Below are 57,161 nucleotides of genomic sequence, written 5' to 3' on the forward strand. Positions count from 1 at the left end.
CGCACCCGGTCACCGCCGGGGCGTCCGCGAGGAGGGGGTGTCAGGTCACACCGTCGGCCGCCCGCAGCAGTCGCAGGAATGCCTTGAGGCCGGCGATGATCTCCTGGTTGTCCGTCAGGCGGTCGACCGTGGACTCGAACTCGCTGGCGAGCGCGTCGATCTTCCGGTCCGCGTCGTCCGCCCGGCCCTGGACGGAGACGTTCAACGCGTCGAGCGTTCGCCGCACTTCGGCGAGTGCCTGGTACTGCTCCTCCGCCTTCTGCTCCAGGACCCTCGCGCCGTCGTGGAGGTGATCGACGCGACTGCGCAGCTCCAGCACGTCGTCGCGCGGGAACGTCACGTCCTTGAGGAGCGTGCCCAGACGCCGTCGCAGCTGTCCGAAGTAGGCGCCCGCCGGCCGGAAGACCGTACTGAGCAGGAAGAACCCGGCGAACCAGTAGCCCGTCACAGCACCGGTCGCCGCGGTGACCGCCACGGCCAGAGCCGCCGTCAGGGCGTGCCCGCCCACGGCCACGCGGAGCATCATCCGCGCGATCCTGGACGCTTCGGCGTCCCGCTCCTCGGACACCTCCAGGCCCTTCGCCCGGCTCACGCCGATCTCGGCCAGCACGGTGTGCGCCCGGAAGTACAGATTCCACGGAACCGTCAGCAGGAGGAGCAGCCACAGCAGGCTCGCCACTCCGGCCGCCGCGCCCAGCAGCAGCGACGCCGACATGCCCGACGTGTAGGCCAGGGCCAGTGCTCCCGCCAGTATCGCCGTGGCGATCGCCGCCCCCACGAACCGTCCCATGCCGTCCCCCTCCGCCGCGCCCCCCACGGCGCATCGCACCGTGTCCGGCTGTGCCCCGCGCCTGCTCGCCCCCATCGTCCCGGCGGGGCGGGACCTGGGCATGAGTACCGCTACTCAGCGGGCAGGCGCGGGGCGCCGGAATCCGGCGCTGCGGGGATCAGCGTCCGGACTGCAGCGCGCCCCAGGTGTCGGGGCCGACGCCGCCGTCGACCGACAGGTTCCGGGTGCTCTGGTAGTCACGGACGGCCTTGTCCGTGTTCGCCCCGAAAGCCCCGTCGGCGGTCACCGTTCTGCCCAGCGCCGCGGTCAGCGCCCGCTGCAGCCGCTTGACCGCCTCGCCGGAGGAGCCCGTGGCGAGGGCGGGGGTGGTGCCCGCGGAGAGCAGCGCGGTCCAGGTCTTCGGGCCGACCATGCCGTCGGCGTCGAGGCCGCGCGCGGTCTGGAACGTCCGTACGGCACTTTCGGTGGTGGAGCCGAAGATGCCGTCCGCGGCGCCCGCCTCGTAGCCCTGCTGGTTCAGCAGTGTCTGGACCGCCTTCACCTGGGGGCCGGTCGAGCCCTTCTTCTGGGTCGTGTACGACCCGAAGCTCAGCCCGTCGGCCCCGCTGTCGGAGCCGCCGACGAGCTGCATGTAATAGGTCCAGTTCCAGTTGACGCCCGGGTCGGTGTGGTCGTTGCCGGGGGCCTCGCTGTGCCCGATGACGTGCGCCCGGTCCTTGGGGATGCCGTACCGGTCGCACAGGTGTTTCGTGAGTGCCGCCGACGAGCGGTACATCGTGTCGGTGAACCACGACGGGTCGTCGACGAAGCCCTCGTGCTCGATGCCGAGCGACGAGGCGTTCGCGCTCTTGGCGTGGTACGCGGTGTCCTTGTCGCGCACCATCTGGGTGATCTGGCCGTCCGAGGAGCGGACCACGTAGTGGGAGCTGACCTTCGACGTCGCGTTCTGGAACCAGCTGATGGTCCCGGCGTAAGAGCCCTGCGTGACGTGGACGACCACCTTGTCCACCGTCGCCGTACGGCCCGTCGCGAAGTTGGCGGAGTTGGCGGCCACCCAGAGCGCCGAAGGGTAGTCCGGGCTCGGAGCCAGGACGTCGGCCTTCGCGAGGGGGCCCTTCTCGGGGGAGACCGGGCGGGAGGTGACCGTGACCCGTTCGCCACCGGCGACGGTGGCCCGCAGCCCCTGTGCGAGGAAGGTGTAGACGGTGTCGGCGTAGAGGGCGGCGACGGCGCCTTCGGCCCCGCTGTAGCGGGCGACGGCCGGGTACCAGGCGTCGATGTCCGCCCGTTCGGTCTTGTCGAGACCCAGCGCGTCGGCGTGGCTCCGCAGCACGGCCGCTCCGCCCAGGATGTTGGTCCCGGTGTCCTTGCGCAGGTCGGCGGTGGACTTGCCCGTCAGCGCGGCGGCCTTCTCCAGGGAGTGGTTCGACGGGTTGCTGACGAGGTGCATCACGCCGAAGCCGTTGTCCTGGCTGGGGCGCCCGGCGTGTCCGTTCAGGTGCGTCTCGCCGTAGCCGACCGCGGCGAGCAGGTCACGTGGTACGTCGTACTTCCCCGCGGCCCGTTCGAAGGCCTGGTTCATGGGGTCAGAGGCCGGGGCGGGCGCGGCGGTGGCCGGATGGCCGGTGGCGACGAGGGCGGTGACGGTGAGGGAGGCCAGAACGGCTGCGTGGCCTCGGGTGTGGCCGGCGGGGCGTCGGGGCATACCTGCTCCAGGTCTGTGGGGAGAGGAAGGCCGCCGGACCGGGTTGGGGTGGGCCGAGGGCCGCTGAGCCCGCACAGGCTATCTATCTGCTCAGGGCATGACAACGATGCCTTGGCGTGTCCAAATCCCTTTCACTCCAATGGAGTTGAGGTGCAAGCGGGTGCCCGACCGGTGGCCGTCACCCCCTCGGGGGGTGACGGCGCGTGGGTGTGGCTACCAGCGGTCCCGGTGGATGACGTCGGCCACCGGCCGGCGGCGGACCGGTCCGAAGTTGCCCTGCGGCCACCCCACCGGAATGGCGGCGAAGGTGTGCGTGTCCGAGGGGATCCCGAGGGCCTTCTTCCACTCCTGCTCCAGCATCAGGTGCCAGATCGTGAGGTTGGCCGCGAGCCCCAGCGCCCGCGCCGCGAGCAGGATGTTCTGGACGCCGGGATAGACGCAGGAGCCCTCCGCGAGGGCCTGGAAGCGGGTCTGCGTGCCCGCCATGTGCTCGAGGCCCGCCGGGCCGAGCGACTCGGCATAGACGCCCAGGCCCTCCTCGTCGAACTGCGGCTCCGGGAACTTGTAACAGGGGATGATCAGAGCCGGTGTGTCCGCGAAGTGGTCGCGCTGGTGCTCGATCGCCGCCACCATCCGCCCGTACGCCGCGCCGTCCATGCCCTTCGGCGCGTGCTTGCCGGTCGTCGCGAGGTAGGCGTCGACACACCGCTTCCAGAGCGGGGCCAGCTCGGCCATCATGGCGCGGTCGGTGACGACCACGTACTCGTAGCACTGCATGTTGCCGCCGCTCGGCCCCCAGACGGCGGCCTGGACGAGCTGGTCGATCGTCTCGTCCGGTACGGGGTCCGGCTTGAGGCGGCGCATGGCGCGCATCGTGGACATGGTCGGGAAGAGGGCGGGCCCGTCGGGGGCGGGCGCGTCGGCGTACACCGTTTCGAAGGTCATGATCGCGGAGTGTACGGCTCAATACCGGTCACGGGGAGCCCTGTTGGTGCCTCGTTCCGCCACGGTCCGGCGCAGGTCAGCGCCGTCGGAGCCGGACCACGGGGATGTCGCGGTCCGTCCCCGCCCGGTACTGGGCGTACCGGGGGAAGACCTCCACCAGATGGGGCCACACCCGCTCCTTCTCCTCGGCGGAGAGCGTCTCGGCCAGGGCCGGGAAGCGTTCCGTGCCCACCCGGACGTCCACGGCGGGGCCGGCCAGCAGATTCAGGTACCAGAGGGGGTGATGGTCCGAGCCGCCGTTCGACGCGACTATCAGATAGCCGTCACCGTCCCGTCCGTACATCAGCACCGTCCGCCGCACCGCGCCGCTGCGCCGGCCGACGTAGTCCAGCAGCAGACAGGGGACGCCGAGCTGGGTGGTGCCCTTCGTCCCGCCCGACGACTCGTACAACTCCGCCTGCGCGGCCACCCACTTGGCCGGGCTCGTCCGTACCGCTCCGTCGTGCTGCTTCCTCGCCACGGCCGCCTCGTCCTCCGGTGGGTCCTCATGTCCGTACGTCCGTGCCCATCGTGTCACCCCCCGCCGCGGTGCGGCGGAATCGCACACCTGGCCGTCCCCCCTCCTCACGGGGGAACGGGGTCGGGAACCGCCGGCCCGAAGGCGTATAAAGGGTCCCTCCCGAGCAGCCGGCGTCCCCGATGGCCATCTCACCCCCCACGCGGCCGGCGTCACCGCGTACCGAGAGCGGAGGAGCGTCCCCATGAGCACCTCGGAAGAGATCAGCGCCTTGCTCGTCACCAGGTTCGGAACGGATCCGGAGGCCATCCGGCCCGAGGTGCCGCTCCGGCAGCTGCGGCTGGACTCGCTCGCCCTGGAGGAGCTCCGGCTCCTCATCGAGGACCGGATGGACGTCGATCTCGAGGACGTCGTCCTGTCGTCGCGCGACACCCTCGGCCACCTGGTCGCGGCCGTGCGCAGCAAGGCCGGCGCGTGACGGGCCGGGGGCCGTTCGCACGCGGGTCCACAGAGCCGGCCGTCGTGCCGTTCAGCGCCGCGGTCACCGGCATCGGCCTGGTCACCGCAGCCGGCGTGGGGATCGAGGAGGCATGGCAGGGCGTGTGCGGCACCGGGGCCGCCCCCTCGGTGCCGCACCTGCCGGAACTCGACGGACTGCCCTGCGACTTCATGTACACCGTCGACTCCCTGGACACGAAGGCCGCCCTGGGCGTGGCCGCACAGCGGCTGATGGACCGCTTCTCGCAGCTCGCCGTGATCGCCGCGCGCGAGGCGGTCGCGGACGCCGGACTCGACACCTCGGTCTGGGACAGCGGACGGGTCGCCGTCGTCATCGGCTCCGCCCACGGCGGCCTGCCGTTCTACGACGAACAGCACACCACCCTCACCGAGCGCGGCGCGCGGCGTGTCTCCCCGAAGCTCGCCCCGCTGAGTGTCGTCAATGGCGCCGCCAGCAGCGTCGCCATGGACCTGGGGGTGCACGGCCCGAGCCAGGCCGTGTCCACGGCCTGTTCGTCGGGCACCGTGGCCATCGGCACGGCCCACCAGATGCTCCGCACCGGGGCCTGCGACATCGTCGTCGCGGGCGGCGCCGAATCGGTGCGCTCCCGGCTGCTGATCGCCAGTGCCTGCCAGATGCGGGCCGTCTCCACACGCCGCGACGACCCCCGGGCCGCCTGCCGTCCCTTCGACACGCACCGCGACGGATTCGTCGTCGGCGAGGGTGCCGGCCTCCTCGTCATGGAACGCCCCGAGCACGCCCGGGCGCGCGGTGCCGTCGTCCGCGCCCGTGTCGCCGGCTACGGGGCCTCCAGCGACGCGTACTCCGCCGTCGCCCCGGACCCGGACGGCCTCGGCATCGAGCGGGCGCTGCGCACCGCCCTGGCCGACGCCGGTGCCGGCGCCGCCGACATCGGCCACGTCAACTCCCACGGGACGTCGACGGTCGCCAACGACCTCATCGAGGCGACCATGCTGCGCCGCGTCCTCGGTGAGCATCCCCTCGTCACGTCGACGAAGGCCATGACCGGACACACCCTGGGGGCGGCGGGCGGCATCGAGACGGCCCTGACCGTCCTCGCCCTCCAGCACCAGCTCGTCCCGCCGACCGTCAACCTCGACGCCCCCGACCCCGCGATCCCGGTCGAGGTGGTGAGCAAGGAGGCCAGGCACGCCGCGTTCGACTGCGCCGTCAAGACCTCGCTCGGCTTCGGCGGACACAACGCGGCACTCGTCCTCACCAGGGCCTGACGGAAGAGGAGCACCGTGCCCGAGGAGATCATCCGGTCCCTGACCGTGGACGGACTGCGTTACGGCTATCGTCTTCTGCCCCGTGACCCGGCCGTCGGCGGAGCACCCGTCACCGAGCCGGTCCTCGTGATCGGCGGCGCGCTGCAGGGCATGTTCGGCTGGCCGCAGATGGACGACCATCTGGGCCCGGTGGCCGATGTGGTGACCGCCGACCTCCCCGGGATGGGCACGGCGGACCCCCTGCCACCCGGCCCCGGTGCCCCGGTCCTGCGTGCGGCGGTCACCGGGATCATCGACGATCTGGGCGCCTCCCGGATCAATCTCTTCGGCTTCTCCTACGGTGCGGCCATCGCCTTCGGCTGCGCACAGCACGACCCGGGGCGGATCGCCCGGCTCGTCCTCGGAGGTGTCCCCACCCATGTCGGTGAGGACCGGCGGACCTACTGGCGCCGGGCGACGCAGGCCCTGGACGGGGGGGACGCCGAGTCCTTCGCGACGCTGGCCGCCGACGGGCTGATGTGCCTGGACCCGGAGCGGCACGTGCACCGCAGGGAGCTCGCCCGGCGCTATGTGCGGCGCTCGTTCCTGCACGCGCTCGCCCACTCGCCCCACGCCGCCGACTCGCTGCGGCGGGCGCTGGGGGACCGGCCGGACTTCTCCGGCGGGCTGTCCGGCGTACCCGCCCTGGTCTTCGCCGGGGAGCACGACACGGTGACGTCGCCGGAGCTCCAGCGGGAGTTCGCCGGGACGATCGAGGGCAGCCGGTTCCTCACCCTCCCGGAATCCGACCACTGGGTCGTGCTGGAGCGGTCCGAAGAGGTCGCCGCCCTCGTGACCCGCTTCTTCACGGACCAGCCGCTCGATCCTGGCGAGGCCCGGCTGCCGCGCCAGGCGCGGGCCGGGCGGAGCGCCCCGGCAGAGCCCGCCCCCCCTCCGTTCCGGCCTCCCGGTCCGCCCGCACCGCGGTGAGCGACCCCGGCCGTGGTGGCGGCCCTTCCGGGGCCGCCACCCGGTCGTGTCAGTGCCGGTGGCCGTGCCCCTTCACGTCGATCCGCACGATCTGCGGGTCGTGGTCGCTCGCCTGGTCGGCGAATTCCGCGTTGATGTGCACCACGTCGTAGTCGAAACGGCGGATCGCGGGGCTGGTCAGGATGTGGTCCAGCGTCTGCGAGTTGCCGTCGTAGACGTAGCTGTACCGCTCGCCCGCGGGCAGCGTCGTGATCAGTGGCTTGAGCACCTTGCCACTGGTCAGCGCCTTCATCGTGGGGGAGAAGGCGAAGTCGTTCAGATCGCCGAGCGTCACGACCCGGGCCGACCTGTCCGCCTTCAGCAGCGAGGTGACGAAGGTGTTGACCTCCGACGCCTGCCGCACGCGCTGCGTCTCCGAGGTGCGCGCCGGCTCCTGGTACCGGCCGTGCAGGGACTGGTCGCCGCCCTTGGACGCGAAGTGGTTGCCGATGACGAAGACGGTCTCGCCACGGAAGCGGAACTCGCCCACCAGCGGCTTGCGGCTGCTGTCCCAGGCCGTGCTCGTGGGGTTGACACGGCCGGGGGAGACGGAGAGCGCGGCACCCTTCTTCGTCTTCACCGCCTGCACGGCGGTGGTCGCGTCGCCGCCCGCACGGTCCACGAAGTCGACCCGGTCGGGGTTGAAGAGGAACACGTTACGGATGTTGCCGCCGGGCTCCCCGCCGTCCCGCCCGTCCTGGGGGGCCACGTAGCGCCAGGCGTAGCGGGGGCCGCCCGCGGCGACGATCGCGTCCGTGAAGCGCTCGAGCGTCGCCTCGGAACCCACGGTGCCGTCGTTCACCGCACCGTTGTCGTCCTGGATCTCCTCCAGCGACACGACGTCCGGGGACGCGAGGCTGACCGCCACACCCTCGGCGAGCGTGTCGAACTTGGCCTGCGCGTCGGCCGCGTCGAGGTTCTCCACGTTGTAGGTGGCGACGGCGAGCTCCTTGCGCTTCTGCTTCCGCGTCACCTCGCGCTCCAGGCCGTTGTCCTCCAGCGCGCCCAGCTCGGTGGCCTGCACGTTGTAGCCGCCGTACGACGCGTAGTCGACGACGCCCGTGGTGGAGCCGGACAGCACGTCGCCCACATCCGCGACCGGCACGGGCTGCGCGGCGTCCAGCGACATCACCTTGAGGCGGCCGGTGTTCTGGTCGTCGTAGGAGGCGTACAGGGTGCCGCCACGCCGGGTCGGGTTCTCGCGCGGCTTCACCGTCACCCAGACCTCGTCGTACGCGGTCGTCGCACCCGTCACCCGGGTGTCGGACATCGTGACGCGGGCGCCTTCGAGCGACTCGTAGAGGTCCAGGGCGTACGCCGCCGGGTCGAGCGCGAGCGCCTCGACCGAACCACCGCCGGCCGTCGGCACATAGGCGTCCGGAACCGACGCGGCATCGAGGACGACCGCCTCCGGCAGGACGTTGCCCGAGGAGAGGACCGTGGTCAGCGGGGCGGTGATCTGGGTGAGCGACTGGGCGCCGGTGGCCGGGTAGTACTCGGCCACCTTGCCGCTGACCAGCACCGAGTCGCCTACCGCGACGGCGGGGGCCGTCGAGCCGGTGTAGACGAACAGGCCCTCGCTCGTGCGGGCGTCCTCGTCCGGCGCGGTGTCCTGGATCCAGAAGCCGCGGGAACCCGAGGTCCGTACGCCGGTGACGACGCCGGGGACCCCGGTGACCGGCTGCCCGGCGAGCGGGGACAGACGGGTCGTGCCCTGGATGTCGTGGACCCGCACCGTGCCGGGCTCGGTCGGCCCGCCGGGCTCGCCCGGCCCGGAGCCGCCGGAGGTCTCGCCCGCCGCGTTGACGGGCGTCGGAGTCCCGGCGGTCAGGTCCGCGGCGTTGTCGTCCGTGTCCGCGAGAGTCGCGCCACGCGCCACGGAGGCCCCGGCGGAGGCGCCCGTCACCGGGCCGCCGCCCTCGCGCACGACGGCGGAGCCGTAGCCGACGAGATCGACGATCCGGGTGTCGGCGGCGCAGTCCGCAGCGGTCCTGCAGGTCAGGGGGGTGGTTCCGGAAACCAGCGCGACGGTGCCGCTCGCCGCGGACATCGCCGTGGTGCCGGTGGCGTCCGGAGTCGGCAGGGCCACCGTGCCGCCGGCGCCCGTGGCCTGCGCGACGAGGTAGCGGCCGCCCGGCGCGACGGCGCCGGACAGCTCGGAGACCTGCCACACCGATCCGGCGGAGGGGGTGCCCGGCAGGTACTGGACGCTGAAGCCGGACAGGCCGAAGGAGCTCCCGCCGGCGTTGGCCAGCTCGATGTAGTCGCGGGTGAGCGTCGCACCGGAGTTGCCCCCGCCGCCGTACACCTCGGAGATGACGGCCGACGACGACGGTGCCGCGAAGGCGGCGGGCAGCGCGGTCACCGACAGGGTCACGGCGACGGCGGTGGCCAGCAGAGCGGAACCGGGTCTGGCTATGTGCACGGGAACTGCCCCCAAATGTGTAGTGAGGGGCCAAAAACTATGCGCGTAGACCGGTCGTGGCAAGAGACCTGAGGTTAATTCCGGGCGTCATCCCCCCACTTGCGTCCACCAGTTCGACGACGGGCGGGCCGCTCACTCCTCGCACCTTCGCACGCCCCTACGCCCCGAGCGCCCGCTGGGCGGTCGAGCGGCGCGATGACCTGTGGTGCCCGTGGAGTGCCGGAGGGCGGGGCATCGGCCGGCCGTCCGCACGGGAGTCCACCATGCGGTCAGGTGTTTGACCGGCTTACGGCGTTCCGGATACGTTGCGTGACATGCAGCGATCCGCACACCTGACGACGCGAGGTCATGTCGACCTGAAGCGCGTGTGCTCCGCGGCGTGTCACCGGGACTGAGCACCCGTAAGTCCGCGCGCCCCTCGGAGGTCCCGTCCTCCCCGTCTTCGCGCAGGACGCCCCGCCACGGACCGGCGAGACTCCGGACGGCATGCTGCCGCCGGGTTCGTCAGGAGGACCCCGCTCCCGGGTACTCACCTCCACACCCGCTGTCATCGAGGACCTGGAAGACCTGTGACACGTCTGCCTGCGCCCACCCGCCCCCGGCCCCCGCGCCGCTCCGAGATCCCCGCGCCCGGACGCGCACGCCGCCCTTCAGGCACGGGATCGGTGCTGGGTGCGATCCTCGACCACGGCCCGGTGGCCCGGTCCACCGTAGCCAGGCTCACCGGCCTCTCGCCCGCCGCGGTGACCGGACACGCGGCACAGCTCCTGTCCCGCGGCCTGGTCCGGCAGAGCGCCGAGACGACCGGACCGCGCGGGCTCGGACGCCCTCACGTGCCTCTGGAGATCGACACCTCCCGCTTCCTGGTGGCGGGGGCCCACATCGCGGTCGCGCACTCGACGGTGGCCCTGATGGACCTGCGCGGCCGGGTCGTGGCCGAGGAGCGCAGGCCGCACACCGACACCAACCCCCACCGGATCCTCGACGGCCTGGGCGCCCGGCTGCCCCTGCTGACGGCCGCTCACGCGGCCGGCCGGCAGGTGCTGGCGCTGGGTGTCGCCACCGGGCACCGGGTGGACCCCGCCGCCGGAGTCGTCGTGGAGCACCCGCACCTCGGCTGGCGCGCCGTTCCCGTACGCGAGATCCTCACCGCTGCGACCGGACTCCCGGTCCATGTGGACAGTCATTCGCGGGCGTTGGCGCGGGCGGAGCAGATGTTCGGCGAGGTGTCGACCCGGCGCAGCACGGTGCTGCTCTTCGTCGGCGCGGTCGTCGACGCGGCGTTCGCGACCTCCGGTGAACTGCACCGGGGGCCGCGCTCGGGCGCGGGCAGTGTGGCCCATCTCCCCCTGGGGGCGGGCGGTTCGGGCGATGCGGAACCCTGTAGGTGCGGGCGCACCGGGTGCCTGCAGTCCGAGGTCTCCGAGCGGGCCATGGTCCGCCGTGCCGCCGAACAGGGCCTGCACGCGGCGACGTTCCAGGAGCTGCTGGATCACGCCATGGCCGGGGAGGCGCGCGCCGTGGAGCTGTTCCGCCGCCGCGCCCGGCTGGTGGGCAGGGCCGCGGCGCTGCTCCTGGACATGTTCGACCCCGAATGCCTGGTGGTGGTCGAGCCCGGGGCGGGCCGGCTGCCGGAATGTCTCGCCGACCTCCGGGAAGAGGTGGCGATGCGCTCCTGGGTATGCGACGACCCGGAACGGGCCGTCGTGCCCAGCAGCTTCACCGGATCGGTGCTGGCCACGGCGGGCGGCGCGGTGGCGCTGGACGCCCTGTACGCAGACCCGCTGGGCCCGTGGCCCGCGCTGCCCGCGCTGCCCGCGGTGTCCTGACGTCCGCGGAACCCCGCTTTAATTCAGAACGTTGCATTGTTGACCGGCCGCAAACCGCACGGGAAGATGGTTTCATGACCAGCCGACAGCGGAATTCGGAGCCAGCGCCCACACCGGCGCGTTCCTGCCGCACGGCCGCGCCGACGAGCGGAATCGCCCGGCGTACCTGTTGTCGCCCCTGTCCGGGTAATCGATAACCCGCAGTTGAATTGCCGGGCGGTCCGCACTCGTGCGTGATTTCCTTCCGCCCGTGTCCCCGTGCACCCTCATGCACTTCCGTAAGCCGTCGCGCGATTCCGCACGCCCGCTTCTCGCCTTTCGACCGGGGAGAGACATTGACCGTCACCGTGTCCTCGTACGCCGCCGTCCAACCGTCCGAACCCGCCGCGACCGCAGCCGTCCCCGGCATCGCGCCGGAGCGTTTCAAACAGGCCTTCCGCAGGTATCCGGCGGGCGTGGTCGTGGTCACCGCCGACGCCGGCCTCGGGCCGGTGGGGTTCACCGCCACGTCGCTGAGTTCACTGTCCCTGGCCCCACCGCTCGTCTCCTTCGGCATAGGGACGTCCGCCTCGTCCTGGCCGCACGTCGAGCGCGCCTCCAGCGCCGTCGTGAACTTCCTCGGTGTCGAACAGCAGCAGGTGGCCACCACGTTCGCCACCAGTGGTGTCGACCGGTTCGCGGCCCCGACCCGCTGGCGTCGGCTCCCCGGCGGGGAGCCCGTGCTCGACGGGGTGACCGGCTGGCTGCGGCTCACCGTCCAGACCATCGTCCCGGCCGGCGACCACCGCATCGTCATCGCCAGGGTCGAGGAGTCCTGGCTGGACGAGGGGCGTAGCCCGCTGCTCTTCCACGACGGCTCCTACCATTCCATCCGCCCCGCGCCCGATCAGTGATCAGGAATTTCACGATGACACGCCATGACAACAGGCGGGCCCTGGCCCGGAGGTCTTTTCTCGCTCTTGCGGGAGGCACCGTACTGAGCCTTGCCGCATGCTCGCCCCAGGTGAAATCCGTAGCCGGTGCGGCACCCGCCGGTGCCCTTCCGTCCGGAAACCCGGCGGCCGGGACGAAGCTGAAGATCGCCGCCCGTTCGGCGCAACTCCAGCTGAAGCCCGCAGGACTCGCGAAGGAACTTCCGTTCACCGTCACCGAGTGGCCGAACCTTTCCGCGGGGCCCGATATCATCCAGGGTTTCCGTGCGAAATCCATTGATCTGGCAACGAACGCCGGGATTCCGCCGATCCAGGCGCACGCCATAGGTGTCCAGGCGAAGATCGTCGCCGTTCAGGTCCGCCGCCACCCGCTCTACACCTTCGCGACGGCCCCCGGCTCGTCCATCACGAAGGCCCAGGACTTCCGGGGGAAGAAGATCGGGTTCTCCCAGGGCCAGGCCCAGGGCGTCGTCGTCCTGCGCGCGCTCAAGGAAGCCGGACTGAAGAACTCCGACGTCGAGCTGGTCGCCCTGCCCAGCACCCAGTTCCTCACCGCCCTGCAGTCCGCACAGGTCGACGTCGCGCCGCTGGGCGAGCCCACCCTGACGAAGTACCTCGACCAGTACGGCAAGGACGGCGCCCGCGGGGTGAAGACGGAGGTCGTCGACCTGCTGACCGTGCTCTGGGCGCCGCACGAGGTCCTCGACGACCCGGAGAAGGCCAAGGCCGTACGCAGCTTCGTACCGCTGTGGGCGCGCGGCCAGGTGTGGGCCTGGGAGAACCAGGACGAGTGGATCGACACGTACTACGTGAAGGACCAGGGCGTGTCGAAGGAGGACGGCCGGCGCATCGTCGACTCCCAGCACAAGCCGCAGTTCCCGGTGAGCTGGGACGAGGCCCTCGCCTGGGAACAGGAGACCGCCGATCTGCTGGCCGAAGGAGGCTTCGTACCGAAGCAGAAGGCCTCCGAACTGTTCGACCGCCGATTCGAAGGGCTGGCGGCACAGGCCGTGGCCGCCGAGTACCGGGAGGGGTCATGACCGATCTGCTGGCGAAGGCACGGACGGCCGACACGGAGACGGTGACGCCGCAGCCGGGGGGACCACGGAACACCGAGGGGACGGCGCGTGTCTCGAAGGGCACCCGCCGGCGTCTCGGACCGGGGCGGGCGCTGCCCTTCGGACGGCTGATCGGCCCGGCGCTGCTCGTGCTCGCCTGGTGGGCCGCCTCCGCGTCCGGCCACCTCGATCCCCGGATCCTGTCCTCGCCCGGCACGGTGCTCGCCACCGCGGGCGACCTGGTCGCCACCGGGCGCCTCCAGGACAACGTACTGATCTCGCTCCAGCGCGCCGGTCTCGGCCTGTTCTTCGGAGTGACGGCCGGCGTGATCCTTGCCGTCGCGGCGGGGCTGAGCCGCGGTGGTGAATACCTGCTGGACGGGCCGCTCCAGATCAAGCGGGCCATCCCCTCCCTCGCCATGCTCCCGCTGCTGATCCTGTGGCTCGGCATCGGTGAGCAGATGAAGGTCACCGTGATCGCGCTCGGCGTCGCGGTGAACATGTACATCAACACATACGCCTCGCTGACCGGCATCGACAGCAGGTACGTCGAACTGGCCGAAGGACTCGACCTGAACCGTGCGACGTTCATCCGCAAGGTGGTCGTACCCGGCTCGCTGCCCGGCTTCTTCGTCGGCCTGCGGCTCGGCGTCACCTCGTCCTGGCTCGGCCTCATCGTGGTCGAACAGATCAACGCCACCAGCGGCATCGGCTACATGATGTTCCAGGCCCAGCAGTACGCCCAGTCCGACGTGATCATCGTGGGGCTGGTGGCCTACGTGATCTTCGGCTTCGCCTCGGACGCGGCGGTACGCGCAGTCGAAAGGAAGGCCCTCTCATGGCGACGCACACTGGCGGGCTGACGGAAGCCCGGCCCGCGATCCGCACCTCCGGGCTCGTACGGCGGTTCGGTGACCGGGACGTCCTCAAGAACCTCGATCTCACGGTGCCACAAGGGGAGTTCACCGCGCTCCTCGGCCGCAGCGGCTCCGGCAAGTCCACCCTGCTGCGCGCCGTCGCCCGTCTCGACCACACCGTCGAGGGGTCCGGCGAACTCTCCGTACCCGACCGGGTCTCGCTCTCCTTCCAGGACTCCCGGCTGCTGCCCTGGCTGAGGGTGCTCGACAACGTCGTCCTCGGACTGCGCGGCCCCGGCGCCCGTGAGCGGGGTCTCACGGCGCTCGCCGAGGTCGGCCTGGAGGGCCGCGACCGCTCCTGGCCCCATGAGCTGTCCGGCGGTGAACAGCAGCGCGCCGCGCTGGCCCGCGCCCTCGTTCGCGACCCCGAACTCCTGTTGGCGGACGAACCGTTCGGCGCCCTCGACGCACTGACCCGGATCAGGATGCACGACCTGCTGCGCGAGCTGTACGAACGCCACCGCCCCGCGGTGCTGCTGGTCACCCACGACGTCGACGAGGCCGTGGAGCTCGCCGACCGGGTCCTCGTCCTGGAGGACGGGCTCATCTCCGTCGACCTCAGGATCGACCTGCCGTCCCCGCGCTCCCGCCGCGAACCGCGCTTCCAGGAGTACCGCGACACCCTGCTGGCCGCCCTCGGCGTGGCTCAGCCGTAGGGCCTCTCGTCCGGATCGTGCCCCGGTCCGCGGGCCCTGGCGCAGCACCTCGCTGGGTTGTCGCCGATCTTTCCCGCGCTCCCGGCCCCGCCCGAGCGGGGGAGGCCCCAGCCGCTCCGCGTCGCCTCGATCCTCCGCCCCGCGCGCTGCGCGGCACCGGACCCCGCGCCCTGATCCGGCCCGCCCCGGACGAAGACCCCACCTCACGCACCGATCTTCCGAGATCCTCCGAGGAGAAGACACCCATGCCGCGCAAGCAGCTCCATCTGAACGCCTTCCTGATGTCCACCGGCCACCACGAGGCGTCATGGCGGCTCCCCGAGAGCCACGCCGAAGCCAACTCCGACCTGGAGCACTACAAGAACCTGGCCCGCATCGCCGAACGCGGCCTCCTGGACTCCCTGTTCTTCGCCGACGGACCCGTCCTCATGGGCGACCCCGGCCGGCGGCCCGCCGCCAAGCTCGAGCCCACCGTGCTGCTCACCGCGCTCGCCGGGGTCACCGAGCGCATCGGCCTGATCGCCACCGCCTCCACCAGCTACAACGAGCCGTACAACCTGGCCCGCCGGTTCGCCTCGCTGGACCACATCTCCGGCGGCCGGGCCGGCTGGAACATCGTCACCACCGCCGGTGCCGACGCGGCCCGCAACTTCGGTCTCGACGACACCCCCCTGCACCGTGACCGCTACCGCCGCGCCGCCGAGTTCGTGGAGGTGTCGACGAAGCTCTGGGACAGTTGGGCGGACGACGCGGTCGTGGCCGACAAGGAGGCCGGGATCCACGCCCTGGCCGACCGGGTGCGCGGCATCGGACACACCGGCGAGTTCTTCCGCGTCGACGGCCCGCTGAACGTCCAACGGCCGCCACAGGGATACCCGTTGCTCGTGCAGGCCGGATCGAGCGAAAGCGGCAAGGACTTCGCGGCCCGCTACGCGGAGGCGGTCTTCACCGCGCAGCAGACCCTCGAGGAGGGCGTCGCCTTCTACAAGGACGTCAAGCGGCGTGCCGAGGTGCTGGGCCGTGATCCCGACGGCGTCAAGATCCTGCCCGGCATCGTCCCGGTCATCGGCGACACCGAGGCCGAGGCGCTGGAACTGGACGCCGAACTCGACCGGCTCATCGTGCCGGAGTACGCCAAGCGCCAGCTGGCCAGGACGCTGAAGCTCGACCCGGACGAGCTGCACCTCGACCGGGAGCTGCCGGACGGCCTGCCCGAGGAGGACGAGATCGAGGGGGCCAAGAGCCGCTACACCCTGATCGTGGAGCTCGCCCGGCGCGAGAGACTGACGGTTCGACAGCTCATCGGCCGGCTCGGCGGCGGGCGCGGGCACCGGACCTTCGCCGGAACCGCCGTGCAGGTCGCCGACACCATCGAGCACTGGTACGACAGCGGGGCGGCCGACGGCTTCAACATCATGCCCGCCGTACTTCCGTCCGGGCTGGAGGTCTTCGTCGACCGGGTCGTCCCGATCCTCCAGGAGCGGGGGCTGTTCCGCACGGAGTACACCGGAGCGACCCTCCGCGAGCACTACGGCCTGCCGAGGCCGGCGAACCGGCTGTTCGACACCGTGGACACCGTGGACACCGGCGCGGGCCACACCGGCATCGCACTCGCCTCGGCGACGGCCCGGTGACCGGCCGGCCCGCCACGTAGCGGCCTCCGCGCCCGACCTGGCGGGCGCGGAGGCGGCCCGCGAGTGCGGGACGTGCCCCCGCTGCCGGCGGCCGCCCGGCAGCGGGGCGTCCCCTCACCGGCGGCCGTACCCCCGGCCGCCCGCCCCACCACCGATGAACTGATCGAGGAGAACGCGAGATGACGGAGTACCGCACCCTCGGGCGCACCGGCGTGAAGGTCAGCCCGCTGGCCCTCGGCACCATGATGTTCGGCCCCCGCGGCAACCCCGACCACGACGACAGCGTCCGGATCATCCACCACGCGCTGGACTCGGGCATCAACTTCGTCGACACCGCCGACGTCTACTCCGCCGGCGAGTCGGAGACCATCGTCGGCAAGGCCCTCGCCGGCGGCCGGCGTGACGACGTGGTGCTGGCCACCAAATTCCACGGCAGTCTCGGCGACGATCCCAACGAGCGGGGCAACAGCCGCCGCTGGATCATCCGCGAGGTCGAGAACAGCCTCCGCAGGCTCGGTACCGACTGGATCGACCTCTACCAGGTGCACCGTCCCGAGCCGGGCACCGACTTCGACGAGACCCTCGGCGCGCTCTCCGACCTGGTCCACCAGGGCAAGATCCGCTACATCGGGACATCGACCTTCGAGCCTTCCGCGATCGTCGAGGGCCAGTGGCTCGCCGAGCGCCGGGGCCGCGAACGCGTCGTCGCCGAGCAGCCCCCGTACTCCCTGCTGGCCCGTGGCATCGAGCGCGAGGTCCTGCCGGTGGCCCAGCGCTACGGCCTCGGGGTGCTGTCCTGGAGCCCCCTGGCCGGAGGCTGGCTCTCCGGGCGTTACCGCGCCGACGCGGAGCAGCCCACCTCCAGCCGGGCCGGCCGGCAGGCGGCCCGCTTCGACATCTCCGCGCCGGAGAACGCGGCCAAGCTCGCCGCCGCGGAGGCTCTGGCCCGGCTGGCCGAGGAGGCCGGACTGACCCTCGTGGAGCTCGCCCTGGCCTTCGTGCTCGAACACCCGGCCGTCACGTCGGCGATCATCGGCCCGCGCACCTTCGAACAGCTGGACAGTCAGCTGGGTGCGGACAAGGTGAAGCTGAGCCGGGACGTGCTGGACCGCATCGACGAGATCGTCCCGCCCGGCACCAGCCTGTCGGCGCGCGACACCGGATACACCCCGCCGTCGCTCACCGACCCGGCGCTGCGCCGCCGTTCCTCCTAGCGGTCCTCCGCCTGCCGAGCCGGATACACGGACAGGGAGAAGGAATGCCCGGCCGGATCGTTGTAGACGCGGACGTCACGTGGGCCGCTGTTGCTGTCCCCCGTGTCCACGGGCCGGGCGCCGAGGCCGATCGCCTCGCGCTCGGCCTCGTCCATGTCTCCCGGGTCCACCAGGATGCGCAGATGTGCCTGCAGCGAGTCCTCAGGGCGCGGCCAGCTCGGCGGCGCGTAGCCGTGGTCGCGGCGGACGGCCAGGTGCACGCCGGTGTTGCCGACGATCTCGACGAAGTCGGGATCGCTCCCGATCCGCGTCTCCGCGCCGAGGAGGTTCGCATAGAAGTCCGCGAGCTCGAGGGGCTCGGCACAGTCCAGAACCAGAACGCTCGTTTTGCCGACAGTCATGAAGATGCGGTACCCCCGATGGCGCAGAGCACGCCGGACGGATGCCGTCCGCCGCCGGCAGGGGCGCGCCGCGCCGCCGCCCGGCGCGCCCGGGAGGAGGAGCGGGCGGGCGCGAACTAGGGTGCGGACCATGGCAGAGAGTACGGAGCACGGGGCCACGGGCACGCCCGGCGCCGACCCTTCCGACCCCCGTCGCTGGCGTGCACTCGCCGTCTGCCTGGTGGCGGGCTTCATGACGCTGCTGGACGTCTCCATCGTCAACGTGGCGCTGCCGTCCATCAAGGAGGGCCTCGACACCCCGGAGTCCGACCTCCAGTGGGTGCTGTCCGGCTACGCGCTCGCCTTCGGCCTCGTCCTCATCCCGGGCGGACGCCTCGGCGACGCACGGGGGCGGCGCGCGGTGTTCATGGCGGGACTCACCCTCTTCACCCTGGCCTCCGCCGCCTGCGGGGCCGCCCAGTCCAGCCTCTGGCTGGTCATCGCCCGGCTCCTCCAGGGCGCGGCGGGCGGACTGCTCTCGCCCCAGATCTCCGCGCTGATCCAGCAGATGTTCTCCGGACGCGAACGGGGCCGCGCCTTCGGCATGTTCGGCACCGTGGTCGGCATCTCCACCGCGGTCGGCCCCCTCCTGGGCGGACTCCTGATCCAGGGCGCCGGGGCACAGGAGGGCTGGCGCTGGGTGTTCTACGTCAACCTGCCGATCGGGATCGTGTGTCTTCTGCTGGCCCACCGACTGCTCCCCGACACGCCCTCGGCGACCCGGGTGCGCCCGCGCGACCTGGACCCCGTCGGCGTGCTCCTGCTCGGGGCGGGGGTACTCGCCCTGCTGCTGCCGTTCGTCCAGGCCCTGCAGTGGCCGGGCAACGGTAAGTGGCTGCTCGTGGCGGTGGCCGCGGTCCTGCTCGCGGCGTTCGTCGCCTGGGAGTCCCGCTGCGCGCGACGGAACGTCCAGCCGGTGCTGAACATGTCACTCTTCCGGCTCCGGTCCTTCTGGCTGGGCTGTCTGATGATCCTCCTGTACTTCGCCGGCTTCACCTCGATCTTCTTCATCAGCACGCTCTACCTTCAGTCCGGTCTGCACTACAGCGCCCTGGAGGCAGGCCTCGCGATCACTCCGTTCGCCCTGGGCGCGGGCGCGTCGGCGAGCATCGGCGGCCGGCTGGTCGGCCGCTTCGGGCGGCCCCTCATCGTCGTGGGACTCACCATGGTGGCCGTCGGACTCGGGCTCACCGCGCTGGCCGCGCACCTGGTGCCGGGCCGGGGCGCAGGGCTCGCCATGGCGGCCCCGCTCCTGCTGGCCGGCCTGGGCAGCGGCCTCGTCATCGCACCCAACCAGACGCTCACCCTCGCCGAGGTTCCGGTACACAACGCGGGCAGCGCCGGCGGCACCCTCCAGACCAGCCAGCGGGTCGGCTCGGCCATCGGGATCGCCGCGGTGGGCTCGGTCTTCTTCGCCCAGCTGGGCCCGGACGACTGGGCGTCGGCCTACGACCACGGGCTTCTCGTCTCGGTCGCCTTCGTCCTGGCGGGCCTGATCGTGGCCCTGGCCGATGTCGCGGCGGGCAGGCGGGGAAGGAGACGTGCAGAGACGTCCGACGCCACCGACGCTCCTGATCCCACCGACCCCACCGAGGCCCCGAGGAGAACACCATGAGCGACGCCCAGGACCGGAAGCAGGACGGGAACACCTCGTACGGCCACAAGCCCTTCAAGCGCTCCCGCAGCCACTTCGCCGACCGCATCACCGCCGACGGCCGTGACGGCTGGCCCGTCGAGGCCGGGCGCTACCGCCTGGTTGTCAGCCGGGCCTGCCCCTGGGCGAGCAGGGCCCTGGTCTCACGCCGACTGCTCGGGCTGGAGAGCGCCCTCTCACTGGCCGTGGCCGACCCGGTCCAGGACGACCGCAGCTGGCGCTTCACCCTCGACGAGGGAGGCAAGGACCCGGTGCTCGGCATCGGCTACCTGAGCGAGGCCTACGACGCACGGGAGCGCGACTACCCGGGCGGGGTCAGCGTGCCCGCGATCGTCGACGTCCCGACCCGGGCCCTGGTCACCAACGACTACCAGCAGATCACGCTCGACCTGGCCACCGAATGGACCGGTCTGCACCGCCCCGGAGCTCCCGACCTCTACCCGGAGCGCCGGCGCGACGAGATCGACTCCGTGATGGAGGACATCTACAAGGACGTGAACAACGGCGTCTACCGCGCGGGATTCGCCGCAGAACAGGGCGAGTACGAGGCGGCGTACGTCGATGTGTTCCGCCGCCTGGACCTGGTCTCGGAACGCCTGGACGGGCAGCGCTACCTGGTGGGGGACACGATCACCGAGGCGGACATCCGGCTGTTCACCACCCTCGTGCGCTTCGACGCCGTCTACCACGGACACTTCAAGTGCAACCGCTCGAAGCTGGCCGAGGACCCCGTCCTGTGGGCGTACGTCCGTGACCTCTACCAGACCCCCGGCTTCGGTGACACCGTGGACTTCGACCACATCAAGCGGCACTACTACGGGGTGCACACCGGCATCAATCCGACCGGCATCGTGCCGCTGGGCCCCGACCTGTCGGGCTGGACGGCCCCGCACCACCGGGAGCAGCTGGGCGGCCGCCCCTTCGGTGACGGCACCCCGCCCGGACGGGTTCCGCCCGGCGAGGAGGTCCCGGCACGGGGGCGCCCCTGACCGGTTCACTCCACCCGCGGCGGCGCCGCGTTCACGGCGGCCAGCGGGGACCGGGCGAGGACGACACAGCCGACGGCGATCAGGGCCGCCCCGGCCACCTGGGGCAGCAGCCACCACCCGGACCGCAGCTCCTCGCCGAACAGCGTCACGCCGTAGGTGATGCTGATCAGGGCGTCCCCGAGCGTCAGCATCGGCTGCACCGCCACCAGCGAGCCGGCCTGCAGCGCGTTCTGGAGGAGGAACAGCGCACCCACGCCGGCCACCGCCGTGGCGTACAGCTGCCACGCCGTCAGCAGGCCGGCCACCCCGTCGGCGTCCAGCCGTGACATCGCGTCCTTCATCAGCGCGGCTGTCAGCGCGTACCCGCACGCCGCGGCCAGCCCCAGCAGCGCGGCCCTCAGATCACCGGAGGTGCCGAGGGCCGTGGCGATCAGCGCGGCCTCGAAGATCCCGGTCGCCACCAGAGCCGGGATCCAGGCCGCCCCCTGGACGTCCTCGCTGCCGCCGACCGGCGCGGCGGCGGCCATCCCCAGGGCCAGGCCCAGGGTCACGGCGGCCACCCCGTACCAGACCTGGCGCGGCACCCCGACCCGCATCACGAAGCCGGCGACGACCAGGGTCGCCGGCAGCTCGATCACGAAGATCGGCTGGACGACGGCGATGGGGCCCGTGGCCAGTGCCACCGCCTGGCAGAGCGCGGCGACGATCACGAGGCCGATGCCGGCGAGCCACACCTTCTGCCGCATCAGATGGCCGAACAGCGAGAGACGCATGGCCTCGCTGTCGGGCACGTTCAGGGCGGCGCGGCGCTGCAGCACCGACGCGGTGCCGTTGCTGAAAGCGGTCAGGACGGCGAACAGGACACTGATCACCGCCCCATCATGCGGGCCGAGCCCGTCCTGTCCGTGCTGCCGCGGACCGTTGGGGTGTCGCCCGTTCCGGGCCGGTGTCGCAGGGCCGCGTAACCTGCGGACCATGGACGCCAAGAACGCTCCCGTGCTCTCCTCCCGCGCACTCAACAGGGCAACGATGGAGCGCCAGTTGCTGCTCCGCCGCGCCGCCGTGCCGGTGGGGGAAGCCGTCAGCCGTCTGGTCGGCCTGCAGGCCCAGAACACCAGGCCGCCGTACTTTCAGCTCTTCGCCCGGCTGGAAGGCTTCGTCCCTGCCGCGCTCTCGGCGCTGATGGAGTCCCGCGAAGTAGTCAGGATCGTCACCCTGCGCTCCACCATCCACACCCACACCGCCGAGGACGCCCTCACGCTGCGCCCCCTGGTCCAGCCCGCGCGCGACCGGGAACTGAACATGTTCCGGAGCGGGCTCACGGGCGTGGATCTGGACCGGCTCACCTCACGCGCCAGGGAGCTCGTCGAGGAGCGGCCGCGCACCATGAAGGAACTGCGGGAGGAGCTGTTCCTCCACTGGCCGGACGCCGACCCCCGGGCACTCGCGGTCGCCGCCCGCTGCCGGCTGCCGCTGGTCCAGGTCACCCCGCGCGGGCTGTGGGGGCGCAGCGGGCAGGTCGCCCTGACGACCGCGGAGCACTGGCTGGACACCCCGCCGCGGCCGGCTGCCTCGCCCGACGCGACCGTGCTGCGCTACCTCGGCGCCTTCGGGCCGGCCTCGGTGAAGGACATGCAGATGTGGGCCGGGCTCACCCGGATGCGCGAGGTCTTCGAACGCCTGCGGCCCCGGCTCGTCACCTTCCGCGACGAGAACGGCGTCGAACTCTTCGACCTGCCCGACGCCCCGCGTCCCGACCCCGACACCCCTGCCCCGCCGCGCTTCCTCCCCGAGTTCGACAACATCCTGCTGGGCCACGCCGACCGGACCCGGGTGATCCCGCCCGCCTACAAGGGACGCAACGGCGTGGGCAACCAGTCCTACGGAACGGTCCTGGCCGACGGTTTCCTGGCGGCGATCTGGCGCCTCGACGAGACGCGGGACTCCGCGGTCGTCACCGTGCAGGCACTGGGCGGGCTGGACCGGGTCACGCGCGAGGAGATCACCCAGGAGGCTGTGGACATGCTGACGGTGATGTCCCCGGCGCCCGGCTACGACGTCCGGTTCGGCACGTTCGTCGACTTCGGGGACTGAGACGGCCCGGTCCGCACGGCGGTCGTGGTCCGCACGGCCCGGCGTACCCGGCCCGGCTCACGGCGCCCCGCCCGGTTCACGGCGCCCCGCCCGGTTCACGGCGCCCCGCCCGGCTCACGGCAGCAGGCCCGGTTCACGGCAGCAGACCCGCGTGGCGTGCCGTCACCACCGCCTCCAGCCGGGTGTGCGCCCCCAGCTTCCGCATCGCGGACCGCAGGTAGCTCTTCACCGTCTCCGGCCGCAGACCCAGCCGTTCGGCCGCCGCGGCGTTCGTGGCGCCCGACGCCACGCAGGCGATCACATCGATCTCGCGCGGCGCCAGCCGTACCCGTCCGGGCGCCGGTTGCCGCTGCTCGGTCCCCGTGGCCGACGCGAGCCGCCCGCACACCGCGAGCAGCTCGGCACGCAGCGCCGGGTCCATGATCTTCGGGGCCAGAGCGCGCAGCTCGCGATGCGCCTCGCGGACGTCCTCCCAGGTCCCCGGGCCCGTGCCCGGACCGGTGAGCTGTTCCCGGGTGGCCGCCAGGAGCTGCCGCACCTCGTCCCGGACCGCCAGGGCCTGCTCCACGTCCCGCGCCGCGGAGGCCGTCGCGTCGAACGTACGGTCCCCGAGCGTGAGCGGTTCGCGCAGCGCCCCGTACAGCACACCCCGCACCGCCCGGCGTACGACCACGGGCACGGCGACGACCGAGCGCAGGCCCTCCGCCGCGACAGCCGTGTCGTACTCGTGGCTGATGTGGCGCGAAGCGGGGTAGTCCGTGACCGCGCACGGCCGTGACAGGGCGATCGCCTTACCGCCGAGCCCGCTCCCCGCCGAGATGACGAGCCCGCGCAGCGCGGGGGTCTGCGCCCCGTTCAGCTCGGCGATCCGGGCGTGGCGTGCGTCGGAGAGGAGCCCGCCGAAGACCACCGGCAGTCCGCTCGTCCGGCGCAGCCTCAGCAGGGCCGCCCGCAGCTCGGTCGCCTCGCCCGCTTCCTGCACGCCTGCGGCTCTCCGCCCTGTCGGCTCCACCCCCGTTCGGGGGTGGTGAGATCTGGGTCACTGTTCGCATGATGTTAAAGGACGGGTTCGCGACGAGGAGGGCACATGCCGGCAACGAGTGCGACGGAGACGTTCCGGGCCGCCCGGGACTTCCTGATCGAGCACCGCGAGGACTACACCACGGCGTACGAGGGCTTCAGCTGGCCACGGCCCGACTACTTCAACTGGGCGCTCGACTGGTTCGACGTGATCGCCGAGAACAACGACCGCACCGCCCTGCACATCGTGGAGGAGGACGGCGGGCGCACCGAGGTGTCCTTCGCCCGGATGGCGGCGCGCTCCAGCAGGGCGGCGAACTGGCTGCGGGAACAGGGCGTGGCGGAAGGCGACCGGATCCTCGTCATGCTCGGCAACCAGGCCGAACTGTGGGAGACCGCGCTGGCCGCGATGAAGCTGCGCGCCGTCGTCATCCCCGCCACCCCGATGCTGGGGCCGGTTGACCTGCGTGACCGGGTCGAGCGCGGCAAGGTGCGCCATGTGCTCGTACGGTCGGCGGACACCGCGAAGTTCGACGAGGTGCCCGGCGACTACACCCGGATCGCCGTCGGCGCCGACGTCGAGGGCTGGCTCTCCTACGGCGGGGCCGACGCGGCGCCCGAGACGTTCGTCCCGGACCGGGAGACGGACGCCGGCGAACCCCTGATGCTCTACTTCACCTCGGGCACCACGGCCAGCCCCAAGCTGGTCGAGCACACCCATGTCTCCTATCCGGTCGGCCACTTGGCGACGATGTACTGGATCGGCCTCAAGCCCGGCGACGTCCATCTGAACATCTCCTCGCCCGGCTGGGCGAAGCACGCGTGGTCGAATCTCTTCGCGCCCTGGAGCGCCGAGGCCACCGTCTTCATCTTCAACTACACCCGGTTCGACGCCGCCCGGCTGATGGCGGAGATGGACCGCTCGGCGATCACCAGTTTCTGTGCCCCGCCGACGGTCTGGCGGATGCTCATCCAGGCGGACCTCGCACAGCTGAAAACACCGCCGCGCGAGGTCGTCGCGGCGGGCGAGCCGCTCAATCCGGAGGTCATCGAGAGCGTCAGGCGCGCCTGGGGCGTCACCATCCGCGACGGCTTCGGTCAGACGGAGACCGCCGTGCAGGTGGCCAACACGCCGGGACAGCGGCTCAAGCCGGGCTCCATGGGACGGCCCAGCCCCGGATTCGAGGTCGAGCTGCTGGACCCCGTGACCGGTGAACCGGGGGCGGCGGAGGGAGAGATCTCCCTCGATCTGTCCACGGCCCCCGTCGGTCTGATGACGGGTTACCACGGAGACCCGGACCGTACGGCCGAGGCCATGGCGGGTGGCTACTACCGCACGGGTGACATCGGCGCTCGGGACGAGGACGGCTACCTCACGTACGTCGGCAGGGCCGACGATGTCTTCAAGGCTTCCGACTACAAGATCTCGCCGTTCGAGCTGGAGAGCGCCCTGCTGGAGCACGAGGCGGTCGTCGAGGCCGCGGTCGTGCCCGCCCCCGACCCGGTGAGGCTCTCCGTCCCGAAGGCGTACGTCGTGCTCGCCGAGGGCTGGGAACCCGGACCGGACACGGCCAGGGTGCTGTTCGAGCACTCCCGGGCGGTGCTCGCCCCGTACAAGCGCGTCCGCCGGCTGGAGTTCGCCGAACTGCCCAAGACCGTCTCGGGCAAGATCCGGAGGATCGAGCTGCGTGAGCGAACGGCGCAGGGGACCGGCACCGAGTTCGACGAGGGGGACCTGCGATGAGCGGCCTCTCCTACGCGCACGGCACCAGCTCCACGGCTCTGCTCGGCGACACCATCGGTCGCAACCTGGACCGGGCTGTCGAGGAGTTCGGGGAGCGGGAGGCACTGGTCGACGTGGTGTCCGGACGCCGCTGGACGTACGCCGAATTCGGCGCCGCCGTCGACGAGCTGGCCCGCGGGCTGATGGCCACCGGGGTGGCCGCGGGCGACCGGGTCGGCATCTGGGCGGTCAACTGCCCGGAGTGGGTCCTCGTCCAGTACGCCACGGCCCGTATCGGGGCCGTCATGGTCAACATCAATCCCGCCTACCGCGCGCACGAGCTGGAGTACGTGCTGGGCCAGGCCGGGATCTCCGTACTGGTCGCCTCCCTCGCCCACCGCACCAGCGACTACCGCGCACTCGTCGACCAGGTCCGCGCCAACTGCCCCACGCTGCGGTCGGTCCACTACATCGGGGACCCGTCCTGGGACGAGCTGACCACCGCCTCGCGGTCCGTGACGGCGGAGCAACTGGCGGCGCGCGAGGCCGGTCTGTCCTGCGACGACCCGATCAACATCCAGTACACCTCGGGAACCACCGGATTCCCGAAGGGCGCCACGCTCTCCCACCACAACATCCTCAACAACGGTTACTTCGTCGGGGAAATGGTCGCCTACACCGAACAGGACCGGGTCTGTCTGCCCGTGCCGTTCTACCACTGCTTCGGCATGGTCATGGGGAACCTCGGCATCACCTCGCACGGGGCCTGCATCGTGATCCCCGCCCCGGCCTTCGAGCCCGCGGCCGTACTGGCCGCCGTCCAGCAGGAGCGCTGTACCTCGCTCTACGGCGTGCCCACGATGTTCATCGCGGAGCTCGACCTGCCAGGTTTCGCCTCGTACGACCTGTCCTCGCTGCGCACCGGGATCATGGCCGGATCACCCTGCCCGGTCGAGGTGATGAAGAGGGTCGTCGCGGAGATGCACATGGACGAGGTGTCCATCTGTTACGGGATGACGGAGACCTCGCCCGTCTCCACCCAGACCCGCCGGGAGGACGACCTGGAGCGCCGTACGGGCACGGTCGGCCGGGTGATGCCGCACATCGAGGTGAAGGTCGTCGACCCGGTGACGGACGTGACCCTGCCGCGCGGCCGGGCCGGCGAACTGTGCACCCGTGGGTACAGCGTGATGCTGGGCTACTGGGACCAGCCGGAGCGGACCGCCGAAGTCATCGACGCGGGACGCTGGATGCACACCGGGGACCTCGCGGTGATGCGGGAGGACGGGTACGTCCAGATCGTCGGCCGGATCAAGGACATGATCATCCGGGGCGGTGAGAACGTGTATCCGCGGGAGATCGAGGAGTTCCTCCACGGGCACCCGAAGATCGCGGACGTCCAGGTGGTCGGGGTGCCGGACGACAGGTACGGCGAGGAGATCCTGGCCTGCGTCATTCCCCGCGACCCGGCCGACCCGCCGACGCTCGACGAGGTGACGGCGTACTGCCGGGAGCAGCTGGCGCACTACAAGATTCCGCGCGGACTGCGGATTCTGGAGGCGTTCCCGATGACCGTCAGCGGTAAGGTCCGCAAGGTCGAACTGCGGGAGGGATTCGGCGCGTAGCCCGTGCCGGGGGGCGCGGGATCAGGCGGCCTCGATGATGCCGGAGCCTATGCCCTGGGTCGCCGCAGCCCATTCGATGAGCAGTACCTCGTACTCGGCGGCCTCCACCGGCGTCCAGTCCTGGCCGGCCCGCGAGTCGACGAGCGCGCGGATCGCCTCGTTGGCGTCGACGGCGGACGGGTGGGCGGGCTGGGTCAGGAAAACGGGGGTCGAGTGAGTGGGATGCCGAGGAGTTAAGACCATGCCTTCACTCTACGTCCTCATACCGACAACAGCTCGAACATATGCGCCTGGCAGGGCGCAGGTGACCGAAATCATGCGCCGGGGGCGGGCGGTCGGGGGCCCACGCTGACCAACTCGTCCGCGGGTCCGTTCACCGGCTGCGGTGTTCCGGTGAGGTCCAGGGTGAAGAGCGGGACGGCGAGGCCGTCCGCGCGTGAACGGGCCTCGTCCGTGTAGCCGGCCAGGGAGAACAGCACTCCGGCCACCGAGGCGTTCAGGGCGTTCAGCCAGAGGCACTCGACATCGCGCAGGACGGTCGGCCGGGTGGTCGCGTCGACCTGGGCGATGAGGCCGGCGGCTCTGAGGTCGATCCGGGAACCGGGCCGCGTCTCGGGCTGGACGACGTGGCGGAAGCCCAGCCACTGCAGATACAGCGCCGCCGTGTCCACCGCGTCGCGAGCCGTGCGTATCACCAGGGGCCGGAACGTCGGCCTCGGATGGGCGGCCGTGGGCGGCAGGGGTATGTGCGACGGGCCGGGCGAACCGGCCGTGGCCGACGTGGTGGAGGGCGCGGTGGTGCCGCGCGTGGCCACCGGGCGCACCGGGATCCGCAGCACCGCGCCGCAGGGGCAGCAGAGTTCGGGGTGCGGCCACTGGTCGCGGCGCCCGCAGGAATGGCACCGCACGCTCACCCAGTCGTCGTTCCAGGTGCGGTGCGTGATGAGCACGGCCGGCGCGCCGCGCATCAGCGGCGGGGCGGTGGGGGAGCCGCACGGGCAGGGATACACCGGCGTGATGTACGCGTGATCCCTGCGGCAGGCCGGGCAGCGCACCGGTACGGACTCCACGTGCTGCCCCCTCCTGCCGCCTCCCCGGCGGCGACTGCGTTCCGTATCCCCATCGTCCACCAGGAGCGACGTCCGGGGGAGGGATTCGCCCACTTCGGCCCGATGGTCTCCACCGGTTTGCCCGCCCTCCCTTGACGACTGTCCCGGGCCGCCCTAAGTTGATTCCGTATAGCAGAACTAAATTTCCGTAATGCGGAATTGGAGCTCTCAGGTGGCGCGACAGAGCCCGACTCCACCAGGTCCGAGCAGGAGTACTCATGCCTCGTATGACCGCTGCCCGAGCGGCAGTTGAGATCCTCAAGCGCGAAGGTGTCAGCAACGCCTTCGGCGTGCCGGGTGCGGCGATCAACCCGTTCTACGCGGCCCTCAAGGCCTCCGGCGGGGTGCAGCACACCCTGGCCCGCCACGTCGAGGGCGCCTCCCACATGGCGGAGGGCTACACCCGTGCCGCGGCCGGGAACATCGGCGTCTGCATCGGTACGTCGGGGCCCGCCGGCACCGACATGATCACGGGCCTGTACTCGGCCATCGCCGACTCGATCCCGATCCTCTGCATCACCGGCCAGGCGCCGACCGCCGTCCTCCACAAGGAGGACTTCCAGGCCGTCGACATCGCGTCGATCGCCGCGCCGGTGACCAAGGCCGCGACCACCGTCCTGGAGGCCGCGCAGGTCCCCGGCGTCTTCCAGCAGGCCTTCCACCTGATGCGCACGGGCCGGCCCGGCCCGGTCCTCATCGATCTGCCGATCGACGTGCAGCTCACCGAGATCGAGTTCGACCCCGAGCTGTACGAGCCGCTGCCCGTCCACAAGCCCGCCGCGAGCCGCAGGCAGATCGAGCGGGCGGTGGAGATGCTCAACGCCTCCGAGCGGCCGCTGCTCGTCGCGGGCGGCGGCATCATCAACGCCGACGCCTCCGCCCTCCTGGTGGAGTTCGCCGAGCTGACCGGGGTCCCGGTCGTCCCCACCCTGATGGGCTGGGGCATCCTCCCCGACGACCACGAGCTGAACGCGGGCATGGTCGGCCTGCAGACCTCGCACCGCTACGGCAACGCGAACTTCCTGGAGTCCGACTTCGTCCTGGGCATCGGCAACCGCTGGGCCAACCGCCACACGGGCAAGCTGGACGTCTACACCCGGGGCCGGACCTTCGTCCACGTCGACATCGAGCCCACCCAGCTGGGCAAGATCTTCGCCCCGGACCTCGGTATCGCGTCCGACGCGAAGGCCGCGCTCGAGCTCTTCGTCGAGGTGGCCCGGGAGCTCAAGGCGGCGGGCAAGCTGAAGGACCGCTCGGTCTGGGCGGCGTCCACGCAGGAACGCCGGGCCACGCTCCAGCGCCGTACACACTTCGACAACGTGCCGCTGAAGCCGCAGCGGGTGTACGAGGAGATGAACCGGGCGTTCGGCCCCGAGACCCGCTACGTCAGCACCATCGGCCTCTCCCAGATCGCGGGCGCGCAGATGCTGCACGTCTACCGGCCGCGCCACTGGATCAACTGCGGCCAGGCAGGGCCGCTCGGCTGGACGATCCCCGCCGCACTGGGCGTCGCCACGGCAGACCCGGACGGCTCCGTGGTCGCCCTCTCCGGCGACTACGACTTCCAGTTCATGCTGGAGGAGCTCGCCGTCGGCGCGCAGCACCGCATCCCGTACGTCCACGTGCTGGTGAACAACTCCTACCTGGGGCTCATCCGGCAGGCGCAGCGGAACTTCGACATCGACTTCCAGGTCAACCTGGAGTTCGAGAACCTCAACTCCCCGGAGCTGGGCGTCTACGGCGTGGACCACGTCAAGGTCGTCGAGGGCCTGGGCTGCAAGGCGATCCGGGTCACCGAGCCGGACCAGCTCCTGCCGGCCTTCGAGGAGGCGAAGAAGCTCGCGGCCGAGCACCGGGTGCCCGTCGTCGTCGAGGCGATCCTGGAGCGGGTCACGAACATCTCGATGAGCGGGACCGACATCGCTTCCGTCAACGAGTTCGAGGACGTGGCGTCCGAGCCGGGCCACGCACCGACGGCGATCCGCGCGCTGACGGTGTCCTGACCCCGGCCGGTGCCGGCCTCCACGACCCGTGCGGTCGTGGAGGCCGCCGTCGTGTCCGGGCGCGATGCCGTGGGGGTGGCGCCCGGTCGGTCGCCACCCCCACGGGAGCGGTCCGTGGGACGCCGGTCGGCCACGCGGTGCGGTCCGTGGGACGCCGGTCGGCCACGCGGTGCGGTCCGTGGGACGCCGGTCGGCCACGCGGTGCGGGCCGCCTGTGTCCGAGCGCGCCTCATGTGGTGCCTGGCGGCACGCGAGCGGATCCCGCCCCGCCCGGCGCGGCCGGATCGCACCCTATCGGCACCGACGACGCGCCCCGGATCCTTGTCCCATGGGGGACACCGAGAGCGCCTCACCCTGCCCGGACCCGCCCGACGACCACTCCGACCGCCTCACCGGCGACTTCCTCGCGCTGCTCGAAGGGGCCACCGCCCCACGGCCGCCCGCCCCGCCCGACTGTCCGTTCTGCGACCTTCCGCAGGACAGGTACGCCACGGGGTACGCCGGGCACTGGATCCTCCTCGAACCCCGCATCCTCGTCCCGGCCCACACCGTTCCGCCGAGAAGACGGTGGATCATCACCTCGACCGGGACCGCCCTGAACCTGTGGGACGCGGAGCCGCTCCCCGGCGCCGCGTGCCGCATCCCGCACCGCATCGCCTGTCCCCGCCTCGAGCCCGAGGACCACTGGCCCTGGGTCACGGCTCTCCGGCAGCACAACCGGCGGCGCTCACAGCGCCTGTTCGACCTGCCGGAGGAGGGGCTGCCGGACACGGGGTGAACGGACGACAATGGCGCCATGAAGAGGAGACGGGGAGCGCCTGGCCGCGGACGGCGCTGGACCAGGTCCGCGACCTGGCGGACGGTCCCGGACGGGGACCGGCGCATGTGTGCGGCCTGCGGGACGGCCGTCCGCTCGTACCGGTACCGCTTCCATCCTCCGGGGAGCCCCATGTCCGAACGGTGCGTCGGGCTGGCCTGGTGCACCGGCTGCGGGGTCTACTCCGGCGCGATGGTGCACGTTCCCCGGGACCAGGTGCTCGTCGATGCCCTGGCACCGCTGCCCCTGGACGAGCGGGAGCACCTCGAGCGGAGCGAGGCGAGGCTCGTCGGGTATCTCGACGAACTGCGGCGGAACGACGGTGTCGCGTAGGGATGTTGACGGCACATCACAGAACAGGGGTGCGGTGCACGCCCCACGCGTGCACCGCACCCCCTGTCGTCCACGGCGACCGCGACGGCGGACTGCGGGCTGCGGGCCGACCGGCTCCTTCAGGTCTGGAGCCGGGCCGCCCGGCCCTTCGCCACCGCACTGGCGTCGTCCGCCGCCGCGGTCCCGTCCTGCCGGTGCCGCGCTGCACCCCTCATCCGGGTGCGCGGCACGGGCAGGGCCCTGGGAAGGGAGGCTCAGTCCTCGCGCAGGGCGCGGACCGCCTCCTCCACGCGCTTGCCGTAGTCGGCGTCGGCGGCGTGGAAGTGGGCGAGGTTCTTCTCGATCACGTCGTCGCGGGTGACCTGGGAGAGTCCGCCGGCGATGTTGGCGATCAGACGGTCCTTCTCGTCGGCCGACATCAGCCGGTAGAGCTCGCCCGCCTGGAAGAAGTCGTCGTCCTTCGTGTGGGCGGGCGCCTCGTGCGTGCCCGTCCAGCCGTGCACGGGCAGTGGCGCGGCCAGTGCCGCACCGGTCTGCGCGGGGCCCGCGTACGAGTTGGGCTCGTAGTTCTTGTCCTGGCGCGAGCCGTACCGGGTCGCGTGCAGGCCGTCGCGGCCGTAGTTGTCGACGGTCGCCTTCCTCGGAGCGTTGACCGGGAGCTGGGTGTGGTTGATGCCCAGCCGGTAGCGCTGCGCGTCGGCGTACGCGAACAGGCGGCCCTGGAGCATCTTGTCCGGCGAGGGGCCGATGCCGGGCACGAAGTTGTTCGGTGAGAACGCCGCCTGCTCCACCTCGGCGAAGACGTTGTCCGGGTTGCGGTCCAGCACGAGGCGGCCAACCCGCTGCAGCGGGTGGTCGGCGTGCGGCCACACCTTCGTCACGTCGAACGGGTTGAAGCGGTAGTCCGCCGCCTCCGCGGCGGGCATGATCTGCACGTACAGCGTCCAGGACGGGTTGACTCCGCGCTCGATGGCCTGGAGCAGGTCCGTCTGGTGCGAGTTGGCGTCCTTGCCGACCTGTTCGGCGGCCTGCTCGGCGGAGAGCGAGCGCACACCCTGGTTCGTCTTGAAGTGGTACTTCACGAAGAAGGCTTCGCCCTCCGCGTTCGTCCACTGGTACGTGTGCGAACCGAAGCCGTTCATGTGACGGTACGAGGCGGGGATCCCGCGGTCACCCATCAGCCAGGTGATCTGGTGCGTCGCCTCGGGGGAGTTCGCCCAGAAGTCCCAGACGTTGTCCGGCTCCTGGCGGCCCGTGAACGGGTCCCGCTTCTGGGAGTGGATGAAGTCGGGGAACTTGACCGGGTCCTTGATGAAGAACACCGGGGTGTTGTTGCCGACCAGGTCGTAGTTGCCCTCGTCCGTGTAGAACTTGAGCGCGAAGCCACGGGGGTCCCGGACGGCGTCCGCGCCGCCCAGCGAGTCGGCGACCGTCGAGAAGCGGATGAACGTCTCGGTGCGGCGGCCCACTTCGGAGAGGAAGTCGGCGCGGGTGAAGCCGGTGACGTCGTCGGTCACCTCGAAGTAGCCGTACGCGCCGGAGCCACGGGCGTGGACGACGCGCTCCGGGATGCGCTCACGGTTGAAGCGGGCGAGCTTCTCGAGCAGGTGCTGGTCCTGGATGAGGATCGGCCCGCCGGCACCGGCCGTGGCGGAGTTCTGGTTGTCGGCGACCGGGGCGCCTGACTCGGTCGTGAGCACACGCTGGGACATGGAGGCCTTCCGTACGGGGCTGCTGACGGCCTCAGGAGCGTAGATTCGCCGATATCGAAGCGTCAACAGTTTGTTGAAATTGGAGGAGAGGATTCCGGGCCGCGGCAGCGCCTGGGCGCGACAGGACAGGTGTCAGCGCCGCCACGACCCGGAGTTCAGGGGGCCCTCGTGAAGGGCCGGGGGTGTCAGACCTGGGAGCCGGAGAGCCGCTCGACCGAGCGCAGGAGCGCGGAGTGGTCGAGGCCGCCGTCGCCCTGCGCGCGCAGGGAGGCGACCAGCTGGGCCACGACCCCTCCGACGGGCAGCGCCGCGCCGACGTTGCGGGCGGCGTCCGTGACGATGCCCATGTCCTTGTGGTGCAGGTCGATCCGGAAGCCCGGAGCGAAGTCCCGCTTGAGGAAGTTGTCCTTCTTGCGGGTCAGGACCGTCGAGCCCGCGAGTCCGCCGTTGAGTACGTCGAGCGCGGCGGCGAGGTCGACCCCGGACTTCTCCAGGAAGACGACGGCCTCGGCGCAGGCCTGGATGTTGACCGCGACGATCAGCTGGTTGGCCGCCTTCACCGTCTGGCCGGAGCCGTGCGGGCCGCACAGGACGATCGTCTTGCCGAGCGCGTCGAGCAGCGGCTTGGCGGCGTCGAAGTCGGTCTGCTCGCCGCCCACCATGATGGACAGGACGGCCTCGATGGCGCCGGCCTCACCGCCCGAGACGGGGGCGTCCAGTACGCGGACGCCCTTCTTCTTCGCGCTCGACGCCAGGTCCACGGAGGTCTGCGGCGTGATGGAGGACATGTCGATCAGCAGGGTGCCCTGCCTGACGTTCTCCAGGATGCCGTCGGGGCCGTAGGCGATGGCCTCGACCTGCGGGGACGCCGGGACCATGGTGATGACGACATCGGCGTCGCGCACCGCGTCCGCGATCGAGGCGGCACCCTTGCCGCCCGCGGCGACGAGCCGGTCGATCTTGTCCTGCTCCAGGGTGTAACCCGTGACCTGGTACCCGGCCTTGACCAGGTTCTCGGACATGGGGGAGCCCATGATGCCGAGCCCGATCCAGGCGACCTTGGGGAGATTGCTGCTCATGAGGGTGCCTTCCGGTAAGCGTGTGTGCGGGAGAGGGCGGGCCTCAGCGGGCCGGCCGGTGCTCGGCGTGGAGCCAGTCGAAGGACTCCGCGCTCGGCCGGTCGCCCGGCTTGTACTCCAGGCCGACCCAGCCGTCGTAACCGGCCTCGGTCAGCTCGTCGAGGAGGCGCTCCAGCGGGAGCGAGCCGGTGCCGGGCGCACCGCGCCCCGGGTTGTCGGCGATCTGGACGTGGCCGGTCTTCGCGGCGTACGCCTTGATCACCTGGCTGAGGTCCTCGCCGTTCATCGACAGGTGGTAGAGGTCGAGCAGGAACGTGGCGTTGCCCAGGCCCGTCGCCTCGTTGACACGGTCGACGACCTCGATGCCCGCCGGTGCGCTGACCAGGGGGTAGAGCGGCGACTCCGTGTCGTTGAGGGTCTCGATCAGGAGGGTCGCCCCGATCCGGTGGGCCGCGCGGGCGGCCAGGACCAGGTTTTCCAGGGCGAGTTCGTCCTGGACGGCGGGCTCCACGCCCTCGACGCGGTTGCCGTAGAGGGCGTTGAGCGCCTTGCAGCCGACCGAGGCCGCGAAGTCCGCCGCCACGTCGATGTTGGCGCGGAAGCGGTCCGACTCCTCGCCGGGCAGCGAGATCGCCCCGCGGTCGGGTCCGGGGAGCCGGCCCGCGTAGAAGTTCAGCCCCACCAGTTGCGTGCCCGCGTCGTCGAGCGCCTTCTTCAGAGCGTCGAGCTCGGCCTGCGCGGGGGTGGGGGTCTCGGTCCAGGGCCACCAGAGCTCGACCGCCGTGAAGCCCGCGGCGGCGGCCGCCGCGGGGCGCTCCAGGAGCGGGAGTTCGGTGAAGAGGATCGAGAGGTTCACATCGAAGCGCTGGTCCGAGTAGCCCATCATGCGCTCCTTCCGTATCGCGGAAGTTTGTTTCTGCTTAACGGAAGATTGCCTGTCGGGTGGCGAGGCTGTCAAGAGGCAACATGAATTCCGGACATGCGGAAGCGGGGTGGAGGCCCACTCGCCCTCCACCCCGCTCCTGCTCACACCGGCCTGGTCAGACGGCCGGCACCGTGTCCTGGAACGTGGTGCCCGCCGCCCTGTATCCGCTCACCAGCGCCGACACCTGGGCAGGGGAGAGGACCTGGTCCTTCACGTGCAGGACGTAGTCCACCTGCTGGTCGTACGAGCGGGGAGTGGTGCTGCTCTGACCGGCCAGATCGATCAGCCACTGGTTGAAGTTGATCGACATCGGCCGCTCCGGGAGGTACGCCGCCCCGTGCGTGCCGAAGTGCTGACCGTCGACGTAGTACGTGATGGCGCTGTTGTCGACGGTCACCACCAGGTCGTGCCATCCCGCGTAGCTCCGACGCACCTCGCTGTGCTGGTTGACGGCCTCCCAGGGGTCAGGCCTGTAGGTCTCCCACGAGGTGGTGTAGAGGATGTTGGCCGGCTCGCCCCAGCCCCCGTTGGGCAGGTACTCGAAGTCGTACTCGGCGTAGTCGTCCGCCATCGGAGCCTTCAGGTCGTTGATGGTGAAGAAGGTCTGGACGAGGTGGTCGCCGTCCGGCCCCGACCTCGGTGCGTCACTGAACTTCACCCGGGCCGCGTAGGTGCCGTTGCGGAACTTCATGGACTGCGTGAGGATCTCCGTCTGCACCGTCGAGGCGCCCGTGCCCGCCGTCGACGTCTCCAGGTTCATCACCGAGTTGCCGCTCTGGCTGCTGAAGGTGACGTTCTGCGGAGCCCAGACGGCCCCCGGCACCCCGGGCCCGCCCGGGTTCGAGCGGACGCTCCAGCCGTTCGCCGCGATCTTCGGGTCCGTGTGACCGGTGTAGTTGAAGTCGTCGAACAGCCTCGGCCCGCCGGCCGGCGGATCCGTGGGGGGATCCGTCGGGTCGGTGGGGCCGTTGCCCGACGGGGCCTCGCCCCAGGCCGCGACCGAGCCCAACTGCGCGGTGACCTTCGGCCAGTCGGCGTAGGTGGCCCGTTCGGCACCGAAGGAGTAGTCGTCGCTCTGCCCCAGCCGCTGCCAGTCCGCCCGGTGGAAGCGCAGCTGCATGTCCCCGGTGTCCGCTCCCGGAGCGAGGGAGCCGGCACCGGCCGTGAAGCCGATCTCCAGATAGCGGTCTGCGGTGGCGGTCGGGTTCGCCAGGGGCTTGAAGGTCCCGGTGATGTTCGCGCAGCCCTTCACCGCCCAGGAACAGGCGAAACGGTACGACGCCGACGCGGAGTCCCCCTTGAAGTAGTAGCGCACCTTGACGTCGGAGAGCGGCACGCTCGCGCTCCCGGTGTTGCGTACCTTCAGCCACGGCTCGCTCTGGTCGGCCGTCGCTCCCGACGAACTCGTCCGGTACTGGACGGCGAGCCCGCCGGCCGCGGCGGCGCCCGCCGTCCCGGGAAGGGCGGCGAGGGCCGTGCAGCCCAGCGCCAGGGTCACGGCGGCGGCCGCCGCCGCGCGGATACGGCTCGTGCGGAATGTCCTCATGGCGATGTTCCTCTCCGGAACGGTGGGGGATGGTCTACCGAGGGGGTGGCGCTGTACCTGCGGACGCGGTCGCCAGGGACCGCGTGGTGAGGGGCCGGTACCGGACGCCGAGGGCGTCCAGCCGGGCGGTGTGGTCGCGCAGCCGCTCGACGAATCCGGCCCAGTCGCTGCGTCCCCCGGACCAGGCACGGTCCGCGAGGGCGCACAGCCGTGGGTAGGTGAGGTACTCGATGCGGTCCGGCGTCGTCACGTACTCGGTCCACAGCTGCGCCTGGGTTCCCAGGACACGGGAGGCGTCCTCCGGCTCCCAGTCCCGTGGTGCCGGTTCGTTCGTGTGGACCGCGTGCAGGGGGACGGGGGCGCCCGGCTGGGCGGGTGGCTCGTCCGGGTCCGTGGACTGGACGTAGTCCAGGTACGTGGTGCGGTGGTGCGCGGTCACCACCTGGTGCCCGCGCCGAGCCGCGGTGAGGGCGTGCGCCGGGTCGCGCCACGTCATCACCGTGAACTCGGGCGGCAGTTCGCTGCCGGTCTCGGCCCAGCCGGTGGGCCGGCGGCCGTGTTCCACGAGGAACGAGCCGATCCGGCCCATGAACCAGCCGTGCAGCTCGCCCGGACCGGAGAGCCCCGCCGCCGCCGCACGGTCCCGGGCCGCCCGGCTGCTCTCCCATTCGCCGGTGGGGCACTCCTCGCCGCCGATGTGGACGTACGGGGAGGGGAAGACGTCCATGACCTCCTCCAGCACGGTCCGGCAGAAGTCGAACACCTCCTCGTGGACGCCGAGCACGGTGTCGCACACCCCCCACCGCGTCCAGACGTCGAGGTGCCGCTCGGGGTGGTTGCCGAGGGCGGGGTAGGCCGCGAGGGCCGCACGCACATGACCGGGCATCTCGATCTCCGGTACGACGGTCACCCCCCGCTCCCGCGCGTGGCGGACCAGGCCGCTCAGCTCGGCGCGGGTGTACGCCCCCGCGTGCGGCACGCCGTCGGACAGCGACTGGGTCCGGCGCCCGCCCACTGAGGTCAGGCGGGGAAAGGCCTCGACGGGCATGCGCCAGCCCTGGTCGTCCGTGAGGTGCAGATGGAGGACGTTGAGCTTGTGCAGCGCCATCAGGTCCACGTACCGGTGCAGGTAGGAGACGGGCTGGAAGTGCCGGGCGACGTCGAGCATCGCGCCGCGCCAGGAGTACTGCGGCACGTCGCTGATCTCGACGCAGGGCAGCTCCCAGGACACGCCCCGCGCACCGCCCGACAGCGCTTCGGGCGGCAGCAGCTGGCGGATCGTCTGGACGCCCCGGAGCAGGCCGTCGGGCCGGGCGGCGCGCAGCAGCAGGGCCTGAGGTCCGACGGTCAGGCCGTACCCCTCGTCGCCGAGCCCGCCGAGCTGCGGGTCGAGCGCCAGGACGACGCGTCCCTCGGCGGAGGGCGGGAGGGGCAGCCCGGTCGTCGGGCCGAGGAGCGTACGCAGCAGGTCCGCCGCCGGCTCCGCGCCGGGCAGGGCGCGTACGGAGGTGTCCTGGCCGAGGGTGAAGCGGCCCGGGCGCGGCGAGACCTTGCCGGGCCGGGGGAGGAGGGAGAGGTCGGGGCGTGTTGCGGGCACGGGGGCCTCCGGGGCAGGGGTTTCAGACGGTTCGCGAGGGCGCCGGCGGGCTCAGCCCTTCACGGCGCCGGCCGCGAAGCCGGAGGTCACATGGCGCTGGAGCAGCAGGAAGATCACCAGGGCGGGCAGGGCGAAGAGCGTCGAGGCGGCCATGGTGGCGCCCCAGTCGGTGCCGAAGGTGTTCTGGAAGGAGGACAGCCACACCGGCAGGGTGCGGTTGTCCTGCTGTTTGATGATCAGGAAGTTGGCGTAGGCGAACTCGTTCCAGGCGGTGATGAAGCCGAAGAGCGAGGTCGCCATCAGGCCGGGGGCGAGCAGCGGCAGGGCGACCTTCACGAAGGCGCCGGTCCGGGTGCAGCCGTCGACCTGGGCGGCTTCCTCGAGCTCGGGCGGGATCGTCGCGAGGAACCCCCTCAGCACCACGATCGTGAAGGGCAGTGTGATCATGAAGTAGACGAGGGTCAGGGTCGGCAGCCGGTCCAGCATGTCCGTGTCGCGCGAGATGATGTACACCGGGATGATCGGCGATTCCCAGGGCGCCATCTGGGCGACGAACACCAGCAGCATGAACTGCCGCCTGCCCCTCCATCGCAGGCGTGCCACGGCGAACGACGCTCCGAGTGCCACGACGAGGGAGAGCAGCACCGCCCCCAGCGTGACCAGGATGCTGTTGCGCCAGAACAGTTCGAAGCCGTCCGCCTGCACCGCCCGGCGGAAGTGGTCCAGCGTCCAGGTGTACGGGACGAGCCGGGGCTCGGCCGACTGGATGTCCCGGGACGGCTTGAAGGCGGTGGAGACCATCCAGTACACCGGGAACAGGCAGACCACGACGGTCACGACGGCGGCGGCGTTCAGCGGGATCCGCCGGACACGGCGGCTCGGCAGGGTCATCGTAGGTCGTCCTCCTGGCGGAACATCTGGCGGAAGTAGAGGACCAGCACCCCGGACATCAGGACCACGGTGATCATCGACGCGGCGGAGCCCAGGTCGTAGCGCTGGCTGGAGAGCGCCGTCTGGACCGCGTACACGGGCAGGATGGTGGTGGCGTCGCCGGGGCCGCCGCGGGTCATCACCCAGATCTGGACGAAGGCCTTGAAGGTCCAGATCACCTCCAGTGAGAGGACCAGCATGAAGATCGGCCGCAGCATCGGGAAGGTGAGGGAGCGGAAGATGCGGGAGGCGGACGCGCCGTCCAGGCGGGCCGACTCGTACAGCTCGGCGGGGACCGTGGTCAGGGCGGAGTAGAGGGTGACCGCCGCGAAGGGCACGGACTGCCAGACGATCAGCAGGACCAGGATGGTGAAGGACGCCGTACCGTTCGCGAACCACGGATAGCGGTCGAAGGACCCGAAGCCGAGTGCGGTCAGCGACTGGTTGACGATCCCGAACTCGGAGTGGAACAGCCACTGGAAGACGGTCGTCGCCGCGACCACGGGCATGGCCCAGGCGAGCACCAGTGCGCAGAGCACGACCGTACGGCCGACCCGCCGAAGCCGCTCCGTCATCAGCGCGACCAGCGTCGAGACCACCATGATCAGCACGACGTTGACGGCCATGAAGACGAAGGTGCGGCCGGTCACCTCCCAGAAGCGCGGGTCGGACAGCAGCGTCCGGTAGTTGCGCAGTCCCACGAACTCGGCGTCCCCGCTGATCAGCTGGCGGAGCCGGAAGTCCTGCAGGGAGATCACCACGGCCCGCACCAGCGGGTACACCAGCAGATAGAGCATGCCGCCGATCGCGGGTGCGATCAGGGCGTACGGCCAGAGATCGTGCGGGGAGCGCCCGGGCCGCCGCCCCGGTGGTGTCGTCGGGGGACGGTGGACGCGTGGCGCGGGCCGTTCACGGACAGCCGGCACGGCGGGCCTCCTCTCGGTGGCGGGAAACGGAGGGACCGGGTCAGGAGCCGGCGTTCATGGCCCGGGTGATGTCCGCGGAGGCCTTGGCCGCCTCCTCGGCGGCGTCACCGCCCGTGAGGACGGCGGTCATGTAGTCCTTGACCGGGTTCTCGGCCTCCACCGCCGCCCAGCCCGGGGTGTTCGGCGTCGCATGCCCGTTCGCCGCGCCGACCGCCATCGCCGAGGCGCCGGGATCGTCCGCCACGGCTGAGGCGAGCGTGGTCCGGTTGGGCACGTAGCTCATGGCCACCGCGAGCTTCTTCTGCCATGCGTCCCCCGTCAGCTCCTTGATGAAGGTCACCGCCGCGTCCGGGTGGCCTGCGGCGGCGGGCACGACCAGGTCGGAGCCGCCGGTGAACACCGCACCCGGGGTGCCCGCCGTCTTCCCGGGGATCGGGAAGAAGCCGAGCTTCCCCTCGAGTTGCGGATTGTTCTCGACGACCACGTTGGCCCCGCCCGGTGTGGAGATCACCTGGGCCACCTGCCCCTGGGCCATGACCTCGGCCTGCGGCGGATCGTCCTCGTCGGAGTCCTTGGGGCCCTTGCCGAGTGCCTGGAGCCGGGCGTAGAAGGCCATTCCCCGCAGAGCCTCGGGTGTGTCGAGCGCGCCCTCCCACCGGCCGCCCGACTCGGTGGCGAAGTCGCCGCCCTCGTCCCAGATGAAGCCCCCCAGCGCGTACCAGAGCTGACCGGGCAGGTAGATGCCCTGTGTGCCGCCCTTGTTCAGCTTCGTCGTGGCGTCGATCCACTGCTCGCGCGTGGTGATCGCCGCGGCGTCGACCCCGGCCTTCGCGAAGAGGTCCTTGCGGTAGACCACGACCCGGTTGGCCGCGTAGTACGGGATGCCGTACTGCTTGCCCTCGTACGAACCCGGCTCGGCCAGGCCCTTCAGCCAGTCGTCACCGTTCAGCTCGTCCTTCCTGTCGCTGAGGTCCAGCAGGCCGCCGCTCTCCGCGAACTGCGCCACCTGCGTGTTGCCCGCCTCGATGACGTCCGGGGCGTCGTTGCTGGCCAGAGCGGCGGTGATCTTCTGGCCGATGCCGTCCCACTCCTGGATCTGGATCCGTACGTCGATGTCCGGGTGCGCCGCCTCGAACCCTTCGGTGAACTCCTTCTGGAACGCGGCCGAGACGCTGTCGCGCATCAGCCACACATCGACCGTCGTCACGCCTCCGGCCCCGTCGCCGCCGTCTCCACCGGAACTGCAGGCACTGAGGGCGGCGGCCGTCACGAGCGCGGACACACCGGCAAGCAAGCGGTACTTCACGGTTCACCTCAACGGGAAGAGACCTGACCACCTGACCAGTGAAGCCCACTGGACAGCTCACCTCTTGATGGTGGATGAAGGTGGCATAGACCAATGAGGTCGTCAACCCCCCGTGTATGAAGGGGTTTTGGGGAACTAGATGAGGGCCGACCCCCTGTTCTTGCCGACGAGGGTGGTTAGACTCTGCCTGACCAGTGGCCATCGGTCGCTCAACTGGTAAAGGGAGCGGAACGCGCGAAGGGGAACGCATGAAAGCCGACGTACCGGGGACGGTGCTCAAACGGGAGCGGGCGCGCGACGCGGTCCTGGAGCTGATCGAGAGCCGCAGCCCCGGGGACGCCATCCCGTCCGAGCGGGCCCTCTGCACGCTGCTCGGCGTGTCCCGGCCCACCCTGCGCGCCGCCGTCGACGAGCTGGTGGCCGCAGGGCTGCTCGTCCGGGAGCACGGGCGCGGGATGTTCGTCGCGCCGGCGAAGATCACCCAGGAGCTGGTCTCGGCCGACCTCGCCCTGAGCGTCCCGCAGGCTGCCGGGGCGTGGTCGAGCAGGCTGCTGGAGTTCACGACCCTCCAGGCGGGCGCCCGCGTGGGCCGCAAGCTGCGTATGTCACCCGCCGACGAGATCGTGTACGTCGCCCGGCTGCGCCTGGTCGACGGCGCCCCGATGGCCATCGAGCACCTGCACATCAGGGCGGCGCTCGTGCCCGGGCTGTCGGCCCAGGAGCTGGAGGACGGCGATCTGTACGAGCATCTGAGGCACACCCACGGGGTGCACGTCCGTGAGGCGGTCCAGGCCATCGAGCCCACCGTGGTCACACGGGCGGAGGCCCAGCTCCTGGAGGTCCCCGAGCTCTCCCCGGCGCTGCTGTTCGAGCGCCTGACCTCGGACACCGCCGGGCTGCCCGTGGAGTACGTCCACTCGCTCTACAGGGGCGACCGTTACCGGATCGTCTCCCGGCTCGCGCTCGGCCCGGCCGCCGCCACCGCGGGGCTGGTCAGGGACGGGCACCACCCGGGAATCCCGCCCGGGGACTTCGCGCACGGCGACCCGATCGCGTCGTCCACCCGGGGGGACATCCAGGCCGGGACGTGAGGCGAGGGCCCCGGGGCGGGCGGGGCCGGTGCTCTAGGGTCGGGGCGAGCCGTGCGAGCCGACCGACACGGCGGGACATGAGGGAGGCACCGTGCGCTTGAGGGTGGAATTCACCACCGAGCCCTTCGATCTCGACGAGGCACCCGCTCACGCGGTGGTGGCCCGTGAGGTCATCCAGACCGCGGACCTGGACGCGGTGGACGTGGGCCCCTTCGGGAACACGGCCGAAGGGGGCGCCGACCAGGTCCTCACCGCGGTGGACGCCCTGCTGCGCCAGGCCCTGGCATCGGGCGCCACCCGGGTCTCCCTCCAGGTCAACGTGATCGGGGAGGACACCCTGTGACCGAACCGGCCGACCACCCGCTGGTCACCGCGGTGAAGCCGCTCGTCGACGCCATGGGCGCCGAACTGCTCGACCCGGGGCAGGCCACCACCGAGGACGTGGTGCTCGCGTGGGAGGGCGTGGACGTCATGGCGGTGCGGCTCCCGCAGCTCTCCGAATCGCTCGACCACATCCTGGCCGCGATGGAACGGCGGCACGGGATGCCACTGGCCGAGCTGGACCGTAAGGCCAAGCAGGGCGTCGTACGCACCCTGGAGGCACGCGGTGCCTTCTCCGTGCGGCACGGAGTGGAGACCGTGGCCGGTGCGCTCGGGGTGAGCCGCTTCACCGTCTACAACTACCTGAACCGGGACAACAACACCAAGAGCGAGTAGCCGCGCGTAATGCGGTCCAATGCCGTCGTCCGGGAACTCGGGCGGCGGCATTCTCTGTTCGTGGAATTTCAACAAACTGTTGACGTGCTGTTGCGAAGGGCGTTAGCTATCCGCAGCCCGACAACGCACAGCGAAAAAAGCCACGGAGGCTCCCGTGACTACGAGCTCCACACCGGGCCTCGCCCGGTTCAACGACCTGACGGCCGCAGAGGCCACAGCCGCACTGCACGAGGTCTGCGCCAGCGCGGCGTGGGGAGGCCACATCCTCGCCCACCGTCCGTACGCCGGCACGGACGCCCTGTTCTCCACCAGTGACGCCGCCACGGCCGAGCTCTCCGCGGAGGACCTGGCCGAGGCGATGGCGGGCCACCCGCCGATCGGACGCCCCAAGCCGGGGGACCCGGCCTCCGCCCGCGAACAGCGGGGGATGGCCGGAGCGTCCGAGGAGCTCAAGGCGGAGATGCTCGAACTCAACCTGGCCTACCAGGAACGGTTCGGACACGTCTTCCTGATCTGCGCCACCGGAGCCACCGGTGAGCAGATGCGCGACGCGGTGAAGGACCGGATCGGCAACTCGCCGGAGCGGGAACGCGAGATCGTCCGCACCGAGCTGGGCAAGATCAACCGCATCCGGCTGACCCGCCTCGTAGAGGACTCCTGAGGACCAGGACCTCGTACAGCACTCTCGAACCCAAGGAGCGTGACGGTCTTGAGCACCGACACCACCGCATCGGTGTCCACCCACATCCTGGACACCAGCATCGGCCGTCCCGCCGAAGCCGTCACCGTCTCCCTGGCCGCCCGTAGCGGCGGCGACGCGCAGTACGTGACGCTCGGCGGATCCGCGACCGACGCGGACGGGCGCTGCAAAGACCTGCCGGCCCTGCCGGAAGGAACCACCCACGTACGGCTCGTCTTCGACACCGAGTCGTACTTCACCGCGAAGAAGCAAGCCGAGGCGCAGCAGGACGCCCCCCGCGTAAGGGACAGCGGCGCGTTCTTCCCGGAGGTGGCGATCGCATTCGCCGTCACCCCGGGCGAGCACTATCACGTACCGCTGCTGCTCAACCCGTTCGGCTACTCCGTTTACCGAGGGAGCTAGCAGACAATGCCCACGATTCTCGGCCAGAACCAGTACGGCAAAGCAGAGAACCGCGTCGTCAAGATCACGCGGGACGGCGACACCCACCACATCAAGGACCTCAACGTCTCGGTCGCCCTCTCCGGCGACATGGACGACGTCCACTACTCCGGCTCCAACGCCAACGTCCTGCCGACGGACACCACCAAGAACACGGTGTTCGCCTTCGCCAAGGAACACGGCATAGAGTCCGCCGAACAGTTCGGCATCCACCTCGCCCGGCACTTCGTCAGCTCTCAGGAGCCGATCCAGGTGGCCCGGATCAGGATCGAGGAATACGCCTGGGAGCGCATCGCGACCTCCGACGGCAACTCGAGGTTCATCGGCGCGGACGACGTGAAGCACTCCTTCGTCCGCAAGGGCCAGGAGACGCGCACCACCCAGATCACCTTCGACGGTGAGAAGTGGGAGGTCATCTCCGGCCTCAAGGACCTCAGCGTCATGAACTCCACCAACTCGGAGTTCTGGGGCTACGTCAAGGACAAGTACACGACGCTGAAGGAGGCGTACGACCGCATCCTCGCGACCGACGTCTCCGCCAAGTGGCGGTACAACTGGACCAGCGACGAAGAGCGCATGCCGAACTGGGAGAAGTCCTACGAGCAGACGCGCAAGCACATGCTCCAGGCCTTCGCGGAGACGTACTCCCTCTCGCTCCAGCAGACCCTGTACCAGATGGGTTCGCGCATCATCAACAGCCGCAGCGAGATCGACGAGATCCGCTTCTCGCTGCCGAACAACCACCACTTCCTCGTGGACCTCGAGCCTTTCGGCCTCAAGAACGACAACGAGGTGTACTTCGCGGCCGACCGTCCTTACGGCCTCATCGAGGCGACGGTGCTCCGGGACGGCGTCGAGCCGAAGATCCCGGTCGACATGACCAACCTCTGACGCGGTGCTGAACCGGTCCCCGCCCCCAGCGGGGCGGGGGCCGGTCATCCCGGAGGGAAATACCATGGCACAGCCTGCAACGGGGCCGGCGAAAGGCCCGTGTACCACGTCACCGACCGCTGCCGGCACGGCAGTTCACCCGGTGGACGAAAAGCTCCCGCCCTCGCGGCTCGTCCCCGCCGCGCTCCAGCACATCGCCGCCATGTACGCGGGCGTCGTCACCCCTCCGCTCATCATCGGGCAGGCCGTCGGACTCGACGCGGCCGGAATGACCCGGCTCATCGCGGCGAGTCTCCTGATCGCGGGACTCGCCACCCTCCTCCAGACCCTCGGCGCCGGCCGCTTCGCCGGGAACCGGCTGCCGTTCGTCAACGCGGCCTCCTCCGCCGGGATCGCGCCGATGCTCGCCATCGCCGAGACCAGCGCCCCGGGCCGCCAACTCCCCGCGATCTACGGCGCGGTGCTCGTCGCCGGCGTGTTCTGCCTGGCCGTCGGCCCGTTCTTCGGCCGTCTGCTGCGCTTCTTCCCGCCGCTCGTCACCGGGGTCGTGATCACCCTCATCGGCGTCACGCTGATGCCGGTACCGGTCGGCTGGGCCCAGGGAGGTGACGCCACCGCCGACGACTTCGGTGCCATGAAGTATCTGGCGCTGGCCGCCTTCACCCTCGTCGTCATCCTGCTGATCCAGCGCTTCGGGCGCGGCTTCGTCAAGCAAGTGGCCCTGCTCGCGGGCATGTTCGTCGGCACGGTGGCCGCGATCCCGTTCGGCCTCGCCGACTTCTCCGCACTGGGTTCCGCACCTGTCGCAGCCCTGCCCACGCCCTTCGCCTTCGGGCCGCCCGAGTTCCAGCCCGCCGCGATCCTCTCCCTGTGCATCGTGATGCTGGTACTGATGACGGAGTCGTCCGCCGGAATGCTCGCACTCGGCGAGATCTGCGACCGGCGCACCGACGGCCCGACCATCACCCGCGGTCTGCGCACCGACGGCATCGCCACCCTCCTCGGCCCCGTCTTCGGAGGCTTCCCGACCAGCGCGTTCGCTCAGAACGTCGGCGTCGTCTCGCTGACGCGGGTACGCAGCCGGTACGTGGTGGCCGCGGCGGGCGGCGCCCTGCTGATCCTGGGCGCGTTCCCCGTCCTCGGGGCGGTCGTCTCCCTGGTCCCGATGCCCGTGCTCGGCGGCGCCGGCATCGTCCTGTTCGGCTCGATCGCGGTGAGCGGCATCCGGACCCTGTCCGAGGCGGGGCTCGACGACAGCTCCAACATCATCCTCGTGGCGGTGGCACTCGGCGCGGGCATCATCCCCCTCGCGGCACCCGCCTTCTACGCCGGATTCCCGTCCTGGGCGCAGACGGTGCTCGGCTCCGGGATCAGTGCGGGAGCGCTCGTCGCGGTCCTGCTCAACCTGTTCTTCCATCATCTCGGCACCCACAGCCGTAACGCTGTGGCACTCAAATCCTCCTAGGGTCCTGCCGTGCCCACATCGCCAGACGCAGAAGAGGGAAGCACCATGGCAGCTTCGGCGGATCCAAGGACCACGCAACGCATCGTCATCGAGAACTGTGCGATCGCCACCGTCGACGCCCACGACACCGAGTACGCCTCGGGGTACGTCGTCGTGGCGGACAACCGCATCGAGTCCGTCGGCGCCGGCAAGGCCCCGGAGGGCCTCGGAGGCGTCGTACGGCGCATCGACGGCACCGGGCACCTGGTCACGCCCGGCCTCGTCAACACCCACCACCACTTCTACCAGTGGATCACCCGGGGCCTGGCGACCGACCACAACCTCTTCGACTGGCTGGTCGCGCTGTACCCGACGTGGGCGCGCATCGACGAACCGATGGCCCGCGCGGCGGCACAGGGCTCGCTCGCGATGATGGCCCGCGGCGGGGTCACCACCGCCATGGACCACCACTACGTCTACCCCCGTGGTTCCGGCGACCTGTCCGGCGCGATCATCGGCGCCGCCCGCGACATGGGCGTACGCTTCACCCTCGCCCGCGGCTCCATGGACCGCAGCGAGAAGGACGGCGGACTGCCGCCGGACTTCGCGGTGGAAACCCTCGACGGAGCACTCGCCGCCACCGAGGCGGCCATCGACGAACACCACGACACCTCGTTCGGCGCGATGACACAGATCGCGGTCGCGCCCTGCTCGCCCTTCTCCGTCTCCACCGAACTGATGCGACAGGGAGCCGAGTTGGCCCGCCGTCGCGGCGTGCGCCTGCACACGCACGGTTCGGAGACCGTCGAGGAGGAGCAGTTCTGCAAGGAACTGTTCGGGATGGGTCCGACGGACTACTTCGAGTCGACCGGCTGGCTCGGCGACGACGTGTGGATGGCGCACTGCGTCCACATGAACGACTCGGACATCGCCGCCTTCGCCCGCACCGGCACCGGCGTCGCGCACTGTCCTTCCTCCAACGCCCGCCTCGCCGCGGGCATCGCCCGGGTCCCCGACATGCTGGCCGCCGGTGTCCCGGTCGGGCTCGGCGTCGACGGCACCGCGTCCAACGAGTCCGGTGAACTCCACACCGAACTGCGCAACGCACTCCTCATCAACCGCCTCGGCGCCCACCGTGAGAAGGCCCTCGACGCGCGCCAGGCGCTGCGCCTGGGCACCTACGGCGGTGCGCAAGTCCTCGGCCGGGCCGCGGAGATCGGCTCCCTGGAACCGGGGAAGCTCGCCGACCTCGTGCTGTGGAAGCTGGACACCCTGGCCCACGCCTCCATCGCGGACCCCGTGACCGCCCTGGTCTTCGGTGCCGCGGCCCCCGTCACCCTCTCCCTCGTCAACGGCAGAACCGTCGTCGAGGACAACCACCTCACCACCGTGGACGAGGACGCCGTCGCCCGCGCGACCCGCGACGAGGCCAGGCGACTGGCACAGATCGCCGCCGGAGCCTGATGCTCCGCACCCCCTGACAGGCCGGCCGCCGTGGACCCGAGAGGTTCACGGCAGCCTGTGCCGGTGCGCGTACGTCCCGTACGCGCACCCGCCCAGGTGAGCTCCGAGCTGCCCGCACCAGCTGCACGACCTGCACCAACGCACCACTCAGCACCACCTCCCTGACACCCACGTCGCCCGACGTGTACCCGACCGGAGGAAGCCGTGGCAGCTACGCCCAGGTTTCGTAAGAACGCAGTCGATGGAAACGCAGTCGAAGGAAATGCGGGAGAAGGACGCGCGGAGGAGGAACGCGCGGCCGGCGGCCCGGACCGGACACACCCGGTCGACGAGAGGCTTCCGCCCCTGAGGATGTTCACCAGCGGCCTCCAGCATGTGGCCGCCATGTACGCGGGTGTGGTGGCCCCGCCCATGATCCTGGGGCCCGCCGTGGGTCTCAGCGCCAAGGAGACCGCCTTCCTCATGGGGGCGAGCCTCTTCACCGCGGGGATAGCAACCCTGCTCCAGACCCTCGGCTTCTGGCGCATAGGCGCCCGGCTGCCGTTCGTCAACGGCGTCTCGTTCGCCGGCGTGACCCCGATGATCGCGATAGGCAAGGACCGTGGCCACGAAGGCATAGCCGTCATCTTCGGCGCGATCATCGTCGCCGGTCTCATCGGCTTCGTCCTCGCCCCGTACTTCTGCAAACTGGTGCGGTTCTTCCCGCCCGTCGTCACCGGCACCGTCATCACGCTGATCGGTGTCTCGCTGCTGCCGGTGGCCTTCAACTGGTCGCAGGGCGGCAACGCGACCGCCGACGACTACGGCTCGATGACCAACATCACGATGGCCGCCGTCACCCTCGTGATCGTGCTGGCCCTGCGCAAGCTGCTGCGGGGCTTCCTCCAGCAGATCGCGATCCTGCTCGGCCTCGTCATCGGCACCCTGATCGCGATCCCCGCCGGCATCACCGACTTCGGGGCCCTGGGCGACGCCGACCTCGTCGGCTTCCCGGCACCCTTCTATTTCGGCGCACCGCAGTTCGAGATCGCCGCCATCATCTCGATGTGCATCGTGATGCTGGTCTGTATGACCGAGTCCACCGCCGACATGCTGGCCCTCGGCAAGATCGTCGGCCGCCCGGCGGACGAGCGGACCATCGAGGGCGGACTGCGCGCCGACACCCTGGGCAGCGCGATCAGCCCGCTCTTCAACGGCTTCATGTGCAGCGCCTTCGCCCAGAACATCGGGCTGGTCGCCATGACCAAGGTCCGCAGCCGGTTCGTCGTGGCCGCCGGCGGACTCATCCTGGTGCTGCTCGGGCTGATCCCCGTGGCAGCGTCCGTCATCGCCCTCGTACCGCTTCCGGTCCTCGGCGGCGCGGGGATCGTGCTCTTCGGGTCGGTGGCCGCGAGCGGCGTCCAGACGCTGGCCACCGCCGCCCTGGAGAAGGGCGAGAACGCCCTGATCGTCGCGGCGGCCGTCGGTGTCGGCCTCATACCGATCGCCGCGCCGGGTTTCTACCACGCCTTCCCCGAGGACCTGCTCGTCGTCCTGGACTCGGGCATCTCCACCGGCTGTGTGGTGGCGATCGTGCTGAACCTGGCCTTCAACCACTGGGGCCGGACACCGGACGCGGATCCGGAGACGGAAGCCGCGGAGAGCGAACAGCCGAAGGACCCGATGGCCGTGCCGGTGGCCCACTGAACCGGGGGTGCGCGTACGGCTCCTCGGCGGGGCCGTACGCGCACCGGGTGCGGGTGGCGTCAGCCGATGTGGAAGCTGTCGCCGTAGACCTGCCAGTCCAGCGGCGGGTCCAGATCCAGATTGCCGTCACGGAGGAACACCCGCTGGGCCGTGTCCACCCTGCTGGTGTCCGAATGGGCCTCCTCCTGCTTCATCGCCCAGACCCGCGCGTCCAGGAAGGCGTCGAGGTAGGCCACCTCGTCGCCACCCTGCGACGGCGGGCTCGCCTGCGCCAGTGCCATCTGGCGGATCGCACCGAAACTCGTACGGTCGCCGCCGCCGCCGTGCATCACGATGGCGTCGTAGTACGCGAACTGACCCAGGGTGCCGAGACCGTCGGCCTTGCCCTGGCGCACGGCCGGGTCGAAGTACACCCGGTCGCGCTCGTCGTTCTGCGCCTGCTCGAACGCGGGGTCCGAGGCGGCCTCGGCCCAGTGACCGGTGAAGCCGGGGTCGAGCCCCTCGTGCGAGTCGGTTCCGTCCACCTCCCGCAGGGCGGGCAGGTAGGACGCCAGGACGTTGCCCGGCTGCCGCTCGGTGTACAGCTCCACCAGATCGAGCATGTCTCCGGTGCCGGAGCAGAATCCGATGATGCCGGCGGTGTAGCCGCGGCCGTCGCCGATGTCCTCGATGTACCCGTACTGGGCCTTCCAGTCGAGCGTGGAGTTCTCCGCGCTCGACACCAGCTGCATGGCGATGTCCTTCTTCGCGGGGTCGTCGAGACCGGTCGCTGCTGCCTCCAGGTGTGCGGCCGGCGGCGTGGGGGCGCCGGGGTGGGCGGTGGCCGGGATCGCCGTCAGGCTCAGGCCGAGGGCCAGCACGGCGATTCCGGCGGTGCGGGTGAACCGGGTGGTGCGACGTGAGGTGCTGTTGTGGGGGTGATGCACCAGACCTCCAACAGGAGTTCGTCGAGCCTGTTCTGTTAGGAAACTTTCCTACCAGAGCCCGCGGTGTGTGGTAACCCCTCGTGCACGTCCGGTCCGGAGTCCGGGAGCTCAGCCGATGCGGAAGCTCTCCCCGTAGACCTTCCACACCAGCGGGGTCTCCAGCTGGAGCTTCCCCTCGCGCACGAAGACGCGCTGGGCGGTCTCGACCCGGCTGGTGTCGCTGTGCGAGGGCTCCTTGCGGAGGGCGGCCACCCGGGCGTCCAGGAACGCGTCGAGATAGGTCTCCTCGTCACCGCCCTCGGACGGCGGCTCGGCCTCGGCGACGGCCTGGTCCCGTATCGTCCGGAAGCCCACGGTGCCCGCGGCGTCGGCGTAACCGTGCATCACGTAGGCGTCGTAGTAGATGAACTGCCCCAGCGCGCCGAGTCCGTCGGCCTCGGCACGCCCGACCGCCGGGTCGAAGTACGCCCGGTCGCGCTCGTCGTCCTGCGCCGACCGGAACACCGGGTCCGCGGCCGCCTCGGCCCAGGCCCCGGTGAACGCGTCCCCCAGCCCCGCGTGCGAGTCGCTGCCGTTCACCGCGCGCAGCGCCGGCAGGAAGCCCGCGAGCGCGTTGCCCGGGCGGTCCGCCGTGTAGCGCTCCACGACCTTCAGGAGGTCTCCGGTGCCGGAGCAGAATCCGATGATGCCGGCGGTGTAGCCGCGGCCATCGCCGATGTCCTCGACGTAGCCGTACTGCGCCTTCCAGTCCAGGGAGGAGTTCTCCGCGCTGGACACCAGCCGCATGGCGATGTCCTTCTTCGCCGGATCGTCGAGCCCCTTCTCGGAGGAGCCGGCACCGGACCCGGAGCAGCCGGTCAGGAGGAGGGCCGCGACGGCGGCGAGGGCGAGACGTCTGTGCTTCACGCGCCAAGCGTGCCAGGCCAGGGGGCCGGAGCCGGCCGGACCCCGGCGCCTGTAGCGTTCGGCATATGGAAGATCAGTCTGTTGTGGACGTCGGCGATGTACGCCTGGCCTACCGGACCTGGGGCGACCCCTTCGGTTCGCCCGTCGTCCTCTTGCACGGCCTCGGCGGCTCGTCCCTGAGCTGGGAGGCGGTGGGCGCCCTGCTCGGAGAGGAGTGGCGGGTGTACGCCATCGATCTGCGAGGGCACGGCGAGAGCGACTGGCCCGACGAGTACGCCTTCGAGCAGATGCGGGACGACGTCCTGGAGTTCCTCGACGCCTGCGAGCTCGACCGGGTGGGCCTCGTCGGCCACTCGATGGGCGGAGTGGCCGCCTATCTGCTCGCCGAGGAGCACGCGGACCGGGTGGAGCGGCTGGTGCTGATCGAGACCCCGCCGCCGTTCCCGGGGCAGCCGGCCGACGACAGCATCCCGCCGGGCCCGGTGGACTACGACGAGAACGTCCTGGCGGCCGTCCGGGCCCAGATCGCCGAGCCGGATCCGCACTGGGAGGAGGAGCTGGGCCAGATCGTGGCTCCGACGCTGATGATCGCGGGAGGCCCGGAGAGCAGCATGCCGCAGGGCAGACTGGCCGACATGGCCTCACTCATCCCCGACTGCAGGCTGATCACCCTGGGGGGTGGTCACCAGGTGCACAAGAAGCACGCCGACCAGGTGGCCCAGCAGATCACGGAGTTCTTCACCAGCTGAGGAGCCGCCGGCGCACTCGGCGCTGTCAGTGCCGAGTGCCATGATCCACCGCATGGATCTCAGCCGCTTCCTCGCCGAAGTCGACGCACACCCGTGGGCCGGCCTCACGCACGCCTACGGCAGCGCCGCCGATGTGCCCGACTGCCTGCGGAGGCTGGCGGGTGACGACGACGAGGCGGCGGCGGAAGCACTCTCCGACCTGTACGGCAGCATCCTGCACCAGGGCTCGGTGTACGAGGCCACCGCCCACGCCGTGCCCTGCCTCGCGCGGATCGCCGGTGCCGGGATCCGCACGGCGGACGTGCTGGCACTGCTCGGGGGCATAGCGGAGAACGGAGCGGACGACGGCGACAGCGACGAGGCCGCCGCCCGCCGCGCCGTGACCGCCGAACTGCCCCTGCTGCTGGCGTCGGTGGGGGCCGAGGACAGCGGCGTACGGCAGGCGGCGGCCTGGGCCGCCGCCATGACCGGCGCGACGGCCGAGGCGTACGGGGTGCTCCGTGAGCGCTTCGCGGTGGAGAGCGATCCGCAGGTCCTGGCCGACCTGCTCTGCGGTCTGGTCCACCTGGACCCGGCGGGCACGGCCGCCCTGGCAGCGGGGGCCATCGGGCCCGACAGGCCTGCCGAGGTGCGTATCGCCGCACTGCTGGGTTGCGTGGACGCGGGGGCGGAGTGGGGCCGGGAGCACCACGACGCCATGCTCGCGCTGCTGCCCGCCGACGACCTCGTCGCCGGCCGCATGGACCTCGACCGCAACGAGCCCCTCCAGTACGTCGTGTCGTCCCTGCTGCTCCGGGACACGCCGGCGGATCGCGACGGCGCGTACGAACTGCTGGGCGCCGCGCTGCGCGGTGGACGGCCGGGGGTGCTCGCCGAAGCCGTCTGGGCGGCGGAGTCCGCCGTGCAGGTCTCCCGCAGCGCACGGCGGCGGCTCGCGGATCCGCTGTGCGACGCGGTCCGCCGGGACCCGTCGGTCACGGGCGAGGTGCTGCCCCTGCTCCGGCTGCTCGGCGGACACGCGGCCCCCGCCGGCGCCGTGCTGGCGGAACTCGCCGCGCGGGACGACGAACGGGCGGACAGGGCACTCGCCGCGCTGGTCGACGTGGACGCGGCGCGGGCCGTACCGCTCCTGGCCCGCGACCTGGCGAGGAGGCCCCAGGCGCTCGACGCGGCGTGCGGAGGCCTGCTCGGCTCACCCCGTGTCCCGTGCGACGCCGCCCTGCTCACGGCGGTGCGTGCCAGGCTCGCCGACCCGGGCGCGCTCAGCGGACAGGAGCCCTTCCGCTACGCGGCTCTGCTCGAGGCCTGGGGGAGCCGCGCGTCCTGCGCCCTGCCCGAAGTGCTGGGTGCGCTCGGGACGTTCCCCCAGCAGATGGCGAGGGCGGTCGCCGCGGTCTGCGACCCGGCCGACCTGGCCGTCGCGGGCGGGGCGCTGCGCCGGGAGGCGCGTTCGGGACAGCGGGAAGGGAGGCTCGGTGTGGCGAGGGCCCTGTACGAGCTCACCGGCGATGCCGGGCCCTTGCTGACCGTGCTCGCGGAAGGACTGGCGGACGGCGGCGCGCACCGGACGCGTGAGGCGGCGTCGGTCGCCGCCGGCCTGGGCACGCACGCGACAGGACTGCTGCCCGCGCTCCGGGCAGCGGTGAGCGACCCCGCCGCGGACCGCACCGTCCCGGACCTGGACGCCGACGTCGCCGTAGCGGAGGCGCTGTGGCGGATCGGGGGCCGCGCGGAGGAAGCCGTGCCCCTGCTGCGCGGGGCGCTGGATGAGACCGGGCTGAGCTGGATGCGATGGACGGTGGCCAGGGCCGCGCGCGTCGCCGGACTCCTGGCCGGTGAGGGCCGGCCGCTCACCGACGCCCTGCGGCGGCTGCTGCCGGATCCGCTCCAGACCCCGGCCGCCGTCCTCGCCCTGCGTGCCGTCGCCCCGGAGGTGCTGGACGCGGCTGCGGTGGCGGGGATGCTGCTGGACTCGGTGGAGCAGGACGCGGACCCGTTCACGGCGCTGGACGCGCTCCAGGAGCTCGGTCCCACCGCGATGACCGGCGGACACCGCCGTCGGCTGACGGGGCTGGCCGAGCGGGATGTGCGGGTGACCTCCTCCAGCGCGGACACGGCTACGGCACCCGCCGACGAACGGTTCCAGACGCGGGCGCGGGAGGTGCTGCGGGCGCTCCGTGAGCCGGATGCCTGAGAGCCGGCTGATCCGGGCCCCGCTCCCACGGGCCGACTCCGTGCCGGCGCGGCTCGGGTGGCCGCACCGCCCCGGTCCTTCGCCGACCGTGGCAGTCAGTCGCCCGGCTGCCAGTCGGGCCGGCGCCCGCTCAGCGCGATCACCCGGTCGGCGAGTGAGGCGTCGGCCGGGACGGGCACCGGTGGGCCGAAGATCGCGTCGGGGCCGGACCTGTCGTCGCCCTGGGGCGCCAGCATCGCCTCCGACGCGCGCAGACTCGGCTCGTCCGCCCGGAACTCCTGGCCCGTCGACCTGGCCAGGTCCCAGCCGTGCACGACGAGCTCGTTCCGGACGACCATTCCGGCGACCTGGCCGGGCAGCTCCACCCCGCCCGCCTGAGTCATCCCCTCCAGCGCGGCCGGCGACCGCCAGGCGGCGACCAACTCGTCCAGCAGGGGCGGCATCGCCGACCGCCAGTCGGCGGGCAGCACCGGCAGGGCGGACGTCGGGGAGGTCCCGGTCGTCGGGCCGGACTTCTTGTGCGCGGCGTCGCGGAAGGCGGCGGTCAGCCCCAGCAGGTGCCCGAGCAACTCCCGTACCGAGTAGTCGGGACAGGGCGTCGGGCCGGTCAGCTGCCGGTCGTCGATGGAGGCGATGAGTTCACGGATCTGCCGCGCCGCGGGTTCGAGATCGATTCCGGGTGCGGTTTCGTTGTGCGTTTCCATACTCTTTCAGACCGCTTCCGGGCCCGGAACTCATCGCGGACATTGCGGAACGTTCCGATCCGCCCTCTTGTCGGCAGCCCCATCCGCATGGCATATAGGTCTGGACCATTGCTGTCGGAGGGAAGGCATCACCGTGCACCGCCCCCACGCACGCGCCGCGTCGGCCTGTTCCGCCGCGCTGCTCCTCGCCGCGCTCACCGCCTGCGGCGGACCCGCCGAAGCGGACACCGAGAACCCGACGGCCCCCGAGGGGGTGACGGCACAGGCGGGCAGCGCCACCTCCGTACACGTCATGTGGGAGCGGGCCTCCGACGACGAGGGCGTCGTCGGCTACGACGTGTACCGCGAGGGGAAGAAGGCCGCCTCGGTGGACGCGGCGAAGCTGATGACCGACATCGAGGGCCTGACCGCTTCCACGGTCCACACCTTCACCGTGAGGGCCCGCGACGCAGCGGGGAACCTCTCCGCCCCGAGCGCCGCGACCCCCGTCACCACGCCCGCCACCGCACCCACCGACGTGAAAGCGCCGACCGGACCGTCGGAGCTGCGGGGCGAGGCGGACAGCGGCCGGACGGTCACGCTGTCCTGGGGCGGATCCACGGATGACGTCGGGGTGACCTCGTACGACATCTACCAGGAGGACTCCCGGATCCACAGCGTCTCCGGCACGCGGACCACGGCCCGGCTCACCGGGCTGCGGCCCGGCACCGTCTACACCTTCACCGTCCGCGCCCGCGACGCCGCCGACCGCTCCTCACCGGACAGCAACGCCGTCGACCTCACCACACCGTCCGCGCCGGGCGATCCCGCGAGCACGGCGCCGACCGGGCTGCGGACGAAGACGACGGCGCAGGGCGAGGAATTTCTGGTCGACCTCTCCTGGGACCAGCCGGACACCGGCGGCACCATCCCCGCGTACCAGCTCTTCCTGAACGGAAAGCTGACCACCACGATCGTCTGGGGCGGCACACCGCCCGCGGGCCGTGCGATCTACCGGCTCACCCTGACCGACCCGCCCGGCACCCGCTACTCGCTGAAGATCCGGCCCAAGCTCCCCGACGGGAAGTGGGGCGACTTCTCGGCCCAGCGCACGGTGGTCCTCCCCGGCTGACGGGCGACCGCTCGTCCTCGACGGCTCCCGCGCGCTAAGGTACCGGGCCCGGTGGCGGTGCCGGGGGCGGCGGAGGAGGCAGTCGGCATGCCAGGTGCGCGGGCGTCCCGCCGTGTGGTGACCAGAGGCCATGTCGTGCACCGCGCCTGCCGTTTCTTCCTCCGGCACGGCACGGTGGACATGGGTGCGCTCGCCCAGGACCTGGCGGTGAGCCGGGCGACGCTCTACCGCGTGGTGGGCAGCCGGGACGCGCTCATGGCCGACGTGCTGTGGGACCTGGCGGAACACATCCTGGACCGGGCCCGGCGCCGGCGTACCCGGGGCGGGGTGGACGGGGTCCTGGAGATCACCCGCTACTTCGTCACCGCGCTGCGCGCCTCTGCCCCCTTCGAGGCCTTCCTGCGCGCTGAACCCGAGACGGCACGGCGGCTGCTGACCGGCGGATGCGTACACCGGCGGGCCGTCCTGGCCCAGCGGAGCATCCTGCTGGAAGCGGAGGAGCGAGACCGTCTCTGGTCCGGTTCCGGCATCGACGATCTGGCCTACCTCTATGTCAGGGTCGTCGAATCGGCTCTGTACGCCGAGCTGCTGAGCAGCCGTCGGCCGGACTTCGCCCTCGCGGAGCGCACTGCCCGGGCCCTGCTCCGGCAAACCCTCTGAACGTCGTCGGGCGCGAGCTGAGACCGCTGTCTCACTCTCGGTCCGGCGTCTGGTGGGGGCGCGGGAACCGGCCGTAGCTTCCGACTCCGACGACGGCAACTCGGAGGACTCGATGACCGCTTCCCAGCCGGGCCGGACCGGCCGGACCACGCTGCTCGCTGTGTTCCTGGCGCTCGTCGGAGCACTCGCCGCGCTCACCGCCCCGACACAGGCGGCGGCAAGCGTTCCGCGCGCCACCGTCAACCCCGTGATCTTCGTGCACGGTCAGGA

General features: G+C 71.3%; 53 protein-coding genes (1 of these 53 cut by a window edge). 32 read left to right on the forward strand and 21 right to left on the reverse strand.

Annotated features, from left to right (window positions below; all coding sequences use genetic code 11):
* Positions 1-40 precede the first annotated feature (40 nt).
* The 4 genes from OO67_RS14265 to OO67_RS14280 form a co-directional block, all read right to left on the reverse strand.
* Positions 41-790, reverse strand: a complete 750-nt coding sequence (locus tag OO67_RS14265; RefSeq protein WP_033300294.1) for a hypothetical protein — start codon at positions 788-790, stop codon at positions 41-43.
* Positions 791-947: 157 nt separating this feature from the next.
* A complete protein-coding gene (locus OO67_RS14270) occupies positions 948-2,495 on the reverse strand; it encodes a peptidoglycan-binding protein (RefSeq protein ID WP_033300295.1) in 1,548 nt (515 codons plus the stop codon).
* Between the two features lie 213 nt (positions 2,496-2,708).
* Positions 2,709-3,440, reverse strand: a complete 732-nt coding sequence (locus OO67_RS14275; RefSeq protein ID WP_033300296.1) for a nitroreductase family protein — start codon at positions 3,438-3,440, stop codon at positions 2,709-2,711.
* Positions 3,441-3,516: 76 nt separating this feature from the next.
* Positions 3,517-3,960 carry a nitroreductase family deazaflavin-dependent oxidoreductase gene (locus OO67_RS14280; protein WP_033300297.1) on the reverse strand — a complete coding sequence of 148 codons (444 nt, stop codon included), beginning with the start codon at positions 3,958-3,960 and terminating at the stop codon, positions 3,517-3,519.
* Between the two features lie 241 nt (positions 3,961-4,201).
* Here OO67_RS14280 and OO67_RS14285 point away from each other — a divergent pair, with 241 nt between their 5' ends.
* The 3 genes from OO67_RS14285 to OO67_RS14295 are packed head-to-tail and all read left to right on the forward strand — an operon-like array spanning position 4,202 to position 6,675.
* Positions 4,202-4,435, forward strand: a complete 234-nt coding sequence (locus OO67_RS14285; protein ID WP_033300298.1) for an acyl carrier protein — start codon at positions 4,202-4,204, stop codon at positions 4,433-4,435.
* Positions 4,432-5,706, forward strand: coding sequence for a beta-ketoacyl-[acyl-carrier-protein] synthase family protein (locus tag OO67_RS14290; protein WP_033300299.1), 1,275 nt, complete (start codon positions 4,432-4,434; stop codon positions 5,704-5,706). The genes OO67_RS14285 and OO67_RS14290 overlap by 4 nt, the downstream gene beginning before the upstream one ends.
* A 15-nt stretch (positions 5,707-5,721) precedes the next feature.
* Positions 5,722-6,675: an alpha/beta fold hydrolase gene (locus OO67_RS14295; protein ID WP_051709376.1), complete on the forward strand. Its 954-nt coding sequence runs from the start codon at positions 5,722-5,724 to the stop codon at positions 6,673-6,675.
* 49 nt (positions 6,676-6,724) lie between these two features.
* Here the strand turns inward: OO67_RS14295 and OO67_RS14300 are convergent, their stop codons facing one another.
* The gene (locus tag OO67_RS14300; RefSeq protein WP_033300300.1) at positions 6,725-9,139 is read right to left on the reverse strand and encodes an endonuclease/exonuclease/phosphatase family protein; all 2,415 of its coding nucleotides are present in this window, start codon (positions 9,137-9,139) and stop codon (positions 6,725-6,727) included.
* A 569-nt stretch (positions 9,140-9,708) separates the two neighbouring features.
* On the opposite strand from OO67_RS14300, the gene OO67_RS14305 reads away from it, so the two are divergent.
* The 7 genes from OO67_RS14305 to OO67_RS14335 all read left to right on the forward strand — a co-directional run bounded on the left by OO67_RS14305 (position 9,709) and on the right by OO67_RS14335 (position 17,379).
* A complete protein-coding gene (locus OO67_RS14305; RefSeq protein ID WP_033300302.1) occupies positions 9,709-10,968 on the forward strand; it encodes an ROK family protein in 1,260 nt (419 codons plus the stop codon).
* Between the two features lie 335 nt (positions 10,969-11,303).
* Positions 11,304-11,861, forward strand: a complete 558-nt coding sequence (locus OO67_RS14310) for a flavin reductase family protein (RefSeq protein WP_033300304.1) — start codon at positions 11,304-11,306, stop codon at positions 11,859-11,861.
* 14 nt (positions 11,862-11,875) lie between these two features.
* Positions 11,876-12,940: an ABC transporter substrate-binding protein gene (locus OO67_RS14315; protein WP_033300440.1), complete on the forward strand. Its 1,065-nt coding sequence runs from the start codon at positions 11,876-11,878 to the stop codon at positions 12,938-12,940.
* Complete coding sequence (locus OO67_RS14320) at positions 12,937-13,821, forward strand: ABC transporter permease (RefSeq protein ID WP_033300306.1); 885 nt, start codon at positions 12,937-12,939, stop codon at positions 13,819-13,821. The genes OO67_RS14315 and OO67_RS14320 overlap by 4 nt, the downstream gene beginning before the upstream one ends.
* Positions 13,797-14,531 carry an ABC transporter ATP-binding protein gene (locus OO67_RS14325; protein ID WP_033300308.1) on the forward strand — a complete coding sequence of 245 codons (735 nt, stop codon included), beginning with the start codon at positions 13,797-13,799 and terminating at the stop codon, positions 14,529-14,531. Before OO67_RS14320 ends, OO67_RS14325 begins: the two co-directional genes overlap by 25 nt.
* Positions 14,532-14,776: 245 nt before the next feature.
* Entirely contained in the window at positions 14,777-16,165 is a 1,389-nt protein-coding gene (locus tag OO67_RS14330; protein WP_033300310.1) for an LLM class flavin-dependent oxidoreductase, read from the forward strand.
* 179 nt (positions 16,166-16,344) lie between these two features.
* Positions 16,345-17,379: an aldo/keto reductase gene (locus tag OO67_RS14335; RefSeq protein ID WP_033300312.1), complete on the forward strand. Its 1,035-nt coding sequence runs from the start codon at positions 16,345-16,347 to the stop codon at positions 17,377-17,379.
* On the opposite strand, the gene OO67_RS14340 is transcribed toward OO67_RS14335, so the two are convergent.
* The gene (locus tag OO67_RS14340) at positions 17,376-17,780 is read right to left on the reverse strand and encodes a VOC family protein (protein WP_033300314.1); all 405 of its coding nucleotides are present in this window, start codon (positions 17,778-17,780) and stop codon (positions 17,376-17,378) included. The genes OO67_RS14335 and OO67_RS14340 overlap by 4 nt on opposite strands.
* Before the next feature lie 130 nt (positions 17,781-17,910).
* Here OO67_RS14340 and OO67_RS14345 point away from each other — a divergent pair, with 130 nt between their 5' ends.
* Positions 17,911-19,434, forward strand: coding sequence for an MFS transporter (locus OO67_RS14345; protein WP_033300316.1), 1,524 nt, complete (start codon positions 17,911-17,913; stop codon positions 19,432-19,434).
* Positions 19,431-20,462: a glutathione S-transferase family protein gene (locus OO67_RS14350; RefSeq protein ID WP_033300317.1), complete on the forward strand. Its 1,032-nt coding sequence runs from the start codon at positions 19,431-19,433 to the stop codon at positions 20,460-20,462. The genes OO67_RS14345 and OO67_RS14350 overlap by 4 nt, the downstream gene beginning before the upstream one ends.
* 5 nt (positions 20,463-20,467) lie before the next feature.
* On the opposite strand, the gene OO67_RS14355 is transcribed toward OO67_RS14350, so the two are convergent.
* Positions 20,468-21,334: a DMT family transporter gene (locus tag OO67_RS14355; protein WP_033300318.1), complete on the reverse strand. Its 867-nt coding sequence runs from the start codon at positions 21,332-21,334 to the stop codon at positions 20,468-20,470.
* 103 nt (positions 21,335-21,437) lie between these two features.
* Here OO67_RS14355 and OO67_RS14360 point away from each other — a divergent pair, with 103 nt between their 5' ends.
* A complete protein-coding gene (locus tag OO67_RS14360; protein ID WP_033300319.1) occupies positions 21,438-22,556 on the forward strand; it encodes a winged helix DNA-binding domain-containing protein in 1,119 nt (372 codons plus the stop codon).
* A 133-nt stretch (positions 22,557-22,689) separates the two neighbouring features.
* Here OO67_RS14360 and OO67_RS14365 read toward each other — a convergent pair whose 3' ends face one another.
* Entirely contained in the window at positions 22,690-23,538 is an 849-nt protein-coding gene (locus tag OO67_RS14365; protein WP_033300320.1) for a response regulator transcription factor, read from the reverse strand.
* Positions 23,539-23,643: 105 nt separating this feature from the next.
* Here OO67_RS14365 and OO67_RS14370 point away from each other — a divergent pair, with 105 nt between their 5' ends.
* Positions 23,644-25,320 carry an AMP-binding protein gene (locus OO67_RS14370; RefSeq protein ID WP_033300322.1) on the forward strand — a complete coding sequence of 559 codons (1,677 nt, stop codon included), beginning with the start codon at positions 23,644-23,646 and terminating at the stop codon, positions 25,318-25,320.
* Positions 25,317-26,924: an AMP-binding protein gene (locus tag OO67_RS14375; protein WP_033300324.1), complete on the forward strand. Its 1,608-nt coding sequence runs from the start codon at positions 25,317-25,319 to the stop codon at positions 26,922-26,924. Before OO67_RS14370 ends, OO67_RS14375 begins: the two co-directional genes overlap by 4 nt.
* Before the next feature lie 21 nt (positions 26,925-26,945).
* On the opposite strand, the gene OO67_RS14380 is transcribed toward OO67_RS14375, so the two are convergent.
* Both OO67_RS14380 and OO67_RS14385 read right to left on the reverse strand, forming a co-directional pair.
* Complete coding sequence (locus tag OO67_RS14380) at positions 26,946-27,167, reverse strand: hypothetical protein (RefSeq protein WP_033300326.1); 222 nt, start codon at positions 27,165-27,167, stop codon at positions 26,946-26,948.
* A 71-nt stretch (positions 27,168-27,238) separates the two neighbouring features.
* The gene (locus OO67_RS14385; protein ID WP_033300328.1) at positions 27,239-27,994 is read right to left on the reverse strand and encodes a hypothetical protein; all 756 of its coding nucleotides are present in this window, start codon (positions 27,992-27,994) and stop codon (positions 27,239-27,241) included.
* Positions 27,995-28,251: 257 nt separating this feature from the next.
* Between OO67_RS14385 and gcl the strand changes: the two genes are divergently transcribed.
* From gcl to OO67_RS38960, 3 genes are all read left to right on the forward strand, one after another.
* On the forward strand, positions 28,252-30,036 hold the full coding sequence (gcl, locus tag OO67_RS14390; protein ID WP_033300329.1) for a glyoxylate carboligase: 1,785 nt from the start codon (positions 28,252-28,254) through the stop codon (positions 30,034-30,036).
* A 328-nt stretch (positions 30,037-30,364) separates the two neighbouring features.
* Positions 30,365-30,814 (forward strand): DUF6083 domain-containing protein, encoded by a 450-nt coding sequence (locus tag OO67_RS14395; protein WP_033300330.1) that lies wholly within the window; start codon positions 30,365-30,367, stop codon positions 30,812-30,814.
* 171 nt (positions 30,815-30,985) lie between these two features.
* A complete protein-coding gene (locus OO67_RS38960) occupies positions 30,986-31,186 on the forward strand; it encodes a hypothetical protein (RefSeq protein WP_051709385.1) in 201 nt (66 codons plus the stop codon).
* 254 nt (positions 31,187-31,440) lie between these two features.
* On the opposite strand, the gene OO67_RS14405 is transcribed toward OO67_RS38960, so the two are convergent.
* The 8 genes from OO67_RS14405 to OO67_RS14440 form a co-directional block, all read right to left on the reverse strand.
* Entirely contained in the window at positions 31,441-32,898 is a 1,458-nt protein-coding gene (locus OO67_RS14405; RefSeq protein WP_033300332.1) for a catalase, read from the reverse strand.
* A gap of 185 nt (positions 32,899-33,083) precedes the next feature.
* Positions 33,084-33,977: a 2-hydroxy-3-oxopropionate reductase gene (locus OO67_RS14410; protein ID WP_033300333.1), complete on the reverse strand. Its 894-nt coding sequence runs from the start codon at positions 33,975-33,977 to the stop codon at positions 33,084-33,086.
* Between the two features lie 43 nt (positions 33,978-34,020).
* Positions 34,021-34,860 carry a TIM barrel protein gene (locus OO67_RS14415; protein WP_033300441.1) on the reverse strand — a complete coding sequence of 280 codons (840 nt, stop codon included), beginning with the start codon at positions 34,858-34,860 and terminating at the stop codon, positions 34,021-34,023.
* A gap of 157 nt (positions 34,861-35,017) precedes the next feature.
* Entirely contained in the window at positions 35,018-36,448 is a 1,431-nt protein-coding gene (locus OO67_RS14420; protein WP_033300334.1) for a cellulose binding domain-containing protein, read from the reverse strand.
* A 34-nt stretch (positions 36,449-36,482) separates the two neighbouring features.
* Positions 36,483-38,045 carry a beta-N-acetylhexosaminidase gene (locus OO67_RS14425; RefSeq protein ID WP_033300335.1) on the reverse strand — a complete coding sequence of 521 codons (1,563 nt, stop codon included), beginning with the start codon at positions 38,043-38,045 and terminating at the stop codon, positions 36,483-36,485.
* A 51-nt stretch (positions 38,046-38,096) separates the two neighbouring features.
* Positions 38,097-38,936, reverse strand: a complete 840-nt coding sequence (locus OO67_RS14430; RefSeq protein ID WP_033300337.1) for a carbohydrate ABC transporter permease — start codon at positions 38,934-38,936, stop codon at positions 38,097-38,099.
* A complete protein-coding gene (locus tag OO67_RS14435) occupies positions 38,933-39,901 on the reverse strand; it encodes a carbohydrate ABC transporter permease (RefSeq protein WP_033300339.1) in 969 nt (322 codons plus the stop codon). Before OO67_RS14435 ends, OO67_RS14430 begins: the two co-directional genes overlap by 4 nt.
* 40 nt (positions 39,902-39,941) lie before the next feature.
* The gene (locus OO67_RS14440; protein WP_033300341.1) at positions 39,942-41,207 is read right to left on the reverse strand and encodes an extracellular solute-binding protein; all 1,266 of its coding nucleotides are present in this window, start codon (positions 41,205-41,207) and stop codon (positions 39,942-39,944) included.
* Between the two features lie 248 nt (positions 41,208-41,455).
* On the opposite strand from OO67_RS14440, the gene OO67_RS14445 reads away from it, so the two are divergent.
* From OO67_RS14445 to OO67_RS14485, 9 genes are all read left to right on the forward strand, one after another.
* Positions 41,456-42,298, forward strand: coding sequence for a GntR family transcriptional regulator (locus tag OO67_RS14445; protein WP_033300343.1), 843 nt, complete (start codon positions 41,456-41,458; stop codon positions 42,296-42,298).
* Between the two features lie 91 nt (positions 42,299-42,389).
* A complete protein-coding gene (locus OO67_RS14450) occupies positions 42,390-42,641 on the forward strand; it encodes a YkoF family thiamine-binding protein (protein WP_033300344.1) in 252 nt (83 codons plus the stop codon).
* Positions 42,638-43,015: a helix-turn-helix domain-containing protein gene (locus tag OO67_RS14455; RefSeq protein ID WP_033300346.1), complete on the forward strand. Its 378-nt coding sequence runs from the start codon at positions 42,638-42,640 to the stop codon at positions 43,013-43,015. The genes OO67_RS14450 and OO67_RS14455 overlap by 4 nt, the downstream gene beginning before the upstream one ends.
* A 154-nt stretch (positions 43,016-43,169) precedes the next feature.
* Positions 43,170-43,676, forward strand: a complete 507-nt coding sequence (uraD, locus tag OO67_RS14460; RefSeq protein ID WP_033300347.1) for a 2-oxo-4-hydroxy-4-carboxy-5-ureidoimidazoline decarboxylase — start codon at positions 43,170-43,172, stop codon at positions 43,674-43,676.
* A gap of 48 nt (positions 43,677-43,724) precedes the next feature.
* Positions 43,725-44,117, forward strand: coding sequence for a hydroxyisourate hydrolase (gene uraH / locus OO67_RS14465; RefSeq protein ID WP_033300442.1), 393 nt, complete (start codon positions 43,725-43,727; stop codon positions 44,115-44,117).
* Positions 44,118-44,123: 6 nt separating this feature from the next.
* Positions 44,124-45,047, forward strand: a complete 924-nt coding sequence (pucL, locus tag OO67_RS14470) for a factor-independent urate hydroxylase (protein ID WP_033300348.1) — start codon at positions 44,124-44,126, stop codon at positions 45,045-45,047.
* A 64-nt stretch (positions 45,048-45,111) separates the two neighbouring features.
* A complete protein-coding gene (locus OO67_RS14475; protein ID WP_033300349.1) occupies positions 45,112-46,512 on the forward strand; it encodes a nucleobase:cation symporter-2 family protein in 1,401 nt (466 codons plus the stop codon).
* A 45-nt stretch (positions 46,513-46,557) separates the two neighbouring features.
* Positions 46,558-47,955, forward strand: coding sequence for an 8-oxoguanine deaminase (locus tag OO67_RS14480; RefSeq protein ID WP_033300350.1), 1,398 nt, complete (start codon positions 46,558-46,560; stop codon positions 47,953-47,955).
* Positions 47,956-48,159: 204 nt separating this feature from the next.
* A complete protein-coding gene (locus tag OO67_RS14485; protein ID WP_033300352.1) occupies positions 48,160-49,641 on the forward strand; it encodes a nucleobase:cation symporter-2 family protein in 1,482 nt (493 codons plus the stop codon).
* Between the two features lie 59 nt (positions 49,642-49,700).
* Here OO67_RS14485 and OO67_RS14490 read toward each other — a convergent pair whose 3' ends face one another.
* Positions 49,701-50,567, reverse strand: coding sequence for a chitosanase (locus OO67_RS14490; protein ID WP_033300353.1), 867 nt, complete (start codon positions 50,565-50,567; stop codon positions 49,701-49,703).
* Positions 50,568-50,675: 108 nt separating this feature from the next.
* The gene (locus OO67_RS14495) at positions 50,676-51,473 is read right to left on the reverse strand and encodes a chitosanase (protein ID WP_033300354.1); all 798 of its coding nucleotides are present in this window, start codon (positions 51,471-51,473) and stop codon (positions 50,676-50,678) included.
* Positions 51,474-51,538: 65 nt separating this feature from the next.
* On the opposite strand from OO67_RS14495, the gene OO67_RS14500 reads away from it, so the two are divergent.
* Positions 51,539-52,222: an alpha/beta fold hydrolase gene (locus OO67_RS14500; protein ID WP_033300355.1), complete on the forward strand. Its 684-nt coding sequence runs from the start codon at positions 51,539-51,541 to the stop codon at positions 52,220-52,222.
* A 52-nt stretch (positions 52,223-52,274) separates the two neighbouring features.
* Positions 52,275-54,416 (forward strand): hypothetical protein, encoded by a 2,142-nt coding sequence (locus OO67_RS14505; protein ID WP_244300176.1) that lies wholly within the window; start codon positions 52,275-52,277, stop codon positions 54,414-54,416.
* Between the two features lie 95 nt (positions 54,417-54,511).
* Here OO67_RS14505 and OO67_RS14510 read toward each other — a convergent pair whose 3' ends face one another.
* Positions 54,512-55,120 (reverse strand): TIGR03086 family metal-binding protein, encoded by a 609-nt coding sequence (locus OO67_RS14510; protein WP_033300358.1) that lies wholly within the window; start codon positions 55,118-55,120, stop codon positions 54,512-54,514.
* A gap of 133 nt (positions 55,121-55,253) precedes the next feature.
* Between OO67_RS14510 and OO67_RS14515 the strand changes: the two genes are divergently transcribed.
* The 3 genes from OO67_RS14515 to OO67_RS14525 form a co-directional block, all read left to right on the forward strand.
* Positions 55,254-56,231 (forward strand): fibronectin type III domain-containing protein, encoded by a 978-nt coding sequence (locus tag OO67_RS14515; RefSeq protein WP_033300360.1) that lies wholly within the window; start codon positions 55,254-55,256, stop codon positions 56,229-56,231.
* 87 nt (positions 56,232-56,318) lie between these two features.
* Positions 56,319-56,891 (forward strand): QsdR family transcriptional regulator, encoded by a 573-nt coding sequence (locus OO67_RS14520; protein WP_051709378.1) that lies wholly within the window; start codon positions 56,319-56,321, stop codon positions 56,889-56,891.
* Between the two features lie 112 nt (positions 56,892-57,003).
* On the forward strand, positions 57,004-57,161 hold the 5' portion of the coding sequence (locus OO67_RS14525; RefSeq protein ID WP_157841669.1) for an alpha/beta hydrolase. The gene runs 1,195 nt beyond the window's last position; only the first 158 of its 1,353 coding nucleotides appear in the window; it begins with the start codon at positions 57,004-57,006; the stop codon falls past the right edge of the window.

It is taken from the genome of Streptomyces atroolivaceus (assembly GCF_000717025.1).
GTDB classification, from domain to species: Bacteria; Actinomycetota; Actinomycetes; order Streptomycetales; family Streptomycetaceae; genus Streptomyces; species Streptomyces atroolivaceus.

Excerpts from the sequence above, each read along its gene's own strand:
- OO67_RS14265 (WP_033300294.1), bottom strand. The coding sequence starts at position 790 with ATGGGACGGTTCGTGGGGGCGGCGATCGCCACGGCGATACTGGCGGGA.
- OO67_RS14270 (WP_033300295.1), bottom strand. The coding sequence starts at position 2,495 with ATGCCCCGACGCCCCGCCGGCCACACCCGAGGCCACGCAGCCGTTCTG.
- OO67_RS14275 (WP_033300296.1), bottom strand. The coding sequence starts at position 3,440 with ATGACCTTCGAAACGGTGTACGCCGACGCGCCCGCCCCCGACGGGCCC.
- OO67_RS14285 (WP_033300298.1), top strand. The coding sequence starts at position 4,202 with ATGAGCACCTCGGAAGAGATCAGCGCCTTGCTCGTCACCAGGTTCGGA.
- OO67_RS14315 (WP_033300440.1), top strand. The coding sequence starts at position 11,876 with ATGACACGCCATGACAACAGGCGGGCCCTGGCCCGGAGGTCTTTTCTC.
- OO67_RS14320 (WP_033300306.1), top strand. The coding sequence starts at position 12,937 with ATGACCGATCTGCTGGCGAAGGCACGGACGGCCGACACGGAGACGGTG.
- OO67_RS14325 (WP_033300308.1), top strand. The coding sequence starts at position 13,797 with ATGGCGACGCACACTGGCGGGCTGACGGAAGCCCGGCCCGCGATCCGC.
- OO67_RS14330 (WP_033300310.1), top strand. The coding sequence starts at position 14,777 with ATGCCGCGCAAGCAGCTCCATCTGAACGCCTTCCTGATGTCCACCGGC.
- OO67_RS14335 (WP_033300312.1), top strand. The coding sequence starts at position 16,345 with ATGACGGAGTACCGCACCCTCGGGCGCACCGGCGTGAAGGTCAGCCCG.
- OO67_RS14340 (WP_033300314.1), bottom strand. The coding sequence starts at position 17,780 with ATGACTGTCGGCAAAACGAGCGTTCTGGTTCTGGACTGTGCCGAGCCC.
- OO67_RS14345 (WP_033300316.1), top strand. The coding sequence starts at position 17,911 with ATGGCAGAGAGTACGGAGCACGGGGCCACGGGCACGCCCGGCGCCGAC.
- OO67_RS14350 (WP_033300317.1), top strand. The coding sequence starts at position 19,431 with ATGAGCGACGCCCAGGACCGGAAGCAGGACGGGAACACCTCGTACGGC.
- OO67_RS14360 (WP_033300319.1), top strand. The coding sequence starts at position 21,438 with ATGGACGCCAAGAACGCTCCCGTGCTCTCCTCCCGCGCACTCAACAGG.
- OO67_RS14370 (WP_033300322.1), top strand. The coding sequence starts at position 23,644 with ATGCCGGCAACGAGTGCGACGGAGACGTTCCGGGCCGCCCGGGACTTC.
- OO67_RS14375 (WP_033300324.1), top strand. The coding sequence starts at position 25,317 with ATGAGCGGCCTCTCCTACGCGCACGGCACCAGCTCCACGGCTCTGCTC.
- OO67_RS14380 (WP_033300326.1), bottom strand. The coding sequence starts at position 27,167 with ATGGTCTTAACTCCTCGGCATCCCACTCACTCGACCCCCGTTTTCCTG.
- gcl (WP_033300329.1), top strand. The coding sequence starts at position 28,252 with ATGCCTCGTATGACCGCTGCCCGAGCGGCAGTTGAGATCCTCAAGCGC.
- OO67_RS14395 (WP_033300330.1), top strand. The coding sequence starts at position 30,365 with ATGGGGGACACCGAGAGCGCCTCACCCTGCCCGGACCCGCCCGACGAC.
- OO67_RS38960 (WP_051709385.1), top strand. The coding sequence starts at position 30,986 with ATGTCCGAACGGTGCGTCGGGCTGGCCTGGTGCACCGGCTGCGGGGTC.
- OO67_RS14405 (WP_033300332.1), bottom strand. The coding sequence starts at position 32,898 with ATGTCCCAGCGTGTGCTCACGACCGAGTCAGGCGCCCCGGTCGCCGAC.
- OO67_RS14410 (WP_033300333.1), bottom strand. The coding sequence starts at position 33,977 with ATGAGCAGCAATCTCCCCAAGGTCGCCTGGATCGGGCTCGGCATCATG.
- OO67_RS14415 (WP_033300441.1), bottom strand. The coding sequence starts at position 34,860 with ATGGGCTACTCGGACCAGCGCTTCGATGTGAACCTCTCGATCCTCTTC.
- OO67_RS14420 (WP_033300334.1), bottom strand. The coding sequence starts at position 36,448 with ATGAGGACATTCCGCACGAGCCGTATCCGCGCGGCGGCGGCCGCCGCC.
- OO67_RS14430 (WP_033300337.1), bottom strand. The coding sequence starts at position 38,936 with ATGACCCTGCCGAGCCGCCGTGTCCGGCGGATCCCGCTGAACGCCGCC.
- OO67_RS14445 (WP_033300343.1), top strand. The coding sequence starts at position 41,456 with ATGAAAGCCGACGTACCGGGGACGGTGCTCAAACGGGAGCGGGCGCGC.
- pucL (WP_033300348.1), top strand. The coding sequence starts at position 44,124 with ATGCCCACGATTCTCGGCCAGAACCAGTACGGCAAAGCAGAGAACCGC.
- OO67_RS14475 (WP_033300349.1), top strand. The coding sequence starts at position 45,112 with ATGGCACAGCCTGCAACGGGGCCGGCGAAAGGCCCGTGTACCACGTCA.
- OO67_RS14480 (WP_033300350.1), top strand. The coding sequence starts at position 46,558 with ATGGCAGCTTCGGCGGATCCAAGGACCACGCAACGCATCGTCATCGAG.
- OO67_RS14500 (WP_033300355.1), top strand. The coding sequence starts at position 51,539 with ATGGAAGATCAGTCTGTTGTGGACGTCGGCGATGTACGCCTGGCCTAC.
- OO67_RS14505 (WP_244300176.1), top strand. The coding sequence starts at position 52,275 with ATGGATCTCAGCCGCTTCCTCGCCGAAGTCGACGCACACCCGTGGGCC.
- OO67_RS14510 (WP_033300358.1), bottom strand. The coding sequence starts at position 55,120 with ATGGAAACGCACAACGAAACCGCACCCGGAATCGATCTCGAACCCGCG.
- OO67_RS14520 (WP_051709378.1), top strand. The coding sequence starts at position 56,319 with ATGCCAGGTGCGCGGGCGTCCCGCCGTGTGGTGACCAGAGGCCATGTC.